Here is a 56,449-nt window from a genome sequence, read left to right as displayed (position 1 = left end):
GGAGGGTACTTCGGCGGCGGCGGGGGCGGCGCTGCCACTCCCGGTACCAGCGGTCTCGGCCGCGCGGGTGGTGGCGGTGGTGGCGGTGGCAGCAGTTTCGCCGCGCCGTCAGGCACCGGGACGACCTATGCGGCCTCGACGATCGGGACGGCGAACAACAACGGCCAGGTGATCATCTCCTATACGGTGGTCACCCCCACCCTGGCCATCACCAAGTCCCACACCGGAAAGTTCGTCCAGGGCCGGCAGGGTACCTACACCATCACCGTCGACAACAACGGGCCCGGCGCGACCGATGGCACCACCGTCACCGTCTACGACACCCTGCCCTCGGGACTGAGGGCGCGTGACATCAGCGGCCCTGGCTGGACCTGTACCCGCGACATCCTCACCTGCACCCGCAGCGACGTCCTGGCCGCCGGGAGCAGCTATCCGCCCATCACCCTGTACGTCACGGTCTCCTGCGACTGCGACGAACACCACCAGGTCACCAACCGGGCCACGGTGACGGGAGGCGGCGACCCCACCGCCCACACCGCCACCGACCCCACTACCGTCAAACGCGGCGAGCACTGCCATCACGACGACCACTGATGTCGCCGTCACCGTCGGCATTGCCGCCTCCACGCCGACGGCGTGACACCGTGGGGCCCGGCACCAACCGCGGGCCCCACCACACCATCTGCGGCGAGTGGCCGAGCGTAACGAGCAACCCGTGCCCTGCACTGGACACGCCCGGAGGGTCGGTGGTCAAGAGCGGCCGCGCTACTGGAACCGGAGGGCGTGTTCGCCTGTCAAGGGACAGTGGGATCTGGCTCTGGCGAGCGGATGCTGTTGGTGATCTTCATCGGTCTCACAGCAGCACCCAGATAGCTCGGTGGTCGAGAGTGTCTGTCCGCTGCGTCATGCTCGCACCGTGAACGAAGACACCTTCTGGCAGCTCATCGAAGACTGCAGGCCCGCAGGACCTGACTCTGAGGCCGAACTGCTCGCCGCCAACATCACTGAGCGCCTCGCCCGGTCCTCGTTGTCGCTGGTCACGGGCTTCGCGGAACAACTGTCCAGGGCGCTCTACCAACTGGACCGCAAGGAGTACGGACAAGTCCTGTCGGGGGACGCCTTCCTCTACACGCGCGCCGCGGTCGTCGCCGCCGGCCGAGCGGTATTCGACAGAGTGCTGCAGGACGCTTCCGCCTTCACCCCGTTCGTCATCGACCACATCTGGGCCGAGAGCCTGCTCTTCGCGCCGGACCGTGCGTATGAACGCATCACCGGCGAGGAGTGGGGCCGCGATACGCGCTACTCCTTCGAGTCGTACTCGAATGCCGAGGGCTGGGCTGGCTGAGAGCCGGATAGAGACGAATGCTGCCGGGATCTTCACCGAAGAGGGTGAGGATCCCGGCTTTTTCGGCCGTTGGCCATGTCTCCTGCTGTCCTGACCTGGAGGGTCTGGCTGTTCAATGGGGGCGGGCTGCGGTGGCGATGGGTTCCTGGTCCGGGCGGGAGATCCCGTCGTTGACCGTGCGGATGGCTCGGGCGGGCAATCCGCGGGGCACGGCGGCGATGTGGGTGCGGGATCACCTGGAGGGTCTGTTCACGGATGGGGAGTTCGAGGAGTGGTATCCCCCTGACGGGCGTCGTGGATTGTCGCCGGCTCGTCTGGCGCTGGTGTCGGTGCTGCAGTACTCGGAGAATCTCACCGACCGGCAGGCTGCCGAGGCTGTCAGGTGTCGTCTGGACTGGAAATTACTGTCTGGGGCTGGAGTTGGACGATGCGGGCTTCGATTTCTCGGTGCTGAGCGAGTTCCGTGACCGGATGGCCGAGGGCGATCGGGCAGACCGGCTTCTGGCGGTGATGGTCGAGCGTCTGGTGGAGGCTGGGCTGGTCAAGCGGCGCGGGAGGCAGCAGACCGATTCCACGCACGTCCTGGCGGCAGTGCGGCGCCTTGACCGGATCGAGCTCGTCGGGGAAACCCTGCGGGCGGCCCTGGAGGAGCTGGCCGCCGACGACGAGGAATGGGTGTCCGCCCTGGTCACAGACGAGTGGGCCCGACGTTACGGTCGGCCGGTTCGCTATGACCGGCTGCCCAGGGAGACCAAGGAGCGCGAGCAGTACGCGCTCAGGGTCGGCGAGGACGGCATGCGGCTGTTTCAGGCCCTCCTGTAGCGGTGGACGGATCCGCCCTGGATCGGGCCGGGTCGGATAAGGGCGACCTGGACCACGAGGTCGTAGAAGCGGCGGGGTCTGAGCCGGGGCAGGGCCGAGGCCTGCGCACGGGATTCGACCTGGAACAGCCCGACGCTGTCGGCGCGGCAGAGCATCGCGTACATGTCGGGGTCGTCCGGCGGGATGGTGGCCAAGTCGAGGCGCCGGCCGTGGTGTTGGGCGATCAGGTCGCAGGCGTCGTGGAGGGCGGAGAGCATGCCGAGCCCGAGCAGGTCGATCTTGACCAGTCCGGCTTCGGCGCAGCCCTCTTTGTCCCACTGGAGGACGGAGCGGCCGGGCATGGCGGCCCATTCGGTGGGGCAGGTCTCGCTGATGGGTTCGCGGGTGAGGACCATGCCGCCGGAGTGGATGCCGAGGTGGCGGGGCAGGCCGCGCAGTTGGGCGGCGAGGTCGCGCACGTCGGCGGGGACGGGGGCGTCGGGGGGCGGCATGTCGCGCCAGCCGGTCTCCTGGCTGAAGCGGTCGAGGTCGCCGGGGGCGTAGCCGAGGGCGCGGGCGGCGTCGCGGATGGCCATGCGGGGCTGGTAGGTGATGATGTTGGCGACCTGGGCGGCGTGGTCGCGGCCGTAGCGCTCGTAGACGTACTGGATGGCCTCCTCGCGGCGGCGGTGCTCGATGTCGAGGTCGATGTCGGGTGGCCCGTCCCGCTCGGGTGACAGGAAGCGTTCGAAGAGCAGGCCGTAGTGAATGGGGTCGACGCTGGTGATGCCGAGGGCGTAGCAGACGGCGGAGTTGGCGGCCGAGCCGCGGCCCTGGCACCAGATGTCCTGGCGGCGGCAGAAGTCGACGATGTCGTGGACGATGAGGAAGTAGCCGTCATGCCGAGCTGGTCGATCACCTGTAGCTCGTAAGCGATCTGATCGTGTGCTTTGGTGTTGGAGGGGGCGAAACGCGTGTCGGCGCCGCGCAGGGAGAGGGCGCAGCCAGGTGGTCTCGGTGTGGCCGTCGGGGACGGTGAAGCCGGGAAGTTGCGGGGAGAGGTCGCGGAAGTCGAAGGCGCAGGCGCGGCCGAGGTCGACCGTGTTCTGTTGAACGCCCGGCCACGGGGCGAGGCGGTGGGCCATCTCGGCCGGGGAGCGCAGGTGCGCGGTGCCGGCCGCGGCGAGGTAGGGCTCGGCTTCGGCCAGGGAGCGGGACTGGCGCAGCGCGGCGACGGTCTGGGCCAGGCGGGCCTGGGCCGGGGAGGCGTGGTGGGCGGCGGTGGTGGCCACGGTGAGTCCGGTGCGACGGGCGAGGGCGGCGAGGGCGGTGTTGCGGTCGTCGTCGCCGGGCAGGTGGTGGTCGGTCAGCTCCACGTACACGTTCTCGCAGCCGAAGCGCTCGGCCAGGGCGCGCAGCTCGCGCTCGGCGCCGACCGGTCCTTCGGTCTCCAGGGCACGGCGTACGGCGCCTTTACGGCAGCCGGTCAGGATGGCCCACTGGTTGTTGTGGGTGTCGGCGCGGCGGTCGGTGTCGTAGCGGGGGCGGCGTTTGCCCTGGCCGGCGAGGTGGGCGTCGCCGATGGTCTTGGCGAGGCGGCGGTAGCCCTCGGGGCTGCGGGCGAGGACGAGCAGGTGCTCGCCATCCTGGTCCGGGACGCCGGTGGGGGCGGTGGTGGCCTCCCGGGTCAGCTCGGCACCGAACACGGTGCGCAGGCCTGCGGAGCGGGCTGCGGTGGCGAGCGCGGGGGCGGCGTAGAGGCCGTCGTGTTCGGTGACGGCGATGGTCTCGACCCCGCGGCGGGCCGCTTCGGCGACCAGGTCCGCGGGGTCGCCGGCGCCGTCGAGGAAGCTGTAGGAGGAGTGGACGTGCAGCTCGGCCCACGCCTGCCCGGCAGCGGCCGCCGGCTTGGGAGGGACCGCGTCCTTCGCGGCGGATGTCTTGGCAGGGAACGGCACCACGGTGCGGTCGCCGTCGGCCGCGGGCGTGCCGCCGAGGCGGCGGTGCAGCTCGCTCCAGGGGGTGTGGGGGTGGCCGGTGAAGCCCATAACGATGGCGTTCCGTGCTTGGTGTCCGATGGGTGGCTTACCGGGTGCTGGTCACGTGTCGTAGTCGCCTTCGACGTGCCAGCGCCCGGCGGTGACGGCCAGCAGTAAAGCCCGGCCGTCGTGGGTGACGACCTGCATCCGTGCGGTGCGCCGCGCCTGTTCGGGGTTCCACCAGCGTTCCTGCTCAGGCCAGGGCCCGGCCCAGGCGGCCACCTCCGGGCTGTCGCCGGGCAGCACGAGGCGCGCCGGGGCGCCGCTGACCTCCGCGCGGACGGTGACCTGGATGTCGTGGCCGTCGGCGTCCAGCAGTCGCACCGGCCGGGGTGTGTCGGGCACGTGGGTGGGGGACGGCGCGGGCAGCTGTCCGGGCCAGGGGCCGTCCGCGCGGCGGTCCTGGTGGGCATCGCCCCAGGGGGTGCGGACCTCGCGGTCACCGGGGGCCCGGCCGCCGGTGAGTTCGGCGGTGGCCGGTGCCATGTGACCGAGGATCGCCTGCACGCGGGCTACCGCGCGCTCGGCCCGCGCGGTGGCTTCCTGGTCGCCGTCTTCCAGGGAGAGCTGGCGGCCCGGGTCGCGCACCAGGCCGTCGGGCAGCAGGCGCAGGGCCACCACCCCGCCCGCCCGCTCGTCGAACACGGGGCGCTGCTGCCAGGCCTGCAGCTTCCAGCGGACCCGCTCGGCCACCGCCCCCACCGACAGCATGCCCTCGTGTCGCCACGCCCGGGAGGCGGTGGTGCCGTCGGCGCACTCCACCTCGACCTCCACCCGCTCGCACGCCAGCCCCGCCCCGCCAGGCCCGCATGCAGCCGCTCCGCCAGGCCGCGGGCAGCGAACACCAGCGGCTGCGCCAGCGTGTACGGCTGCTCGAACCGCTCCTCCACCGCCAGGTCCGTGCCCGGCGGCCGCGCCACGACCGGCCGCGCCTCAAGGCCACGTGCCAGCCGGTGCGCCACCACCCCACCGACGCCGAAGCGGTCCGCGACGCTGCCGGGCGGCAGCACCGCGAACTGCCCGAGCGTCACGATCCCCAACCGCAGCAGCAGGCCCGCCAGCCGGCCGTCGCCGAGCTCGGCCACCGGGTGCGCGGCCAGGAACCGGGCGCTCTCACCGGGACGATCCGCGCGGCCAGCTGCGCGGCGAACAGCCCGTCCGCGACACCGACCCGGCACGGGTGACCGACCGCCTCGACCGCATCCACGATCCGCTCGGCCAGAACGTCCCCACCGCCATGGAAACGCGCCGCGCCCGCCGCCGCGCCCGCCAGCAGCCCCGGACGCACAACCTCCAGGTGCGCTGCCAACGCGCCGACCGCATCGGCGACCGGCTCGAACGCCGTCGCCTCGGCGTCGGTGTCACGCTCGAACACCTCCAGTCCCTCCACCAGGGCCTGCGCCGAGCGCGCCTTCTGCCCGCCGCACTCCCGCCGTCCGGGCCCCCTCGGTCGCCGCCACGATCCGGCCGCGTTCGACGACCGCCGCCAGCCGCTGCGGCTCCGGCTCGCCACCGAGCACTGCGACCACCGGCCAGTCGGGTACCCACCCGACCAGCACCCTCACGGCCCGGCATCTCAGACCACCACCAGCGAACCGCGCCCAGCGGTCACCGGCTGCACCGGCGCCTCGGACACCACGGCCGGCGCCTCGGCCGTACGGACCGCGCCCTGCTCGTCCGGCAGCAACAACCCGACACGGCACTCACGCGCCGCCGCACCACGACCGCCGGCCACCACGACCATCCGCCGCGCCCGCAGCCGACCCCGCCCCGCCCCCAGCCCGCTCCACACCCGCGACTCCACCCGCAGCCGCACCCGCGCCCCCGGCCACTCACCCGCGACCACCACCGCGCACCCGCTGCGCCGCGCCACCGTGGCCAGCCGCTCGCGCAACGGACCGGACGGCGCCGCGCCGCGCAGCAGCAGGACGCCGACGCCGTCGGCCAGTGCCAGGGCCACCTCCGTCTGCGCCGTCACGGCGTAAGGCACGCGAGCGGCGGACGCGCTCACCGTGGCCAGGCGCGGAATGCTCTGCCGGTCGAGGTAGTCCTGGAAGGTTGTTGGTCACGGTCGGCGTCGCAGCGACGTCGTGGGTCGGCACCTCGATCGCGCGGCCGGTGACGGGGGTGCTCGGGGAGACGTCGATGTCGGTCGCGGCACTCTGCGCAATCGCGCCCACCACTCTCCCGGGCCCCCCCGTCTCTGTTCCCGGGCGGCACCGCAGTATGCGAACACGCAGACGGGGCAGGCCGAATGCGGGGGTCACGCAGGGTCACATGAGGCGCAGGGAACGCCCAGCACCGCTCAGCTCGCAGGGTGCGGTCGCTGCCCAGGCACCTTGCCGCCGCCAAGCGGAAAGCGGAAGCTGGAACTGAGCACAGACACTTCGGGCCGTGCCCCGCCGGGCAGCACGTGATCTCTTCCGAGCTCCCACGGCTGTCCAGGCATGGTGGAGATGCTCCTTCACTCGTGCCGGAGTCTGGGACCCAAGCGGGGGCGAACGGCCCCATCTCGGACGATCGAGGGAGGAAACCATGGCAACGGAAGCACCCGTACGACCCGATCGGGAGGCCGCCGAGCAGCTCACGGTCGCCCCGGAGGGTGGAGTCGTCGACAGAAAGCTAGTCGACGCGGTGCGCGTCGTCGAACCGATGCCGCTCGGCCTGCGCGCGGGTGGCGCTGGCGGCGCGGACAAGTTCGTCGACAACGGTGGAACGGTCCTTCAGGTCACACAGCTGTTCCTCATCTACTGGGGGACCGCCTGGACGGCCACCCCTGCGCCCATCCCGACTTCCGCCCAGATCACCGCTGCGTGTCAGACCATGACAGTCGGCCCCTACATGGCGGGGTTGGCCCAGTACCGCGGGATCGGACGCGGCTTCGTCCGCGGATCGACCGTGATCACGTCGTCCAACCCGCCGAACAACTTCACGGACGTTCAGGTCTCGAACTTCATCGACGCACAGATCACTGCGGGCACGGTGCCGGCCACGGATGTCGACAACCAAACGCTCTACTGCGTGATGATGCCGACCGGCGTCAATGCCAGTAACAGCAACTTCATCGGAGAGCACACGTATTACATCCGGTCAGGCCAGCGGATTCACTTCGCCTGGATCACCAACTCGGGCAGCCTGTCCCGAATCACTACGATCATCAGCCACGAGCTGGTCGAGTCTGCGACCGACCCCGAGGGGAGCGCGTTCCTCGGTGTCGCAGGAACGTGCAGCCAGGGAGGCTGGTGCGAGATCGGCGACGTCTGCTCGGCGACGTCCACGCTCGACGGGGTGTCCGTGCAGTCGTACTGGTCGAACCAGGCCGGTCAATGCCTCGTCCCCGGGTGGCCGACGCGGAGCTATCCGCGTGTCGGCGTCCAGTGGACCGGCACCGTCGCCGCACGTTCCTCCCAACGCTGGTTCACGTTCAACTGGCCCGAATGGGAACGGGTCGAGTGGCGGATGCTGCCCATTGCGCCCCGTCCGGGAGCTCCACAGCTCCATTGGAAGGTGGCGATCGAGCGCCCCTCCGGGAACTACCTCACCTACTGGATCACGGTCACCAACCTGACCGACCAGAGCGTGGACTTCGAAGGGCGCTACTGCGTACTGGGCCGGACGTGAGCCGTCCGCCGGCCCGGCTCCCCCACATCTCGACAAGGAGGACGTTGTGATCACTGGAGTGCAATTCCGCGGCACGCTAAACCCCAACGAGACCCAGCGATGGTTCACCTTCAACTGGTCTGCACCGCAACACGTCTTGTGGGAGGTGGTGCCCGACAGCGCTCGCGCCGGCGCCGCGCAGATCGACTGGGACCTGGCGATCGAGCGAGCCGACGATTCCCATGTCACCTACTGGATCACCATCAGGAATCTGACCGGTTCTTCGGTGCAGTTCGAGGCCCGCTACGCGATAGTCGCCTGAGGAGGAGTGCGCCATGCGATTGATCATCGAGCTCCCTGACGAACTCTTCGCTACTGTCGCCCCGATGTCGGATTCGCTCGGCAAGGAAGGCCGTGCAGTCGCCGTCGCAATGTCTGGGAACGGCGACTTGTCCGCTGGTGCTGCGCCGGATCTCGCGGAGGACGGTCTGTCCGCCTTTTCCGGTGGGAGCCGAAAGACGCTGGACCCGCGCGAGATCGGCTACGGCGGTGTGATCGCGGCATCCGGTGATGTCAAGCCGCCCCAGGACGGCGGATCGGGGCCAGGCTGAGGGCCCCTGAGGGACTGCGGTGCCCGGTTGGCCGCAGCACGGCCGGTGGCGCAGGTGAGGCGCGGTCAGCTGGCCGTTTCGGCGGGGCGTTCGCGGACGACGTCGGCGGGCGCCCCGTGCTCCAGGGTGGTCGCGATGATGGGCACGGCGTCGTCGTACTCGCGCCAGCCGTCGCCGTCGTTGTCGTCCTGGGGCACGGTCCACCACTGCCCGCCCCAGATCTCGGCCGACAGGTCCGCCACGGCCGCCTGGCGGCCTGCCAGGGCGACGGGTCCGACGCCGGTGACGACCAGGGCGACGGGCGGGTATCCGGCGCGGGTGTGACCGGGCCAGGTACGGCACCACCAATGCACCGTGCGCTCCGCCGGCTCCCGGTCGTCGAGGGCCGGGTCGGTGCTCTTCACCTTCGTGCGGAACAGCTCGCGGTACCGGGGGAACTTCGCGGCGACGTCGGCCGGCGCCATGGTGGAACGGTCGACCTCGACCATCAACACCGGCACCCCGATCTCCGGGGCCTGCCACACACCGTCTGGACGCACCTTGCGCCTGCACCCGGCAGCAAGAACTCGGTCTCGGGTCGACCAGGAGCACACCGTGCCCACCCCGCCCGCGGCCCCGGACGCGCTGCCGCCGAGGACGAACGCGGCGATCGTCTCGTTGACCGCCATCGCATGCTGGGCGCCGGAGCGACCCGCGCCCCGGGCCGCCCATCTCCGACCGGACCATCCCAAGCACGGCGGCGGCCGCGTCCAACCCGGCCGCGCCCTCCAGCCGCCACGTCTTGTGCCGGTCCCCGGTGTTGCCGTCCGAGGCGACCAGGCCGTGCAACGCGAGATCGCCGAGCGCCTGCCGGACCGCCTTGTTCGACGCCGCCCCGGGCGCAGCAGTCGCTGGAGCCGGTCGGCGGTGGCGAGGACCTGCTCGCGGCCTGGTGGCAGGCGGCGGCGGAGACGGACCCGGGGGTGGTGGCGCCGGACGCGGGCGATGTTCTGGTGCGACGCCGCGATCGGTGCAGGCAGGCCTGCGAGCCCTGTCGGGGTCGAAGTTCTTCGCCGACCTGGCACTGCGGGCGATGGTCGCAGACCTGAAGCAGGTTCGCGCCTACCTGACCGACTAGCAGCTGCGAGACCAGTCCCACGCCCGAGTGATCGCCCAGATCGGGGAGGACACCCGGGTGGTGGTGGCGCACTCGCTCGGCTCGGTGGTCGCCTACGAGGCCCTGTGCGCACTGCCCGGCCACCAGGTGCGGGCGCTGGTGACGATCGGCTCCCCGCTGGGCATCCCGAACCTGGTCGTCAGCCGCCTCCAACCCGCCCCGGTCCGGGACGGCAAGGCGGTGCGCGGGGCCTGGCCGGGCGGCGACCAGCTGGAGTGGACGAACCTGGCCGACCTCGGCGACGTGGTTGCGCTGGTGAAGGACCTGCGGCCGGTCTTCGGGGAGCGGGTGCACTCGGCGACGGTGTCCAACGGCGCGCACGCCCACGACGCGACCTCCTACCTCACGGACGAACTGTGCGGGCGGGCGATCGCCGAGGGCCTCGCGTGAGCAGTGCCGCCAGAGCAGTGGACGGGCCGCGCACGTACCTGAACGCCGCGGTGGTCGCCGACTACCCGAAGAACCGGGCCTGGAACCGACCCGGCCTGGTCGAGGCCCGCGACCGGGTCGTCGACCTGTTCACCCCGACAGCTCGGCTACCGCCTCCACGACCCGCTGCCGCTCAACCCCACCAAACATCAGCTCACCGACGCTCTCCACGCGTTCTGCTCGGCGGATCACCGGCACGAGGACGACCTGCTGACCCTGTACCTGTCCTGCCACGGCGAGATCCTCGAGTACGGCGAGAAGCACGTCCTGCTCACCGCCGACATCGACCCCGACGACCTGGCCTACACCTCACTGCGCACAGCGCATCTTGCTGACGCGATGCTGGAGCAGACGCGGCTTCGCCGGGTGATGCTGCTGCTGGACGCCTGCTACATCGGCCGGGGCGGCAACCAGCTGGCCGCCGCCGCGCTTGAGAGCCTGGGCGCCAGCTGGGGTCGGAAGCCAGGGTCGGGCCTGGTCGTCGTCTCCTCCGCCCAGCCGCACCAGCAGGCGCACGCCAGCCTTTTCCCCAGGCTGCTGGAGCAGGCCGTCACCGACCTGTCCGTCGCCGGACACGGACCCGGGATCCTATCGGTTGACGCTGTCGTCCAGCGCATGAACGCCTCCCCCGACCTGCCCAGCGACCAGCGGATCGGCCTGACCACCGTCGGCTTCGACGGGGACCGGCCCTGGTTCTTCCCCAACCCCCGCCACGACGTCCAGCTGAACGAGGTCGACCTCGCCCTCCAGCAGGCCGCCGGCTTCGACGAGCAGGCCCGCCGACGCGAAGCTGAGCCTCGAACCCGACGACACCGAGCGCATCATCGACCTCGACCAGCCCCCGCTACGCCGACCACCAGGCCCTCACCACCTGCACCGCCCGCACCCTCCTCCAGGCCCGCACCACCTCCCCCTACCGCGAACAGCCCCAGCTGGTGCGGCCGGTCGCAAGCGCCGTCGCGGAAGCGGCCGGGCACTCCTTCCTCATCGCCCGCATCACCGCCGGCACCCTCGCCGCCCCCACCACCGGGCAACAGCACAACGGCGGCAGGCAGCGACGGCACAACGGCGACTTCGGCGGCCGGACGGCGGCACAACAGACGGCGGCCAGTGCCGCATCAAGGCAACGCTCGCCCCGTGCTTGCCGGTCGAGTGCGGATCGCGAGGGGCGCGTAGTCTCGCGGGATGCATTCTCACCTGAGCTTCGAGAACCCTCCCGCGCTGCCTCATGAGGTCGTGGTCGAGACGTTGGAGCGGGCCCTGCGTGACCGCTCGCACGAGGGCGAAGCGGCGGACGTCCTGGTCGGAATCGCCTTGAGCGACGACGACCGGGAGTTCGTCGAGCACTGGTGCATGGAGGTTGGGACGCGCGCCGTGTCGGGCAGTCCGCTTCTCGGGCTGGCCGGCCTGTGCCTGGGCCATACCGCTCGACGCTTCGGCCGTCTCGGCGACGACGCCCTCGCGCTGGCGAGGTCGCTGGCGGTGCGTGCTGAAACGGATCCGGCGGACGTGGATGGTCGGGCTCTCGACGGTTATGACGACGTCCGGGGCTTCCTGCGCCTTTGGTGACGCCGGCTGGCGCCGTCGCCGGTTAGGCGGCGTTGGCCCTGCTCACGATGGCGGTGAGGCGCTTGTCGGCGGCGTGCTTGTTCCGCTAGATGATGTAGCGGCGGATCATGCTGCCCTGGGCCTTGTGGCTGGGATGGTCGGGCCGTCGAGGGCGGAGTAGCGCAGGGCGGTGAACTGGGCCTCGATCCGGTTGAGCCAGGAGCTGTTGGTCGGGGTGTAGGCGATCTCGACGTTGCTCGCCGCAGCCCAGGTCCCGACCCGCTGGCACCGCCTGGTGGTCAGGTGCGGGGAGTAGTTGTCGCAGACGATCGCGATGCGGACGTCCATCGGGTGCAGCGAGCGCAGGTAGCGGCAGGACTCCAGGAACTTCGAGCGGTTCTTTGTCTTCTTGATGTGCCCGTCGAGCTGGTCCTTGCCCAGGTCGTAGGCGGCGAACAGGTGCCGGACCCCGTACGAGCGAGTGTAGGTCGCCCGTCGACGGGGTCGGGGCTCGCGGGTCGGGGTCCTTGCCCTTGCCACTGCGCTCGGCCCACTGCCGGCCGGGGTGGGGCTGGAGGTTGAGCGGCCCGAACTCGTCCATGCAGAAGACGACTTCGGGCTCGCCCTCTTCGGGTATGACCTCGCCGTCGGCGATCGCGTAGAGGTGCTCGACCCGGGCCTTCTTGGCCGCGTAGTCGGGGTCGCGGGAGGTCTTCCAGGTCTTCACGCGTTGAAAGGAGACGCCCTCCTCGCGGAGCAGGATGCGCAGGCCCTCGTGGCTGATGTCGTCGACCACCCCCCTCGGCGACCAGGAAGTCGGCCAGCTTGGCCAGGCTCCAGGTCGAGAACGGCAGGCCGTGCTCGGCCGGCTTGGACTTGGCGATCTTCTTGATCTCGCGGCGCTCAGGCAGTGTGAACCTCCTGGGCCTGCCGCCCCGGTACTTCGGGTAGAGCGAGTCGAAGCCGTCGGCATTGAAGTTGTGGATCACGTCGCGGACCCGGTCGGCACTGGTGAACGTCACCTCGGCGATCTTCGCCACGGGCATGCCCTGCGCGGGCAACAGGACCATCTGGGCGCGCCGCCATGTCACCACCGACCCGGTACCTCTGCGGATGATCCGCAGCAACCGCCTGCCCTCGTCGTCATCGATCTCACGGACCTGCACACGTTCAGCCAGGTGATCATTTTGACCGTCCGGCGGCCATCAGCACAGCAACCGGGCGGTGCATCAGAACGAGGCGAACGTTGCCTGATGCGGCACCAGGCAGCGACCCGGCGGCCCAGCACCGCCCCGACCGAGGCGGCACAACAGCCGGAGGGGGCCCGACAGCTGGCGGGGCGACGGAAAGGCGGCCGGACAGCGGCCGGGACGGGCAGAGCAGCGACGCGGCAGCCGGGGGGGCGGCACAGCAGCGGCAGACGAGCCGCGACGGCCGGTGGCCCGGCCAACGGCACAACAGCCAGCGGCGGCGGCAGCGACGACGGCCGGGCCGGATCCGGCGGCCGGACGGCGGCGGCGGCACAGCGGCACTGCGGCCGCCGGATGGCAGCCGGGCGGGTGGGCGGAGCTGACCGCGGGGTGGGGGCCTGCTTACCGGCTCAGGCCACAGTTGGACTACGGCGCTCCACGAGAACGACGTCGCGCCAGCGGCTCACGTGGCGGCCGAGCCGTTCGCGGGCGCCGACGACCCGGAAGCCGGCCTTGGCGTTCAGGGCGAGGCCGGCGGTGTTCTCCGGGAAGATCCCGGACTGTACGGTCCAGATCCCGGCGGCGTCGGTGGATTCCAGCAGCGCGGTCAGCAGGGCCAGGCCGACGCCTTGGCCTTGGGCGTCGGGGTGGACGTAGACGGAGTGTTCGACCACCCCGGCGTACGCGCACCGCTCGGAGACCGGCACGACCGCGGCCAGCCCAGCACCCGGTCGCCGTTGAGGGCGACCAGGCGGTGCTCGGTGAGCCGGGAGGCGTTGAAGGCCTCCCAGGTCGGGGCGGTGGTCTCGAAGGTGGCGTCGCCGCCGTCGATCCCGGCCTGGTAGATCGCCAGCACCTGCTCGGCGTGCTGCGGGAGCATCCCGGTGACCGTAACGGTGGTCACGCGGCGGCCTCGATGCCGAGCTCGGAGAGCAGGCCACGGATGCACTGCTCGATCTGATCGCGGATCGGGCGCACGGCATCGACGCCCTGGCCGGCCGGGTCGTCCAGCTGCCAGTCCAGGTACCGCTTGCCGGGGAAGTACGGGCAGGCATCGCCGCAGCCCATCGTGATCACCACGTCGGACGCCTGTACCGCCTCGACGGTCAGCACCTTCGGCACCTCGGCCGAGATGTCGATGCCGACCTCGGCCAGGGCCTCGACCACGGCCGGGTTCACGGTGTCGGCGGGGGCGGACCCGGCGGAGCGGACCTCGACGCGGTCGCCGCCGAGGCGGGTGAGGAAGGCGGCGGCCATCTGGGAGCGGCCGGCGTTGTGGACGCAGACGAACAGCACGGACGGGACGGCGGGGGGAGTGCTCACAGGGGTCTTCCTTCGGGCAGGCGTGGGACAGGTCAGCGGCCGGTGGCGGCCGGGTGGTGCTCGCCGTGCGGGACGACGACGTCCTCGGCGGCGGTCGCTGCGGGGCGGCCGAACAGCGCGGCGACCAGGGCGACGCCGACCACCAGGCCGACGAGCTGGGCGGCGATGAACGGCAGCACCGAGGCGGGCGCGATGCCGGCGAAGGTGTCCGTGAACGCCCGGCCGATCGTCACCGCAGGGTTGGCGAACGACGTGCTGGAGGTGAACCAGTAGGCGGCGCCGATGTAGGAGGCGACCGCGACCGGCGCGAAGTGCGCCCGGCCTGCGCGGGCCAGACCGAAGATCAGAAGGATGAGCCCAGCGGTCGCGACGACCTCGCCCAGCCACAGATGCGGAGCCCAGCGGGCGTGGGTCGACCAGCGCACCAGCGGCTCGGCGAACATCGCATCCGCCAGCACCGCCCCGCCGATCGCACCGAGGATCTGCGCGGGGACATAGGCGGCGACCTCGCGAGAGCTCGGCCCGTCACCGTCGTGGCGCCCGGTCCACCAGGCGGCCAGCGTGACCATCGGGTTGAAGTGCGCGCCGGAGACCGGGCCGAGCAGGGCGATCAGCACCCCGAGGCCGAACACGGTAGCCAGCGAGTTGGCGAGCAGCTGCACGCCGACGTCCTGGGAGAGCTTGGTGGCCTGGATGCCGGAGCCGACCACGACGGCGACCAGCGCTCCGGTCCCGACGAACTCGACTGCGGCCCGGCGCCCGAGCGGAGCCATCTCGGTCATCTTGCGCCTCCGCCCGTCGCGGGAGCAGTGCCGGCCGGGGCCTGGAGCAGGGCGGAGAGCTTGGCCAGGGCGGCGGGCAGTACCCAGTAGTAGACCCAGGTGCCGCGCCGCTCGGAGCCGACCAGGCCGGCCTCGCGCAGCACCTTGAGGTGGTGGGAGATGGTCGGCTGGGACACGTCGAACGGGCCGGTCAGGTCGCAGACGCAGGCCTCGCCGCCCTCGTGCGAGGCGATCAGCGACAGCAGCCGCAACCGGACCGGGTCCGACAGGGCCTTGAACATCTTCGCCAGGTCGGCGGCGGCTTCCTCGCCCAGCGGCTCGCGGACCATCGGCGCGCAGCACGCCGCCGCGTCCTCCTGCCCGAGCACCTCAAGTTCCAGATTCGACATATGTCTATGTTGACAGCCATCTATTCGGAGAGGCAAGCTCGCTGTATCGACAGACATCGAAACAAGGATCTCGGATCGGGGAGACCGCCATGTCCCGTGTTCAGCTCGCCCTGCGCGTCGCCGACCTCGAAGGCTCCGTCGCCTTCTACTCCAAGCTGTTCGGCACCGAGCCGGCAAAGCTCCGGCCCGGCTACGCCAACTTCGCCATCGCCGAGCCCCCGCTCAAGCTCGTCCTCATCGAGGGCGAGCCGGGTGAGGACACCCGCCTGGACCACCTGGGTGTCGAGGTGGAGAGCACCGAGCAGGTCACCGCCGCCACCGCGCGTCTCCAGGAGGCGGGCTTGGCCACCTTCGAGGATGGGGGCACCTCCCGGCCGAAGGCTGGGGGAGACACGTCGTGCTGCTACGCCCTCCAGGACAAGACCTGGGTGACCGGCCCCGGCAAGGAGCCCTGGGAGGTCTACGTCGTCAAGGCCGACGCCGACACCCTCGGCAAGAGCGCCGAGGGCGCGCCCGACGCCTGCTGCGGCACCACCGCCTGCTGCAGCCCCGACGAGGAAGCCCTCGACCCCACCCGAAGCCCGGCCGAGGCGAAGGCCGCAGCCGGCTGCGCCTGCGGAAGCTGACCGGCTGTCCCGCCCGCCCCCGCCTCTCCTCCCGGCCGGTGGCGCCGCGAAGCGGGGCCGCCGGGCCACCGCGCAGCGGACCACCCGTCACGCCGTCGGCGCACAGCATCAGGTGGCCGGGATCTCGTCTCGCTCCTGCTCTGCGCGCCGACTCTCCCGCTCCTCTTCTCCTTCCACGCTCCGGTGCCCGGACTTCACCCGGCACCCGCCGAGGTGCCCAGGGAGAAGTAGTCGGCGCCCGCCGACCCATGGACAACGGGCGCTGAGCGGCGCAAACCCGCTTCCGGCGGCTCCGCCTGACGCAGCCCCGAGAAGCAGCCCCGAGAAGCAAGCCCCAGTAGCAACCTCAGAGGCAACCCGCGCCGGGCCGGCTGCGGTGTTGTGACTGTGCACGGTAGATGGCCACTTCTCAGGGTTGATGGCCACAGTTTTCGCGCTACCTGGCCAACCTGAGCACACCACTTGGCCAGCACCGGACCCGTTGGAGCGCCGGAGCCGTCCAATCGATCAGCCAGCACCCGGCTTCCCAGGCGTCCTGAGCGCCTCGGCGAACCGTATGCCCGCCCGCTCCGTGACCGCATGGAAGCGTGCGTCCGCATCACGCTCGCCCAGTCCACCCAGGACAGTCAGGTGCTTCGATCCATGCTGGTCACCACCGGACCAGCGCCCCTGACACCCTGCCCGCACCACCCAGACGCGGACTCGGCGCTGGCAGAACTGCGCCGTACCGCCGTCGACAACCGGCGAGCACCGGCCTCCGCGGTCGAGGAGGTCCTCAGTGCGACCTGGCCCGCGATGGCGGTCCCGGCCGCCGGCTACTGGAACGGCCTGTCGGCCGCGACCTACGAACGGCTGCTCGACCTGGGCGACCCGCAGGTCACCGCCCGGGTGGCCGGGAACCTAGGGACACCGGCCTACCTGATCCGCCGCCTGTACGAAGCCGAACAGGGCCGCTGGCGGGCCTACGTACTCAGCAACGGCTCCTCGATCCCGATCGACCTGATGGTGGACCAAGCCCTCGCCGGCCGCAGTGGCGGAGGGCATTTCCACTGGGACGTCGAAGGCGTGATGGCGCTGGCGGACCATCCCGATCCCCGGGTCCGCATGGTGCCCCTCAACCACGTCCGCCGACAGCCCCGGGTGGTCTCCGCCCTGATCGACGATCCGGACCCCGCGGTGGCCCTCCTGGCCGCCCTCTGCTCCGGGGACCCGGAGAAGCACCGGGAGGCCGCCCGCCGGTACGGTCCGAGCGGTTACGAGCAGTTGGCTCACCAACTGAACTGCCCGGCCGATGTGCTGCTCACCATCGCCCAGGATGGGAGGAGCCCGTTCGAGGCGGTTCTGGCAGTCGCCTATAACGGGAACGCGACACCGGCCGTGCTCGCGGCCTGTCTGAGCAATCAGCCCGGGCCCGAGATGGACGAAGCCGTGGCCGAGCATCCATCAGCGTCTCCTGAGCAGCTCTGGCAGGTTGTGCGGGCAGGAAATCCGTCCGCTCTGCGCGCGGCCGCGAACAACGCGAACCTGCCGCCCCATGCAGTGGACCTGGTCCTTGCGAGCTGCCTCGACCCTTGATCTCCGCGGTTGTCCTGCATGAGACAACGAGGGGAAAGGATCCCGGCGGCACCTCTGCTGGAGTAGAGCAGCCAGCCTCGGCAGACCGGTACGACCTCGCGGACTGCCTGACCGGCCTCGGCCGCGGCGCCGAGGCCCGGGTCTTCCTCCAGCACACCGACCTGCTGCGGCTGTCGTACCGACCGCGCTTGGGGGCCGCGCAGGTGTCGAGCATCTCGGTGTCGGTGCGGGAGCCTCGCATGGGAGTACCACCTCTCCATGGAGTGCGGGGCTTCGACGACGAGCTCGCGATGCCCCGCCTGAAGGTGCCGGTCCGCACCGAGAACCCCGGCCCCGATCAGCCGGCATCGGCGCATTGCCCTGATCCGCAAGGTCACGACCAGCGACGAACTCCCGCCCATGGAGGGGGTTGCCGCCGCATTGATCCTGTTCCGCGCCCAGCCCATCCGGCGTCTGGTCCGGCTCACCATCCACGACGTCCAGCACGAACCCGATCAGGTCGCACTCCGGCTCGGCGATCCACCCACCCCAGGCCCCGAGCCCTTCGCCGGCATGCTCCTCAACTACGTCCACGCCGAACGGCCGAACCGGCCGAACGGCACCGCTTCCGGAGTGATAGGGCACCAGCCGACGAGGACCTGGGTCATCTTGCTGATGCTGGCGTCGCGGACGATGAGGCCGTCCGAGCACGAGAAGTAGGCGCCGCCGAGGGCCTCCCCGGTCGCCGCGCACCGCTCCATGATGGTCTCCACCTGAGCGAGGGTGATGACGGTCGCACTCCACCGGGTTCCGTCGTTGAGGTCCACGAAGACGTCGATGTTGTCCACCGATTCCAAGTCCTCGCCGGCAATCGGCAGGAACGCCGCCTCGAAGTGCTCCGTGCGGACCCTGTACCAGGGTCCGTCCCATCTGCCCGCTTGTTCGTTGCGGCTCACCGGGCGAGTGTGCCGGGCTGATCCTCCGGCCTCAACTGCATTGTTCTGGCACGTTGCGAGCGTGCAGCGGCCGGCCTGCCGTTCACCGGGGCGCGTCGCCGCGTTCTCGAAGCCGACACTGGAGGCGAAGGATCTCGCCGTGGGCGGCGGCCGGCCGTTGTTCGAGCTCTTGGACGTGCTCTCGGCGGGGCGGCGCGTTCGCGGCGGAGGGCCTCGGTGAGGGTATGGATCACCGTGCCGTCGTCGGCTGGCGGGTTCTGATGGAGGGGCCGGTGGTCAGCCCGTTGCTGACCGCGCAGAGTTTCGATGCGTTTGCACAGGTCGGCGTGGGCGTAGAGGAAGTCCAGGCTGACGCCCGCCGCGCGGGCGGCAGCCCGAAGGTCGATCTCCTCGCCTGTTTTGACCAGTCGCCGGGTGGGGGTCGCCGCCACGGGTCCGGTTGGCGGCCGGTGGTCGCGGTGGGCTGCGAGGCCATGGCCGGCGACGACGGTCGCTCACCACGCGGGCGATTTACGGGAGATCCGGTCAAGCCGCCGTGTCCGCGGGGCGCACGCTCCCGGCGGACCACTGCGAGTACCCGCCCCCACACAGCCGTACGGCCGGCGCGCTTGGGCGGAAGCAAGGTGCGAACCAGGATGCTCTTCGTTGTGGCCCAGCGGATGGCCGCCGCCTGCCGCAGCCGGCCCGGAACGGCTCCGACGGGCGAACTACCGCCCTGGTACGGCGCGTTCGGCAGGCGTCGCCGGCCTTCCCCTCTGCCACGGCAACGGCAGGCGCCCGCCCATTCACTCATTCGGCCTATTGGACGCGATGGTTCGAGCCCGTACATTTCTTGCACCGGGACGCTTCCCCGCGAACCCGCAGGCTGGCGCCTGGACTTCTCCCTCGCGCCGTCACCGCGACGCCGGGACGGGCGTATTCGCCGTCCCGATGTGCCAGGACCGACTCATCGACACGTCCGGCGACCCGATGCGGCCGCCGATGAGGAGGGCCGCCTCCACCGGCGCTCCGTAGGCCGCCCGCTTTCGGGGAGCACAACGCCCCGACGGCCACCGGCCGTTCGCCCGCAGACCCGGGACCCAGCACACCGTTCCCGACTCGGCCTCCGCGCCGACCGGGCACCGAGGATCGCACACTCCGCGCCCCGGCCCCCTGCGGAAACCCGACGAGCAGCGGCCCGCGAAGGCCGCACGAGGCGCACCCCCGCCTGCCCGCCGATTCACACGCCATTCCCCCGGGAGGAACCATGAACGCCGCCGCCGACTGGAACGACATCCTGGTCCGGGACAACTTCCGTGACGTGGGACAGACCCCCACCTCCGACCCCGTCTGGGAGTCCCCCGACATCATCCCCTTCGGCAGCGACGTCCTCGACTTCGCGCTGCTGGAGTCCAGCTACGACGGCCCCGACCTCGGACTCGGCCACCCCATCGTGGCCGGGCAGCTCAACCGCGTCTACGTCCGGGGGAAGAACCTGCGGACCGGGTGCCCCTCCTCCGGCAACGTCAGGCTCTACTACGCCCCCGGAGGACTGGTCCTGGACCCGCGGGCCTGGACCCCGATCAACGCCGAAGGCGGCGGCACCCCCGTACCGCTCACCGTCCGCGGCGGTGCCAGGGAGATCCCGCCCGGACAGATCTGCGTCAGCAGGTCCGCCTTCCTCTGGCCGAGCCAGACGCCGCCGGGCCACTACTGCACGATCGCCACCGTGGACACCCCCGCCCACCCCATGCCCGCCACGCTGCCCACGTTCGGCTCGCTCGCCGCCTACTGGAACTGGGTCAGGGACAACCCCAACGTCTGCTGGCGCAACGTCAACGTCATCCCGTGCCGGCAGACGAGCTACGTCCTCTCCGACCTGGCCGTCAGCAACCTGAACGACACCCCCACGCGGTTCGTGTTCGGGATCTCCGGCACCGACCTGCCCTCCGGCACGGCGACCTTCTCCAGCACCGACCAGCGGGCCCCGTTCAGCATCACGGCGCAGATCTACCCGCCCGGCACCGACGAGGGGTACACGCGCTCGATCCTCCTGCCCGCCCACTACTCCGGAACCGTCACGGTCGTGGTCCGGTTCGACCAGCCCCTCCCGTGTGACGCCCGCATCGTGCTGAGGGCCTACAACCCGGTCACCGCCAACGCCGGAGCACTCGAACGCCGACTCGCCGTCCCCCTCACCGGCGTGCCCGGGCTCGCCGACGCCCTGTTCCTCGAACTCGGCGGGTTCACCTTCGTCGCCACCTCGAGCAGCCCCTGACGCAGCCACCGCGGGTTCCGGGCCGATCATCATCACCACGGCCGGCCCGGCAGCGCGGGCGCCCCGCAGGGCGTGAAACGACGCGGCCGGACAACGGCCGAGCCGCCGAGTGGGACGAGCAGTCGGCACCGGATGCGGCGCGGGCCCCGGACGGCCACGGCCCGGGCCTGCAGGGTTTGTGTGGCCGCGCTCCTTCGCCCGAGGTACCTGGTCGCGCTCTTCGAAGGCCGGTTGCCCCGAGGGACCTCGGCGAAGATCGCAATTGAACCGACCGGTCGAAGACCTGATCGATCCCCGTTGGCGCGGCTCGTCCGGCTGCTTCCCCGTCACATCTGCTCACCCGCGCGCAGTCGCGTTGGGTGGTCGATCGCTGACGGCGGTCTATCGCCGGACCCAGATGAGGATCGCGGCGAGGTGAAGTGCGGCCTGGTAGGCGACGGCGAGCTTGTCGCACCGCATGGCCAGGCCGCGCCACTGCTTTAAGAGAGGTCCAAAGCCTGCGCAGGCGGAGCATGCCGCCTGGAGCAGCTTGGGCGAAAGCCGGTGCATAGCTCTTGTCGGATCTGCAGCTCCTCGAACTGGTGGAGGCATTGATGTTCGAGTTCGAGCAGCCCCGCCGCCCGCCGCTCTGCGGGAACGATCTGTTGGAGGTGCGGCTCTCGCCTTCCTCGGTCCGGTCCCCCCGGCTCCTCAGGCGCAGGATCTTGACCTGGCGTGGTCAGACTGGCAGGTCTTCGTGGTGGTCTTGTGCAGTCATCCAGACGGCGATCTGGGTTCGTGAGGTGAAGTCGAGTCTGTTGAGGATGTTGCGGATGTGGGTTTCGACGGTGCGCTCGGATATGAACAGGCGTGAGCCGATGTCCTTGTTGCTCAGACCGTCGACCACCAGTCGCGCGACGGCGACTTCGCGCTTCCCGAGGATTCCTGTGCTGTTCTGGTGTGGGGCTGCCGGGGCTTGGCGGGAGTCCTCGCGAAGTGCGAGCCGAACGGCGGCTTCGCGACTCAGCTGCTGCCCTGCACGGAACTGCGTGTCGAATGTGGCGGAGCCGAGGGCAGTCGTGACCGACGTGGTGGCGTGCGCCAGTGAGGGTGCGATTCCCGGGTGGACGCCGGCGCCCACGTCGCCTCGCATGCGCTCCATCGCGCCCAGCAGTCGCGCCGCGAGCTGTGGCCGGCCGGTGGTGGCCGCACTGCATCCCAGCGCGCCGATCAGGTAGCACTGGGCGACGCGGTCGTCGAGTTGACGGGCGATTCGCAGTGCCTCGGTGAACCGCTGCTCGGACTCGCGGCACTCTCCGGCGATCAGCCCGGCGAAGCCCTGGTTCATCAGCATCATGTCGAGGCTGTAGAGGTCACCCGCCTCGCGGCTGAGCCGCGCACCCTCGTCGGCCGCGGATCGCGCCGCGTCGAGGTCTCCGTCGACGAGGCTGTTGAGCGACCGGGCCTGGTGCATCGTGAGGACGGCGCCGAGATCGTCCAGGTCTCGGGCCACGGCGTGGGCCTGGTCGAGGAGCCGCTGGGCGGACGCGTGATCACGGGTCAGGTTCGCCGCGATCGAGGCCATCGCCAACGACTGTGCCAGCGCGACCGGCTGGCCCGCGCGGCGGGCTGCGGAGACCGCACGGTCGAGTGCCGGCACCGCGGTTGCGGGGTCGTTGTGCAGCACCGCGAGGAATCCCCGCACGAAGTGCGCCCACGGGTGAGCGGCCGGGGCGCCGTCCCGGGTGAGGAGCTCGTCCAGCCAGTGCGCACCCTCGGTCGTCGCACGGGTGACCCAGTACCAGATCAGGCAGGTCGCAAGGTCGACGCCGCGGTCGAGGTCCTGCCGGTCGGCGCATCTGCGCAGTACGGTGCGGATGTTGTCGACTTCCAGCTCCGTCCAGGACAGCCAGTGGAGCAGACGGTACCGTCCTTCCACCGCGAACTTCCGGCATTGAGCCAGGTAGTAGTCGGCGCACCGCCGTTCAACGGCGTCCTCCTCGCCGGTCTCGCGCAGTTCGAGGCGGGCGTACTCGCGCATCGTCTCGTGCAGCCGGTAGTAGGCGGTGCCGGCGGCGTCCTCTTTGGCCAGTAGTGACTTGTCCAGCAGCGACGACAGCAGGTCCAGGGGGTGTGCCCCGGGCAGGTCGTCGCAGCACACCGCCTCGACGGCGTCGAGTGTGAACCGGCCGGCGAACACGCACAACCGTGCCAGCAGGGTGCGCTCGGGGGGCGTGAGCAGGTCGTAGCTCCACTCGATCGTGGCGCGGAGTGTCTGATGGCGCGGGAGCGCGGCGCGGCAGCCTCCGGTCAGCAGGTCGAACCGATGGCTCAGGCGGTCGCGGATCTGTTCGGGGCTCAGCGCCCGCGTGCGCACCGCGGCCAGTTCGATCGCCAGGGGCAGCCCGTCGAGTCGGCGACACAGATCGACGACGGCCGCCTGGTTGGCAGGGCTCAGTTCGAAACTGCCCGATGCGGCCGCCGCCCGCTCGACGAAGAGCCTGACCGCCTCACTCTCGCACTGCTGCGCCGACAGTCCCGGGTGTGGCGCGGGGAGCTGCAGCGGCGGGACCGGCAGCACGTGCTCGCCGTTGACCGACAGCGGCTCCCGGCTGGTCGCGATCACCCGCACTTCGGGTGCCGCGACCAGCAGTTCGCTGATGAGCCGGGCCACCTCGTCGAGCAGGTGCTCGCAGTTGTCGATGACCAGGAGGAGTTGCTTGTCCCTCAGGTACGAGCGGAGAAGGGTCACCGGCTCCGTCGCGGTCTGGTCGCGAAGGTCGAGGGCGGCGATGACGGCGTGACCGAGGAGCGCGGGATCGGCGAGTTCGGCGAGTTCCACCAGCCAGGCACCGCCCGGGAAGCCGCGCTCGAGTTCGGTCGCGCTGCGGATCGCCAGTCGGGTCTTGCCTACTCCACCCGGCCCGACCAGGGTGACCAGGCGGGCAGCGGTCAGCCTCTTCCTGACCTGGGCCAACTCGTGCCTCCGGCCGACGAAGCTCGTCGCCTCCGCGGACAGGTTGGTGGACCGGTGAATGATCTTGGGCACCGGCCGACCGTACTACGCGGTGACACTCCCGGACACCCTCGCAGTCAGTACTGACTCAGTACTGACTCAGTGGTGGCACTGATGGCGGCTCGCCGCGAGATCCCTAGCGTTGCCGTCATGGTGAAGGAACAGCCGACCCAGCGGGTCGAGGTCAGAATCGTCGGTAAGCCCCCAACGCGGCAGATCGAGCAGGCGTCCGGTGTGAGCGAAGTCGAGTGCGACGGTCCCGTGGTGCGCTGCCTGGTCACCGGGAGCTTCCAACCGTTCCTCGAAGCCCTGCGCGGCTACGAGGTCATCGCCTTGCAGTCGGTGCCGGCGACGTCTGTGCAGGAGGGTCGGTGATGGGTTCCAGCGCGAGTGTCCCGGCGCCCCGGCTCGCCCGTCTCGGCGGCGCACTGTACTTGATCAACATCATCTGCGGCGCCTTCGCCATCGGCGTCGTGCCCGGCATGCTGTTCGTGTCCGATCCTGCCACCACCGCCCACAACATCCAGACGCACGAGCTGCTCTACCGTGCCGGCCTCGCCGCACACGTCGTGGTCACCCTGACCAACATCGGCATAGCAGCCATCTTCTACGAACTGTTCAAGGTGGTGAACCGCCGCCTCGCCCTCCTGGACGTCTTCTTCACCCTGGTCGCCACCGCCATCGAGGCCGCAGGCGTGGTCAACCAGTTCCAACCGCTGATCCTCACCGGGAGCGGCCCCTACGCGAACGCACTCCCGCCGGAACAGCTGCACACACTGGCGTACCTGCCGCATGACCTCGCTCAGGCCGACTACCTCCTCTACGGGATCTTCTTCGGCCTCGACATCATCTGCACGGGCTACCTCGTCCTCAAGTCGTCGTTCATGCCGCGAACGATCGGCATCCTGCTCGGAATCGACGGCCTGGCCTACCTGGTCTACGGCTTCGCGGACATCCTGGCCCCCGGATTCGCCGCGCATCTGGTGCCCTGGATCCAACTGCCCGCACTCGGCGAACTGACGCTCGCCCTGTGGCTGCTCGTTGCGGGCGTGAGCACCGAGCGGTGGATGCAACAGCCGATCAGACCCAGCTGAGCCCCAGGCCGCGCCCCGCCCGCCGACGGCGCCAGCGCAACGTGGCATCAGCATGCCCCGTTCACCATCGGACGGTTCCACCTCCGCAGCCGAATACGTCGCAACGGCGAACTCCTGCATCCCCGATCACCTGCGGGGGCGCAAGGGCATTCGCGTCAACGCCGCCGACCCCGGCTACACCGCGACCGAGATAAACGGTCACAGCGGCCCCCAGACCCTCACCGAGGGCACGGACGCGATCGTCGCCCTCGCCACCGAGGAGCCCGGTGCCGGCACCGGACGGTTCATCGACCGCCATGGCGAGATCGCCTGGTCCTGACACCCGCGGTCCGGGAACTGCCGCCACCGACCAGCGCGAGAACCCGGGGCGACAGTCACCCCAGCCCTTTGACCTGCGTCTTCAAGTTGGCGGAGGCTCACTGACCGCGCCCGGCCGCTCCGCGACCTGTTCCGGCCGCCATGCGTCCGCCCATCGGGCATCCGGCTCATCCGCATCGAGCGCAACGCCCTGTTGAGTCGCACGTCCGCGTCTGCGCGCCGCTCTGATATCAGGTGCGGCCGACCCTGCTTCCCACGCAGTCAGCGCGTCCCGGAGGGGGCGGGAGTCCCACGGCACCTCGCAGATCGGCCCCGTGGTCTCACCGTTGTGCCAGCGGTTGAGGACGCTGACGGAGACCTGACGGGGTCGGGCGTAGCTTGTCGCGCCCTCGGGGTCGAGGGGTGTCTCGGCGGCGGGCCGGCCGTGCGGGTCGAGGGTGACGAGCGTCCAGCCGCGGTGGTCCCAGCGCAGCGCGACGCCGTGCTGTCACGCAACCACCGGGGCGGCAGCGGCCTGGTGCGGACGGGAACGGGCATGGTCACGATACGAATACCCCCCCTGCCCACCGGCGCCCCGGCCCGCCATCATGATCAACCGTGTCCACCTCCACCGAGCCGCCCGCCGCGGCATCCGCCGACAAGCCCGTCCACGGTTCGCCGTGCCCGCGCTGCGTTGCCCCCCTGACCGACGACCCGCGCTTCCTCGTCTGGTGCCCGGCCTGCGACTGGAACCTCGTGCCCGGCGAGGACGCCGCCCTCGAGCCCACCCGGCGCGAGCGGGCCGCGGTCGCCCGCACCGACCGGCTCTACGAGGAGCAGGCCGCCGGGGGCGACTCCCCCACTGCCCGCCGGGACTGGCTGCTGGCCTCCGCCGCGGCCGGGGTGATCCACCTCATCACCGTCGCCACCTTCGCCCTGGCGTTCTGGCTGCTGATCGCCGGGACCGTCGTGCAGCGCTGCGTCGGCGCGGCGGTGCTGGTGATCGCGGTGGCCCTGCGGCCCCGGCTCGGCCGGCTGCCGAAGGACGCGGGCGTGCTCGACCGCGCCGGGGCGCCGGTCCTGTACGGGCTGGCCGACCGGGTGGCTGCCGAGGTCGGCGCCCGCCCGGTGGACGTCATCCAGGTCACCGACGAGTTCAACGCCTCGTACGGGCTGGTCGGGCTGCGCCGCCGGTCGGTGCTGCGGCTCGGCCTGCCGCTCTGGGAGGTGCTGAACGACCGGGAGCGGACAGCCCTGCTCGGCCACGAGTTCGGCCACCGGGTCAACGGCGACCGCCGGCGCTCGTTCTGGCTGTACAGCGCCGTCTCGGCGCTCTGGGCCTGGTACGACATGGCCCGCCCGGGCCACGACGGGTCGGTCGTGGGCCGGGACGAGGTCTCGATGCTGGTGCGGTTCGGCCAGGTGTTGGGCCGACTGGTGCTGCGGGGCGTCGCCTGGGTGCTGTACCAGGGGCTGGTGCTGTTCGACCGGCTCACTTCCCGGGCCGGCCAGCAGGCCGAGTACCACTCGGACGTGCTCGCCGTCCGGGTGGCGGGCGGCGAGGCGGCCCGGGGCATGCTCGCGGCGCTGCTGCTGCCTGGCTTGGTGGACACCGCGATCCACCAGATCCGGGCCGAGGAGCGCGGACGGCCCCGGATCGGCCGTTCCCGCAGCCGCCGGACCGAGGACGCGCCCGCGCCGCCCGTGCCGGACCTGCTCTGGGAGCGGGTGCGCGAGCGCCTCGCCTCGGTCCCCGCCGTCGAGCGGGAGCGCCTGCTGCGGCTCAGTGCCCGTGACCGGTCCGCCGTGGACGGTTCCCACCCGCCTACCCACCTGCGGATCGCCCTGGCCGCCCGCACCGGGGACGGGGACGCCGCCGTCACCGTCACCGCCGCCGAGGGCGCCTCGATCGCCGCCGAGCTGGCACCGCACCGCGCCCGGATCGCCGCCGGGCTGCTGGCCGGCTGACGAGGCGGGCCGACGGCCGAGCGCCGACCTCCCCGGCCCACCGGATAGCCGTTGCGCACAGCCGTCATCGACCTACACGGCGTGGCCACTGCGGGAGACCGACGGCGCGCGGTGCTCGCCCGGCCCGCCGGACCCCGCGAGCGAACACAGCGGCGTCCCTCTACGGCCGGTCGATTGGCAGCGGAGGGCACGGACGACGGCATGGGCCGGCTACTCCGGTTCCTCGCCTGGGACCTCCATCCTGGTCTGCAACACCCTGACGGCGCGGGCAGTCACGGACACGGTGCCGTCCGGCAGCGAAAGGCCCGGTCGGGGCAGGCAGCACCAGCAGGCCCAACTCCTCGGCCTTCCGCATGAGCCCCAGCGGCGCCCCCTCTACCTCGGACGAGACGGTCAGAAGGGCGGGTCGTCGGGGTCCCCGTCGCCGAGAGGCCAAACCGGACCGGTGACGTACGGGCTGCGGTCGTCGTCGCCGGGCCGGGCAAGGCCGGTGGTGTCGTGGCCCCACGCCGTCAGGGCATCAAGGGCCTGCCGGCGGCGCCACCGTGTGTCGCAGACGAGCAGGAGGCGGCGGGCGTGGCCGGCCAGGCCGTCACGGTGCCCGGTCAGGCCGGGGTGTTCGGCGAACGCCAGGGCCGCGCACAGCGCCTCCTCGGCAACCGCAGTGCCGGGATCGTCGAGGAACGGCGCGACGGCCCGGAACAGCACCGGCCTCAGGGCACGCAAAGCCACCATCGGCGGGTAGCCCTCCAGGAAGTCCTCCTCGAAGAACCGCTGATGGGACGCCACGCAGGCATCGTCGCTGTCATAGGCGACACCGGCCAGCCAGCCCAGCAGCAGAGCACACACCCTGTCCGCCGCCCCGCGGTGGTACTCGGCGCGGCGGGCCAGGACCGCCGCGACACACAACGCCACCGGCGCGGTCGCCTCGTAGATGGTGTTCTGATGCCGCACCGGCTCCAGGGCATTGAGAGCCCGCCGCGCTTCCTCCACGGTCAGGTCCGGCCCCAGGAGCGAGGCCAGCACCCGGGGAATCCTCCTTGCGGTCCCGTACGCAGTGCCCAGCGACGGCCAGCGCGTCCCCCGCAACACCGACCACGGATCCGGCAGAACATCGGGCACAGACTCGGGAAGGCCGGCACGCGGGCCGGAAGACCTCGTCACCCGCCGACCCTAGAACCCGCCACCGACACGGCCCCGGCAGGTTCTGCGCGTAACAGCCACCGATGACCGCAGCTTCCCTGCCGCGCTGGCCGCCAGGCGGCCGACCGGTCCTGGAAGGATCAAACCGCGGTGCGTGCCGCACCCCATTGCCCACGGCGCGCACCACCCCACGACAGGCCACCACCCGCCGACCCCGGACAGCGGCCGTTCACCCGGCCACCTCACATTCTCCTGTGTACATGGATCAGTAGGCCCAGGTCGAGCCCGTGCCCCGGTATTCCTCGACTGGGATCGGGTGGACGTCGGGGCGCATGCGGTCGGTGTAGAGGACGCCGTCGAGGTGGTCGATCTCGTGGGCGATGAGGCGGGCGAGGCCGAACTCGTAGGTGACGGTGGTGATGGTGCCGTCGAGGGTGGTGGCGGTGACGTCCATGCGGAGGGGGCGGGGGACCATGCCGCGGACGTCGAAGAAGCTGAGGCAGCCCTCGTACTGTTCGTCGGTCTCCTCGGAGACGGCGGTGATCTTCGGGTTGAGCAGGATGATCGGTTCTGCGCCGGCGGTCGGGGGCAGGACGAGGGCGGCGGCGCGGGGGATGCCGATCTGTGGGGCGGCGAGGCCCATGCCCTTGGCGAAGGAGTGGACGCGGCCGATGCTGTCGACGGCGGCGAAGAGTTCGTCGATGACGGCCTGGACGACGGCGCGTTCGGCAGGGAGGTCGAAGGGCTCGGCGGGGCGGTTGAGGATGGGGGTGCCCTGCTGGACGACGCCGAGGGACTGCATCTGCTGGCTGGGCCGCACCTCGATCACCTGGTCTCCTTGGTCTGTTGCTGATTGTTGGCAGCGGCGCGGAAGCGCCAGTCGAGGCGGAAACGGGCGTGCAGCGGCAGGTCGTCGGTGGCCCAGGCGAAGTGCCGCCACCAGCCGTCGTCGTGGCGGCTGACGGCGGTGCGCAGGGGGACGGACTCGGCGGTCGTGGAGGCCTCGGTGCCCCATACCACCGAGTCAAGGGCGGCAGGGAAGTCGAGGCGTACGGCGAGGTGTTCGGACGGCGCGCTGAAACCAGTGGCCCCACTTGTCGGCGCCGACGCTGTAGGCGTACTCGACCCAGGTGGCGTCGCCCGGGTAGAGCGGGAAGCGGCCGTGCTCGTTGTGGAACACGAGCCAGACCTCCTTGAAGGCGTCGCGGTCGTGCTTGGCCTGCCAGCACATGTCCTCACCCTGACACGAGGCGGTGAGCGCCAGCTCGTCCCAGGTCAGTGGGTGCTCACGGTAGTGGGCGTTGGAGCGCTCGGGTTCGCCGGGGTAGCGGTCGACGGCGTTGCGGGTGAGGTAGCGGGTGATGGGCTGGGTGCCGGTGTTCCGTAGGCGGCGGCGCATGGTCAACCGGTAGGCGGAGCCGTCGAATTGGAGCGCGACTTCGTCGTGATCGACCACGATCGCTTGCAGGGTCATGGGGACCACGGTGGCTCCGGGCAGATCGCCGAGCTGCCCGCCGTACCCGACACCATCGCGGGGGGGGGCTGGTAGTCCGGTGGCTGTCAGACGCTGTACTGCTCGTGTCAGCGGTCATGCAGCTCCCCGTGATCTGCATGATCAGCGTCACGTAATTCGGCTCTGGCGATGATCACGTGACGGCGATGAACAGGCCCAGATTATCGTCATAGTGACGATAATCTGGTAGCTTTGTTGCCATGAGAGTCGTGCTGACCCGAGACAGCGTGTGCATGGGAGATGACGTCGACGCCCCACATGAGGGCGTGTGGGAGGTCGATGAAAACGTCACGATGCAGGACCTGCTAGAGCAGTCCGCCGGCTACCTCCTGCGAATGCAGAACGCTTGCTGGGTCGCCTACCTCGGATACGGCCGGGCCGACGGTGAGCCGGTCGCGCTGTTTACGCCCGAGTGGTCGCGGCCGCGCATAGCGCCTGGCCTGGACATCACTGGTCAGCTCGGCACGCACCCCGGCAAGCTGGAGATCTTTTGGGCGTACCGATCGCAAGCGGACGCGGTATCGCTGTGGCGGCAGATGGGCGGTGGTCAGGCTCAGCCGCTGATCCTGTGATCGGGTGGGTCAGGATCTATGCAGGATGCGGGTGCGGAGGAGGTCGACGTCGGCCCGACCATGCCCGTCCCTGTTGATCCGTTTGACTCTCGTGATCCGGCCCTCGACCTGGCCGGAGCTCCAGGAGCTGGACAAGCCGGCGATGACGGCGTCCTGGTCCCGGCGCAGGCCGTTGACCAGGGAGTGCAGTGTGGGGAGGTTGTCGTGTCCGACGCGTTCCATCCAGGCGGGGAGTTCACTGCCGGTCAGGTCCAGCATCATCGTTGCGAAGTCGCGGACGTGCTGGGGTGACCGCGTCCGGTTCGGGACAGCCGGCACGGATCTCTTTGAGCGCGAGGGCGTCCTCGTCCGGGAGGTTGCCAGGGTTCGTCGTGATCCATCTGACGATGCGGCGGGGACGCGGAGCCGGACGCGGTTCTGCCGGCGGCGGCGGTGAAGGATTTGAAGGGGCGAATGACAGCGTGGCGGAGCGCATCCTCACCCACCTGTTGAGGGGATCGCGACACGATCCCGCATGGGGCTCCCCCCTTGGCGGCAGCTAAATCCGCGACTACGGGTGGAAGGCCGGGCTCTCGCAGATGTTCGTCGACTTCTGCGACCCGTTCGGCATTGTGCAGGACGAGTATGCGAAGGAGCACCAGCAACAGTTGGCCTGATCCGGTGCTGCCCCCGGGTCAGGCGATCTGACCTGACCGAACGGTGGGTGGGGCTGCCGGGTCCAGGTGCATAGACTCTTGTGCACCGGCGATCCGGCGGTCCCGTCCGTCCGTTTCTCCCTGGGACATCAAGGTGTCCCGGGCATATCGGAGGAACTGCGATGCCCCGCGAAATCACTGAGATCGTCGACGGCGAGACCCTGCTGACCGCCATGCTGGAAATCGTCCCCGAGTGCGCGGGCCCGGTGTCGGAGCTGTCGCTGGAGTTCGACAACGACGGCCGCACCGAGCGCTTCGTCGACCCGTACGCGGTGCTGCGGGACGCCTTCGTCTCCCCGCTCTACCTGCCCGCGCTGCGCGCGGCCCAGCCGGACCCGGAGCTGCTCGCTAGGTGCTTCGAGCTGGTCGAGGCCGGTCTGCAGAGCCCGGTCCTGCTGGTCCACCAAGCGATGTACTTCGAGACCCTGGAGCCGCTGATGGACGGCTTCGACCTGCTGCAGGCCGCGATCCCGCGTATGAGCCCGACCGCCTACCACCAGACGGTGCGGATGCTGAAGGGCGTCAACGCGGACCTGGACCAGCTGGCCGACGTGTTGCGCCACGGCGAGGACCGTTGAGGGCGGCTCGGGGGTCGCGAATGCAGTAGCCGCCGCATCCCTGCCCGCCTGCCCGCCTGCCCGCCTGCCCGCCTGCCCGCCTGCCCGCCTGCCCGCCTGCCCGCCTGCCCGCCTGCCCGCCTGCCCGCCTGCCGAGAATGCCATCCATGCGGGCCCGCAGATGCACGCGCCTCGTGCCGTCCTCGTGCTGGACCTGGAGCGGCAGATCCGCGGGTGTCGCCGAGTTCGTAGAGCTGTTCCAGCACCCAGCTCGGTACCGTCCGCTCGGTCACGGCGTGCGACAAGAACCCCCGTACCCCGGCCAGGACACCGTTGACCCGCCGGGCGGTCAGGGCGACTCAGCTGCCACTTCAGCCAGAGAATGAACGAGTTCAGGTCCGCGCGGCCGTCTTCCACTCCCGCCCCGACCCTGTGCACCAACGGAAGTACAACGCGATCGCACCGGCGTAGGACTTCGTCGTCGACTCGGCACGGTCCCTGCCGAGCCTCAAGCTCCGCAAGAAGCGATCGGGCCTCCTCGACCACCTTCAACTCAAGACGTCGAACGGCTTCCCCCGAGTGCCACGGCGCTTCGCCGTCTTCGCGGGCGGGCCGGCAGGGGCGGGCGGTGGCGGGTCCGCCTCGAAGGAGGTGGACCCCGCCGTCCGGGGCTGTCCGGCGCGCTCGCGGACGGCTCGGCGGGCGGGGTGAAGGTCACCACTCGCAAGGGCGAGCCGTGCGTGGGCAGTTGGTACAAACGGAGAGAAATCCGGCGCAGCGGACGCTCACCCGGAGAAACCCCCGGTCTCCTGGCTCAGGCACCCGCCGCGAAAGCAGCACAGCGGCGCCCGGCCGAGGGCCGCCGGGAGCGATCGGCGGCGGCCCTCGGTTTCAGGGTGCTGTCTTGGCCGGATGACGGCCGGTGGGTGCGGTCAGGCGTTGCTGGTGTCGGTCGGTGTCGCCTCACCGAGCACGGCGAGGGTCAGCACGTTGCCGGAGATGCCCCAGCCGCCGTCGGCGACCTCTTCGACCAGCACCATGGTGTTGTTGCGGGCGCGCTCGCCGTAGATCTCGACGTACAGCTCGGTGGTGCGGGTGACGATCTCCTCCTTCTGCTTCGGGGTGAGGGTCTTCTCGGGGACCTTGAAGTTCGCGAAAGGCATGGCTGGTTGTTCCTTCTCTCAGTGGGGCGTTACAGGGAGTTGCCTGCGGTGAGCAGGCTGTCCGGTCCGATGCGGCGGAAGAAGTCGACGCGGACGCGGTCGGCGACCGCGGAGACGACGTCGCTGCTGTCTCGGCTGGGGTCTGTGTGGGTGCGCAGCGGCCGAGTGCCGTGCTCCATCGCGACCAGCCGCACGACGGCTTCAGCGACCTCGGTCGCATCGGCGTCCGGAGGGATGAGCGCGGCGAGGCGCTTGCCCAGATTGGGGTGGCTGCGGGCGGTTCAGATGATTCCGCCGTTGGCGCGGACGACCTGCCCGTTGATCCAGTGGCCGGCCGGGGAAGCCAGGAACGCGACGACCTCGGCGATGTCGGACGGGGTACCGAGCCGTTCCAGCGGGGGCTGGGCGGCCAGGCGGGCGATGGTCTCCTCGTCCTTGCCGTCCAGGAACAGGTCGGTGGCCGTGGGGCCGGGCGCGACGGCGTTGGCGGTGACGTCCCGGCCCCGCAGCTCCCGGGCCAGGATCAGCGTCAGCGCCTCGACCGCACCCTTGCTGGCGGAGTACGCGCCGTAGTTCGGGAAGGCCAGCCCCACCACGGACGTGGAGAACGTCACGACCGCACCGCCGGGGCGCACCCGACGGGCGGCCTGCTGGACGACGACGAAGGTGCCGCGGATGTTGGTGCGGTGCAGGTCGTCCAGAACGGCCAGGTCCAGCTCGGCGATCGGCGCCATGTGTGCCCGCCCGGCCGTGTGCACGACGACGTCGACACCGCCGAACTCTGCCTCGGCCGCGTCGAACAGAGCTGCGACGGCGCGCTCGTCGGCAACGTCGGCGCGCACCGCGATCGCCCGGACGCCGCTGGTGACGGCCTCCTTCACGGCGGCTTCGGCCTCCTCCTGGTTGCCGGCATAGCCGACCACGACGGCGTACCCGTCGGCGGCCAGCCGGCCGACGGTCTGGCGGCCGATGCCGCGCGAGCCACCGGTGACGATCGCGACACGGGGTGAGGCGGAGGGCCGGGCCGGGGAAGCGATCCCGTCGAAGGAAGTGGGGGTAGGCATTACTGACTCCTGTGGTGGATGCGATCAGGCCGCGGTCTCGCCGTCGCCCTGCTGCGTCCTCAACGATCGGCCGGTCCCCCATCCCCAGCCAGGGCTGCGTTGACCCAGGGGATGCCACCCCCTGGCTACGGCCAGGCGTGCAAGCGACCATGAAGGGGTGAACCTTCCAGAACTCGGCGCCTTCCTCAGGACACGCCGCGACCGCATCCGCCCCGCCGAGGTCGGTCTCCCCCAAGGCCCGCGCCGGCGCGTCCCCGGGCTGCGCCGCGAGGAAGTCGCCCAGCTGGCAGGGCTGTCAGCCGACTACTACACCGAGCTGGAACGCGGCAGCGGAAAGCACGGCGCGCAGCCCTCGACCCAGACCCTGGCCGCCCTCGCCCGAGCCCTGCGCCTGAACGGCGACGAGCGCGACCACTTGTTCCACCTGGCCGAACGGCCGATCCCCCCGTCGGCACACGGACCATCGGCACACGTGCAGCCCGCGCTTCTCGGACTCCTGGACCGGCTGTCCAACACCCCCGCGCGCGTCATCACCGACCTGCACGAAACCCTGGTGGAGAACGACCTGGCCCGGAACCTGCTCGGCAAGTCGCCAGCACACCGCGGCCCGGCGGCGAGCTTCGTGTACCGCTGGTTCACCGACCCGCAGGCGCGCGAGAGGTACCCGTCCGAGGACCACCCGCACCACTCCCGGGTGTTCGTGGCCGACCTCCAGGCAGTGGCTGCCCGGCGCGGCCGGGACGCGGAGGTCACGAAGATGGTCGCCGTGCTACGCCGCCGTAGCCGGGAGTTCGCAGCCCTCTGGGACACCCACGACGTCGCGGTGCGCCGCATGGACCACAAGAGGATCGTCCACCCCGCGCTCGGCGTCATCGAACTCGACTGCTACAACCTGCTCAGCGAGGACGGACGCCAACGCCTGCTGTGGTTCACCGCGCCGCCCGGAAGCCCGGGAGCCGAGCAGCTGGAACTGCTGTCCGTCATAGGAACCCAGGACCTGAGCGTCACCGAGGGCACGGCACCGGAGAGGTTGTCCGCGGCGGAATCCGGATCGCAGCGCTGACCCGCGCCGCAGAGGGAGGGCCGCCTTCCCGGCCAGGGTGGCGGCCCCCAGCCCCCCTCCTGCTCGCAACCCTGCTGGCGGGCGACCCGGCCGCGTCGTCGTACTCGACGAACCGGCAGTCAACCTCCACCCCACCATGCAGCGACGCCTCTCCCGCCACCTCGCCGACGTGCAGGGGATCGTCATCACACCCAGCCCCGAGCTGATCCCCTGCTCCTACATCACGGACCTCGACCACGTCATACGCCTCACCGAGCAGACTGACGGCACCCACGTCGGTTCCCTGACAGACCAGCACCGAGAACAACTCGCCACCTGGATGCAACGGCTGCTCCTCGCGGACGTGCGGGCTCTGCTGTTCGCCTCCGCGGTCGTCCTGTGCGAAGGAGCCACCGAGCTTGGTGCCCTGAACCACTGGTGGAGCCAGGACCCGGCCGGCCTCGGCAACCCGGGCAGCGCCAACATCGCCATGGTCGATGTGGGCGGCGAGGCGAGGGGTGGCTCGGGGTTAGGGAGCGACCCGGTCGCCGATCCCTGGACCAGTTGCCCGGTGTGCCGGTGCACTCGTAGACGCCGGAGTGGTCGGGGCTGACGCCGTACAGATGGTCGGCGGTGGTGACGAAGGCAGCGCCGGGTGCGCCGATGCGGGTCCAGGTGTGGTGTTCGCGATCGTACTGCTCGATGTCATCGGTGGCCGCATCGGTCGCATAGAGGGTGGTGCCGCCGGTGAAGATGCGGTCGGTCGCGCCACGGACCTGGCCGACCTGGCCTGGGCTCGCCTGTTCGGGGCCAACCTGACGGAGGCCGACCTGGCTTCGGTGACTTGGGACAGTCGCACCACAGCGTGGCCGGAGGCGGTTGCCGACCGGGTGCCGGCAGGATCGGATGCGGTCGGTCCCGGCGTGTACCGCGTCCGGGGCGGCGGATCTTCACCGGACCGCAGCGGGGCGATGGTGTGACAGGTGAGGGCCCGGGTCAGCGAGCCAGGACCACACACGATCGCGTCGTCGACCCGCCGTAGCGTTCGCGGATCGTCGCGAGCAGGCCGACCCCGTTGAACCGCCCGACACCATGACCGCCGCATCACGGGGTCCGCGGCAGCGCCGGGCGGTCCCGATCCTGCGGGCCAGCCACAGCCGTCCGGCCTCGGTCACCGGTGCGTTACGGTGTGGCATGAGGGCCTTCCTGGTCTCCGGTGCAGATGTCGCAATCCACACCCGGCCAGAAGGCCCTCACTCATTTCAAGATCACCACCCCGTGAACCCCGTCACCAACTCCGTGGTCAGTACAACTAGCGCTTCGCCGTGCCGGCGATGAACTCGTCCCAGGTACCGACGGTTTCGGCTGGAGGTGCCGTGATGGCCGGGACGGTGCCGAAGTCGGAGTACTCCTCGAAGACCTGGGCCTGGCCCTTGCTGCCGGTGGTGACCTGCTGCGACTTCAGGACGAGGTCGTCCTTGCCGACCCACATGTCGAGGACCGCCGAGGTCTCGCCCCGCCGCTTGGCCAACTGGACGTAGTAGTCGCGTACTTCGTTTTTGATGGCGGGCCCGGTGTAGCGGGCCAGCTCCTCGAAGACCACCGTGCCGCGGTAGTGGTCGGCCGCTCGACCGCCCACCTGCTCCTCGCCGACCCACGAGGTGGACCCGGTGGCGGCGAGCGCGCCCGCGACCTCGTTGATGGACCCCGCAGCCCGCGCGTTGGAGGGACCGCTGCTCGCCGGCGTGTCCATGCGGTACCAGCTCTTGCCCGGGATCTGGTCCGACTTGATGTAGGTCGCGTCGCCCGTGACGATCACCTGGGTGACGCCGGTGGGGTTGTCCGCACTCTTCTTCCCCGACGACGTGATGGACGAGGCGTACGGCTGCTGCTGGAAGAGCATCTCGGACTTGTCGAAACCGCCCTCCCCCGTCTGGATTGTCCGGTACGAGGCCTGTTCCGCGGTCTTCTTGGACGCGGCCATCAGCACGGTCGGAGCGTCGGTCCGCTTGTTCGCGGCCTTGTCCGCGGCCGGGCTCGCCCCCGCCGCGCTGCTGTGGGGCTCCCCGCCGCAGCCCGCCAGGACCATCGTGAGCGCCGCTCCCGCGGCCGCCACCGCGATGCCCCTCCCCATCACTCGCACAGTTCTGATTCCTTCTCAGTTGTTTCAAAATTGGCGATGTTCATTATCATTATGCGCAGGTCAGACTGCCAAATGAATGAGATCGTCCACCTCCCGGAGCACCGCCCGGCGGAACGGCGACCGGACGGCAGCCAAGACAGGCTCGACCCCAGAGCGGCAAGGACAGCCCGGCCGAACACAGCCAGCCAACGGTCATCACCGGGCTCGGCCCCCGGCCGCGGCAGCAGCTTCGACGGCCAGGCAACAGCGGGTGAACCGGGGCAAACAGCAGTCAGCCACCACCACGTGGCCGGACGACGGCAACGGGTGGGGCGATCGAGCGGGGCCCGGGCGGCAAGCACAGGCACAGCTGGGCGACATCGTGGACGTGATCCAGGACCGCCAGGATGACCTCACCGAGTACGCCGAAGGCCACGCCGATCTCGACCGCGACCAAGAGGCGCTCGACGAGTACGCGGCGGTGCTGCTGCTCGCGCTCCCGGCCCAACCGGCGGCCGCCGCCGCGCGGATCAAACGCCAGCGGCGCCTGATCGCCCGCCAGGACGCCCTCCGGCAACGCGCCTAACTGATCATTTCAGAATGACGTGCTCGGCCAGATGGCTGCGTACTGGGAAACTGCGACCTCGACTGAGATTTTGATCGGGGGCAAGTGGTGACGCAGTGGCAGCTCCTGCAGGGGGACGTCTTGCTCGGCGAGCTGAGTGAGTACGGCTGTGACCAGCCGTTCTTCCTGGCGCGCTTCACCCCGGGGCCGGGTTGGGAAAGGGCGAGGGGGTTGAGGGCTGCATCACGGACGCCTTGGACTGAAGCCCCCGGTGGGATCACAGCGTCGAAGGTTCCCGAGGGGAACGCCAAGGCCGTAGCGTCCGCTCGAATGAACTCGGCCTTCGGCACCAGCTCCCGAGCCCGCTGGACCTGAACATCGCTGATGTCGACGCCCGTGACACGGTGTCCCGCTGCCGTGAGCGACCGGGCCACGGGGACTCCAGTCCCGCACCCCACGTCCAGCACGGTGCCCACGTTCGGGAGACGCCCGAGCAACTCCTCGATCCACGATCGGTACTTCGTCTCGCTGTTGAACACCCGCTCGTAGTGCACGGACAACAGGTCGTACCCACGCCGGACCAGGTCCTTCGGATCTTCGACACCCACAACGGCGCACCATAACGGCGCGCTGAACCGCGGCCGCGTGGACGTCGGGCGGCTGCGGACCGAGCTGGCCGGCGTGCCGCGCGCCCCGACAGCGCCCCGGTGCACGTGACTGGGTGCGGTGGTCACGGACACAGCGGCGCCACTGGCGGTCTGCGGCGATCTCGCCGCCGAACCAGAGGGCCCCGCCGAGCCGACGAACGGTCAGCCGGTGGCCGTCGAGGACCGCGAACCAGTCGGGCAGCAGAGAAACGGCCCTGAAGTTGGGCGGCGGTTTCGTCGGCGACCTCGGTGCCGAGAAGGGCGCCGAGGTCTGTGGGGACGGGGTCGTCGACGAGGCAGAGCCAGGCGACGGCCGCACCGATGCGGACAGCGACCTGCTGCCGGTCCTGGAGCACCAGGGCGAGCACGGCCCGCCGAGCCGATCCGTCGCAGCGAGACCCACAGCCTGCAGCCGGGCTCCTGTGCCCGGTCCGGGTCCGGCCGCTGAACCGGGCCGTCAGCCGGCCGCGGGCCCGGCCGGCGCGGTCAGGTCTTCTTCCGGGAACGCCCAGGCGGGCCTGCGGCCGGGCTCCGGGCCTGCGAGAACCTGAACCTCGAACGGGCTCAAGTCGTTGTCGTGGTCCCGGGCGGTGAATCCCGCTGCCGACAGGATCGCGATCACCGCGCCGGCCATCGCAGCCTCGACCTCACCGGACTGCCGGATCGCCGCAGTGGCCACTCGCCGCTGCATGGCGTCCTCCATCACATTGCGCCGCAGCTGGGGGCCGACTCTCCAGCTCACGACCACCTCGGGTTCCATGTCGGGAAAAACGCGGTTCAGCCACTCGATACAGACCTCCGCGCCGACAGCCGGCTCGGGTGCCAGCTCGGGTGCCAGATCATTCGCGACCACCGGCAGCCCGGCAGCGGCGAGCTCGTCGCGGACCTGCTGGGCCAGCCGCTCGAAGGTGGCCCGCTCGCCCTCATCACCCATCTCCTCCATGACCGCAACCTATCCAACCGCTCCGACGCGAAGGACACGACCCATGACCACGACTCCACCAACCCCAGCACCGCACCGGGTGCCCAGAGCACCGCAGCGCCGACGACGGCAATCAGTACAGCGGCCGGCCAGGATGACGAACGTGCCGGCGACCAGGCGCCGGCACGGCGGCCTACCGCCCCGTTCGGCTGCAAAGCCAGCGGGCCGGCCACCCGGACGAACCCGGACATCGCCGAGCCGCCGGCCGCCGTCCCGGCCGGGGGGGGCGACTCACCACCGCTCTGACCACCCTCGCCAGAGTCTTCGAATCCTTCCAGCAGTGGGAGGAATCGCTGGCACCCCAGATCGAGGGCATCGGGCTCCGCCGCGGGATGGCCCGGCACAACCCCGCGGAGTACCAGCACCTGCTCTCCGTCGAACTCGGCCTCCTGGCGCAGGTCTACGGTCACCTGCGGCGTTGGGAGGACACGCTGGCCACGGGCGCCGAGAGCTTCGCGATCACATTTCACATGGCGGGTTCGGCCAGATACGGTCCGGAGTGCGCCCTGACCCCGGCAGTCACCGTCCTGACGAACCAGGCCGAGTCGCGGCCGCGGAGGAGACGACTGCGGATGACCGGCTCGGCGGGCTTCACCAGCTCCGCGGGGTTCACAGGCGAACTCGCTGAAGTGGTCGACAACTTCGCGTCCACCGGCGCCGGTCCGGCACGCGAGGACCCGGCCTTCCCCGGGCTGTGCGACACCGTCGAGCTGCTCCGCCGACGGATAGCCGAGGACAACCCGGCCTCCCGGCTGTACCTCCGCTTGACCGGCGCCGACCCCCTGGCCACGGATTCGCCGCTGCCCGAGTCGCCCGTGGAATCCGCCGCGGCACTGGAGCGGGCCGGCGGACTTCGCCGTGGGCGGAGGTGGCCCGCGCCCCGACGGGCCATCCCCGCCGAAGCCGAGCGCGCCGCCTCCCTGGAAAGGGCGGCAACGATCCTGCGCAGGCTCGGACGACACGAGGAAGCGCTCGCACCCGCGTACGCGGCCGTCAACGTCCTCCTCAGAGTGGTGCCGTACGAGACCGAGCGCTACGAGTCCCGGCTCGCCGACGCCTGGATGCGAGCGGGCATCGTCTCCGCGGAGCTCGGTATGCCGGTCACCGGCGCCGCCCCCGGCGCGGGCCACGGCGGCGCACAACTCCCCCGTGCGCCCGTGTGTTTCCGATCGTCGGCCGATCGGGTGGGGCGGTCTGCCTGCGGGAACGTCCCCCGCCGGTGCCCGCCCCGCCGCACGGGCGGTTCGGACGGCGCCGCACGGGGGAACCCCGGGCCTGCGCGGCCGCGTCGGTCGCAGCGGACGCGGTCCGGTCGGCGGCCACCGGACGGGACGAGGCGTGGGGGTCGGCGATGGACGACGAAGCGGTACGGGAAGCCGGCGACTGGCAGCTGCCGGACTACACCCACCTGCGGGAGCTCGGCGCGGGAGCCGCCGGCCGCGTGGTGCTCGCCCGCCACGACCCCACCGGCACGCCCGTCGCCATCAAGTACCTGCACGACGCGGCCGCCGGCCCCGCCCTGCGCACCGAGGCGCAGACGCTGGCCCGGCTCGACTCCCCGTACGTCACCCGGCTCTACGAGTACGTCGAGGGCGGGCCGCACGCGGCTCTGGTGATGGAGCTGGTCGACGGCGTCCCGCTGCGCACGCTGCTCAAGGAGGAGGGGGCGACCACGCCCGAGGCCGCGCTCGTCGTCCTCAAGGGTTCCCTCCTCGGGCTGGCCGCCGCCCACGCGGCCGGGCTGGTGCACCGGGACTACAAGCCCGCCAACGTCCTGGTCGCCACCGACGGCACCTCCAAGCTGGTCGACTTCGGCATCGCCGTCCCCCGCGGATCCGACCGCGACGTCTCCGGCACCCCCGCCTACCTGGCGCCCGAGCAGTGGGCCGGCGCCCCGGCCTCACCCGCCGCCGACGTGTACGCGGCCACCGTCACCTTCTTCGAGTGCGTGACCGGCGAGCGACCCTTCACCGGGCGGACGATCGGCGCGCTCGCCGTGCAGCACCAGGAGTCCCGGATCCCCGACGAGCTGGTGCCCGACCACGTCCGTCCGCTGGTCCTGGCCGGGCTCGCCAAACTGCCGCAGGACCGGCCGGCCGGCGCGGCCGAGTTCGTTCGGCTGCTCGACCGGGCTGCGACGGCCGGGTACGGCGAGCGGTGGGAGGAGCGCGGCCACGAAGACCTTGCCGCCCTGGTCGCCCTGCTGGCCCTGCTGCTGCCCCGGGGCCCCGGCGGCCCCGAGCCCGCCGGGACGACAGCGCTCGCGCACACCCGGCTCGCCGGAGCCGTCGTCGCCCCCGCCGGCCCCTCGGCTCCCACCGCTCCCCCGGCCGTACGGCGACCGCCCCCGCGAAGACGGGCCCGGCTGACGGTGGGCGTGGTGGCGGGCGGCCTGGCGCTGGCCGTGATCGGCGGGGTCGCGCTGGCCGGCGTCACCGACCGGGGCGAGCGGACGCTGACGGGCAGTCCGATGCCCTGGATCACCACCTCCCTGGACCCGACCCGGTCGAGCGCCCCGCCGCCCGGCCCGACACCCTCCCCCACCGGGCGGCCCTCGCCCTCGCGCTCGCCAACCTTCTCCCCCACGCCTTCCCCCGCCGGCCCGCCCACCGACCCGGCGCCCGGCCCCACCCCCACGACGGGCCCCGGTCCCGGCACCGGCGGGCGGCCCGCCCCCACGCCGTCGCGTACGCCCACCGATCCCGCGACCGCCGCGCCGCCACCGCCGCCCCCACCCCCGCCACCGCCCCGGACCGCCCCGGCCAGCCCCCCTTCGAGCCGCTCCACCCCGCCCACCCCACCCACCACGCCCCCGACCAGCAGCCCGCCCACCACCCCGACGCCGGTCCGGGTGGCGTCGGTGAACGTCGACTCGATCGGCTGCGACGGCGGCTACGGCATCCAGGCCACCGTCACCGTGGTCACCTCCGGCCCGCCCGGCGCCACGCTCGTCGTCAGCTGGATGCACAACTCGGCCCCCACGTTCCCGAGCGAGACCGTCGCCACCGACATCGTGAAACTCGGCACCGGTCGCGCCACCCTGACCGTCCGCCACCAGTTCGGCACCGGCGACAGCCGCCTCCAGTGGGGCCTCAGGGTGTCCACCACACCAGCGGCCGGGGGCACCCCGACGGCCTATCGGGAGCTGTACTCCCCGTCCTGCCACGAGCCCGGCTGATCCGCACGCCACCGCCCCAGGAGGTCTCCCCGTGCCACCGTCCGGATCCGCACCCGACCAGGACCCGACCGAGCGCCTCTCCCCGGGCGCGCCCGGCCGCACCGCACCGTTCGGCCGGGGCGGCCCCTCCCCGGACGACCACGAGAGCGCCACCTTCCTCGACCCCACCGTCTGGGACTCCGCCCCCGCCCCCGCCCCGCCGGCCCCCGTACTTTCCGCACCTCCACCTCCCACACCTGCCGCGCCACCCACGCCCACGCCGGAGCTGCGCCGCATCGGCCCCGGCGTGCCTCCGCAGGCCGCCGCGGTGTGGCGCGGCAAGGCGTCGACCGGCGGGCCGGTACCGCCGGCCCGCCGACGCCGGGCCGCCTTCGGCCGGCTGGTCTGGGCCGCCGTCCTGCTCGTCCTGCCGGCCGTGCTGCTCACCCGCTGCCACGTCGATCCGCCGCTCGACCTCACCGGCGTCTCCGTCACCGCCGCCCCGGCGGCCGGACCGACCTGCGGTGGGACGGCCGTCCTCACCGCGTCGGTCACCACGAACGGCAACCCCGGCACCATCCGCTACCGCTGGCTGCGCAACGACGGGACGTCCTCCGGCGAACTCGTGCAGCCGGTGCAGTCCGGCGAGCGCCAGGTGGACCTGGTGCTGCGCTGGACCTTCGACGGCCCGGGCACCCTGCGCGCGACCGCCACCGTCGAAGTCCTGACCCCCCAGCGGCTCAGCGGATCGACCACCTTCCGCTACAGCTGCGCCGGCTGAGCGGTCGCCGTCGCGCAGTCCGGCCTGTTCACCGGCGGTCCCGCGCTCGGGCTGAGAACGGCCTGGCCAGGTCTGCTGGTTGCCCCATGAGTGCCTTGCCATGGCGCCAGGTCTTCTCCAGGAACACGGTGCCGGCCGGAGCAGCGGCCGGCCGGACACACGACCTCGCCGGACGCCCGAATCCCGCCACCGGACCGCGATGCCGCAGTCCAGCGTTTGCGAACACATCAGCTCTGCGATACCACGGTGAGTAGGCCGCCCGTAGCGGTGTGCGCCGGCAGCAACTGTTCGACTGGCCCGGCCCGACGGTGAACCGCCGAGCATGCCACTGCTGCGCCCCGAGTCGCGGGCACCCGTCGAGTAGGCGATTCCATCCCGTGGTCCGGTGGGTTCTCGGCGAGGTCCAAGCGTGGAATCGCACCGCCCGCCGGACGGAAAGCCCCCGTCCTGACACGCTCCGACGATCCGGTGGATGTGAGGAGTCATGGTCACGACCGCCCCGGCACCCGAACGCAAGCCTCTGCAGGAAGCCGCCGGAGTTCCGGCGACGCCGCTACAGGTGAACATCTCGCAGGTGCTCAGCCACGATGTGGTCACCGCGGACACGATCCCGGTCGACACCACCAGCGCGTCTCCGGTGGGAGTCTTCGTCAATCCCACAGGCGGTGGCGTACCTGGCAACAGCCGGACCGAGGCACTGGCCGTCGTCGCCGTCCAGGACTCGCAGGCGCCCCGGTTCGCGCACATCGCCGGCGACCCCTCGGCGGACACCGGCTGGACGATGCGGACACCGTTCGGCGGGCTCGAAGCGGCCGAAGTCGCCGCCGGGGTCGCCTACCCGGACAGCCCGCAGGCCGCGGTCTTCGGATTTCTCTCCGACGGCACCACGCTCCACACCAGCCGGCTGCAGTCGGACGGCCTCACCTGGAGCGATCCGCAACCGGTCGGCGGTTCGTCGGTGTCCAACCTGCACACCGCCTACACGCCTGCCGGGCGTCTCGTGCTGTACGGGGCAGACCCGGACGGCAACCTGGCCACCTGCTACCAGCCCACGCCCGGCGGCATGTTCACCACGACCGTGTGCACCCTGCCCAGCAGCCTGGCCGGGGACTTCCAGCTCGTCCTGAGCGACGAGTCCAGCTGGACCCTGGTCGCCGACCTCGGTGGCGAACCCATGCTGGTGGTCGGCGCGCTGGGAGACTCCGAGGCCCGCCAGTCCTCGCTGCCGGAGTACCAGGGCACGCTGAAGCAGGTCGTGGTCGGCTTCTGGAGCGCGGCCGTCAACACCGCCGTCTTCGCCCTCGTCGACACCGACGACACCCTGAACCTGTGGGCTCAGTCCCCGTCCGTCACCGTGGTGCAGCCGCCCGCCGGACCCGCCCTGTCCACCGCCTCGGCCGTCGGGCACGTCTCCACCGACGGCACGCTGCACATCTATGTGCAGGACACCTCGCTCAACCTCTGGGTGGTCCACCAGGATCCGGAGGTGCCGTGGAACGACGACGGCACGCCCAACTGGTCGCCGCCCATCCCCTTGGACAGCGGGATAGCCGGCGTGGCCAGTTCGGGCAGTCCGGCCGACGCGCCGAGCCTGTTCGCCATCGACGCGGCCGTCGGGTCGCTACGGCTGCACACGCAGGATCCGCAGACCCAGATGTGGCGCAGCGGCACGGTGTTGACCTCGTCCCTGAGCGTTTACGAGGTCGCCCGCTACCGCACCGAGGTCACCGTCATGGACGCCAACGGCGCGCCGGTGCCGCAGTACCCGGTGACCCTCGCGGCGGCGCAGGGCAGTTCGGCGTGCGAGTTGTCCTGTGCGGGAGTCACCGTGACCGTGGGCAGTGACCCGGTGGACCTGACCACCGACGCGCTGGGCAAGGTCACCCTCGCCATGCTCACCACGGCCGGACTGGCCGCCCCCAAGCTGTGGCTGGCCGCCGAGGGACTCGCCGACCCGGCCGTCGTGCAGCCCGGATCGGGAGTGCTGACCTATCTGTCCGGGCAGGGCACGCTCAATCCGACGAATCCCGGCGGGCCGCTCCCGCAGTTCGACTCCGACGGGGTCACGCTGGCGGCGGCGCAGGTCGACGGTGCGCGACTGGCGCCGGGGGCCACCGGCAGCACGGCCGGGGCCGCTGCGGCGGCCATCCGGAGTACCGCCATGAGCGGCCTGGGCACCACGCCCTCCGGGATGGCGGGATACCGGCTGCAGACCACGAGCCCGGGCGGCGGGGACGCGGGGCCGGCGTTCACCGTGCTGCACACCCGGGAGGAACTCGCCCGGGCGCTGGCCGAGGAAGGCGGTAAGCCGGGCAGTTTCTGGAACGACATCGAACGGTGGGCCGGAGACGTCTGGGAGGGCATCAAGAACGGCCTGATCAAGATCGCCGACGTCGTGGTGAGCGCCATCGACCAGGTCGCCCGGTTCACCCTGCAGATAGGCGAGGAGATCGCCGCGGGCATCACCTTGGCCGTGGCCGGGCTGGAACAGGCCGCGCACTTCATCTCCGGCGTGTTCGCCTGGGTGGAGGCCGAGATCGACAAGGTGGTCAAATGGCTGCGGGCGCTGTTCGACTTCGGTGCCATCTGGCGCAGCAAGATGGCGATCGAGAGCGCCATGAGCCAGATCCCGTCCCTGGTGAAGCAGTTCACGGCGCACTACCAGAGCGCCGCCGACACATGGTTCGCCGAACAGAAGGAGGCGGTCGCGCAGGCGTTCGGCGCTGCCAAGGACGCGGCGGGCCAGGCGCCGTACGGCCGACTCCCCGCCTACCAGCAGCCGCCCCCGAGCACCACCACCGTCGTCGTGGGCGGCGCCACAACGGCCGACTTCTCCCTGAACGTCCATCACAACTGGCTCCAGGACAAGGTCGGCGCCCAGGCCCCCGACGACCCCGGCGTGACCGCCTATCAGCCCGCGCAGGGCCCGTGGCAGGCCTTCGCGACGCAACTGTCGGACGCCCAGGGTGACTTCACCGGCGCGATGGCGGACCTCGCCGGCGCGCTGGAGACCCTGATCGAGCATCCGGAGCAGTTCTCCGGCCAAGGGATCGGCGACCTGCTGGGCGCGATCGAAGGACTGGTCCTCACCGCGCTGGACCTCGCCGACGCGATGGCGGACGCCTTCGTCGGCCTCTGCGACGCCGCGATGGACGGGCTGAGCGATCTGCTCTCCCAGGAGCTGCGCTGGGGCCCGCTCAACACGCTGTGGCAGTGGATGGCCAAGGCCGCCGGGTACCCCGACGACGGGCAGCTGACCGTGGGGGCGCTGGCCGCGCTGCTCGCGGCGTTCCCCACGACCGTGCTGTACAAGCTGATCGAGGGCGTGGACACGGAACCCTTCCCGAGCGGCACCTTCTCCCCGGACGGCATCCTCGCCGGCGCCGTGCCGCAGAGCTACCAGATCGCCGGGGGAATCCTCCAGATCGTCTACTTCGTCCCCTCGCTGGTCGCCGATCTGCTGGGACCCGACACCCCCTGGTGGCTCGGCCTGATCAGGATGACCTGGGCCGGCGCGATCTGGGCACTGAACAACGGGTTGCCGTTCACCCAGATGCTGGAAGGCGGGGCGATCGCACTCGTCGCGCTGGTCCTCGTCCTGCGGGCGGTGCCCATGGCCACGATCCAGCTGCTCCAGAAAGCGGTCGGGCCCAACGCCAGGGACATCGGTGCGGTCGTGATGACCCTGGTCGGCCTGGGGCGGCTGGGCGTCGGCGCGTACCAGATCCTCGAGGACGACCTCGACAGCGAGCAGATCGCCATCGTGGACCTCCTGCCGCTGCCCGGCATCTTCTCGTTCCTGAATTTCAGCGCCATTCGCAACAGTGCCATCGGGCCGTACTGCGTGACCGCGAAATGCCTCATCGACTACGTGGGATTCGTGGGCGGCGGATCACTACAGCTCTTGGAAGCGATGGGACCATGACACAGACGACGAAGCAGGGGGCTGCAGCACGGCCGTGGCAACCCGGCCCGCGGGGCGACGGCGGGCAACCCGATCTGCTGGGCTGGGACGCGGTGTGCGCCATGAACACGGTGCAGATTTCGGCCGTGTTCCGTCAGCAGTACCTCGCGGAGGGGCCGACGAGCCCCGTACGGCCGATCCGGGTGGCGTTCCCCGACGGCGACGATCTCATGGTCGTCGACACCGTCCTGGGGCCACCGGACTTCTCCTTCTCCGGCGACAGCGACGAGCCGCAGTGCGAGTTGTCGATGTTCCTGGTGACGGGCAGGGTTCTGCGCGTCGACCCCGCCGCAGGAGTGGTGCGCAACGTACTGCCGCTCGAGTCGAGATCCTCGTGGCTGAACGGCCCCGTCACGCTCACCGGCATGCAGGGCACCGTCGACGACTCGCTCGGCCGGGTGGGAATCGACCTCGGTGCAGCCGCTTTCCAGCCCGTCATCGGCGGGATCGATCCTGAATCCGAAGTGCTCACCGAGATGAGTACCGCCCTGCAGACCTACTTCAGGACCCAGAGCACCACGTACCCCCTCGGCGAGATCCAGAAGGGCCCGGACGGCCTGTCCGGCTGCCTGGCACCGTCCGAGTTCGACTTCGTCGTCCAGCAGAACCCCGACCGGCCCGGCGACGGAGCCGTCCTGCTGCTCATCAGGACCAGTGGCAGCGGCGGAACCGTCGGGCCCCTGTCGCCCTATCCCCTTCCCGAAGGCGACACCGCCGCGTTACTGGTGTCCGGAGAACTCCTGTTCACCTCGTTGATCGCCCCCACCCTCACCCAGGAATTCGAGAAAATCGGCACGACGTTCACCGCCGAGCAGCAGAGCGACGGCAGCTATCGGATCAACGGTTCGGGAGGCACCCTGGACCTGGGCGGTTTCCCGGACCCCTGGCTCGGCCAGCCCGACATCCCCTACACCTCGACCGACGGCGCCGACTACGAAGACGTCACCCTGCAGCCGGCAAGCTTCACCGTGGCCAGCGACGGCACCGATCTCGTCTCGACCTTCACCTGCTCGTTCGAGCAGTACTTCTCCATGGCCCTGAACCTCCCACCGAACGGGGACCCGGCCGAAGAGGTCGGCAAGATCGTCCCTGGCTTCTCGGTCAACCACTGCGACCTGGACGGGACGGTCACCACGACCTACACCGCGAACGCCGACCCCACCACCGGCGTTGTGAGCTTCTCCGGGCAGACCAGTTGCACGCTGACGCCGGACAACAAAGGAAGCGGGTGGAGCAGCTTCTGGAGCGGCACCACGGACTTCCTGCCCGACGACATCCAGGGTTCCCTGGAATCGGCCCTGCAGTCCGTCCTCCAGCAGGTGACCCTGCCCGACGTCGGCACCTTCGCCCTGCAGAACCTGCTCTTCCCCTCCGAGCAGGTCCTGCAACTCACGGCCGTGGCCGTCCCCGGTGACCTGACCCTGACCGGCCAGGTGGAGTCCGTCCTCACCGTCAGCCCGCCCACCGTCACCCTCACCCCGACCGGGCAACAGCAGTTCGGCGCCACCATCGCCGGATCGACCACCGCGGTCGACTGGGAGGTCCAGCCACCGCTCGGCGCGATCGACCCGACCGGCTTGTACCAGGCACCCGGCACCGTGCAGCAGCCCAGCGTGGTCATCGTGACCGCGATCGACCAGGCGGACGGCTCTCGGGTGGGGCGCGCCATGGTGCTGCTGGCCCCGGCGCCGCCGTCGTCCGACCGGATCGTCACGCCGACGGCGCTGACCCTCACCGCCGGACAGGGCTACGACTTCGTGGTCGTGGACTCCGACGGCAACCCGGTGGACGGCGCGGTCTGCACGCTCTCCCCGCCGGGCGTGGGCACCCTGGAGCAGGGCTGGGGCACCGGCCAGTGGATCTACACCGCGCCGGATTTCGTGACGCAGTCCCAGACGGTGACCATCAGCCCCGGCCCGTCCGGCGCTGCCGCAACCGTGCAGCTCGCCACCACCGCGACCGTCACGGTCACGGCGTCGAGCACGACGGTGAGCCCCGGCGGCACCGTGACCCTCACCGCGGCCTCCGACGATCTCGACCGCTTCACCTGGTGTGTCTACCCCACCGGCATGGGCACGGTCACCTTCACCGAAGGCACCGCCACGGCCGTCTACACCGCACCGGCGACCGTCCAGGACAACCAGTCGGTCACCCTTCTGGCCTGGGGATCGGACGACCCGGTCGGCTGCGGCTGGTGCAGACTGACCCTGACCTCCGGCTGAGTCCGGTGCACGGTGCGCCGGCCGGTCCACCAGAGCAGACCAGCCTCGCACCGGCACGAGGCCCCACCGCCGCGGACGGGTGCCGAAGCCCTTGTACGGGACCTGTCCGACGTGGTGCCGCGGGCCCTGCTGCGGCGCGCGTGCGGTGCGGACGCCTCCGCGGCGCTCGCGGCGCGGATCGTGCTGCAGGCGATGGTGCCGGCGTTCCCCTTGGGCAGCCCAGGACCGGGACGGCCCGGACGGCGGCCGAGCCGGGCGCAGCGGGACGGCCCGGCGGCCGACCAGGACACAGCGGGGCGCGGCACCGGGCCTCGGAGGGGGTGGCGAGTTCCGGGTTCCGTTGGCCCCACCCCCTCGATCGGGTGAGGCTTCACAGTTTTCGTCAGCGGTCGGATTGCGCTTGTCGATGGCGGTTCTCGCTGCGACGATCACGGGATGGATGGCATCGACAGTCGAGACGTCGACCGGGCTGTGGACGAGATGGTTCGGGTGCTTGGTCCGCACGATTCCGAGAACTGGCAAGCCCGTGCAGGGTCGCTGGAGTGGAGCTGCTGGCAGACTGCCGCGCACGTCGCGCACGACCTGCTGGCCTATGCCGGGCAGCTGGCGGCCCGTCCGGCGGACGCCTACCTGCCCTTTGACCTCGTCGTCAACGCCGATGCACCGGTGCGTGAGGTGCTCAGGGTGGTGACCGCCTGCGGAAGACTGCTGAGTACCGCGGTCGCGGCGGCCACACCCGGTGATCGTGCTTGGCACTGGGGGCCGTGCGATCCGGCGGGTTTCGCCGCGATGGGGGTCGCTGAGACGCTCCTTCACACCCATGACATCACCCAGGGACTGGGACTTTCGTGGCGTCCCCCGGAGGATCTCTGTGCGGCAGTGCTCAGGCGATTGTTCCCTGATGCTCCGTCCGGCGACCCGGTCCAGGTTCTTTTGTGGTCCACCGGCCGGGGTGAGCTCGCTGACCGCCCGCGCCGCACCTCGTGGGTCTGGAAAGCCGCCGTCTCGTGAGGAGGAGTTCAGGCTCCAGCCGTCGCGGCGGGTGCCAGGATGGCACCCGCTCGAGAAGGTGGCCGTCTGTCGGGCCGGCTGATCGGCGTGGAGTTCCGGAGAGACGATGATCCAGTCGATCGCAGTGCCGAAGCCGTAGTGGGCGTTCACCGCCTGATCGACCTGCTCATCCGCCGAGGTGAAGAACTCGGCCGGGCCGCGGAGGAACCCGGCGAACTCGGCCGGGTCGCCGGGTGGCCCGACTCCACCGACCGCTACCCGGCAGCCGTCACCGCGTTCCGCGCCGAGCCGAGCGAGAAGCGCGCGCGGCACCGTGGAAGGTGTACCCGGCCATCCCGAGCATCTGCGCCGCCAAAGGCAGGAAGCTCTCCGAACGGTCTACCCCGAGCACCGCAGCGGCCGCACCCAGCCTGATTGTGAGCCTGCCCGGGGCGGCATGACGGGGACGCCGGACCGCAACGGGCGTCTGCACGATTCACCGAGTCGGCGGACGCGACGCACAGGAATCGCCTCCTCGCCCCAGACCACCGCGAACGCAAGCCCGGCACCCCCACCACCTCGACGACCTCACCGTCACTACTGCTGCCGACCCGCCGGCGCAGCCGTTTCCAGCTCGGGCATCCCCACACGCGCAGCAAGCAGCGTCAACCGCCCGACGCGCGTGCCACCGGGACAGCGCTTAACGTCGGCAGGGCCAGCCGCCGACGATGCACGGGAATCACGGGCATTCACCCGGCCCGGGCCTACGGCTACGGATACTCCTGGAAGGCAGCCCCCGTGACCACAGCATCCGACACCCCGGTCCTCGACACCCTCGCCGCCATGACGGCCGACTCGCTTGAGCGCTGCAGCCTGGAAGGCAACACGCTGATGCTCATTCGCATCGCCGCGCTCGCCGCGATGGACGCCCCGGCGATCTCCTACCTCGCCCACATCGGCCCGGCCGTCGAAACCGGCATGACAGCCGAACAGCTGCAAGACGTTCTCGTCGCGGTCGCCCCGATCGTCGGCACCGCCCGTGTCATGGCCGCCGCAGGCCACATCACCCAGGCCCTCGGCATCGCCATCGCGGTGGCCGACGCCGACATGGGGATGACCGGAACCGGCTCCTGACCGACGGCCGGACCACCAAGCTGTTCACCGGCAGCGCCGGCGGCGCCGAGCCGGCGTGGCCGGGCGGTCAAGGTGAGAGCCCGGTGTTCTATGGCGGGGTCGCCGATGCGTCGACGAGCCAGGTGAGCCCACGGGCCGCACCGAGAGAGCGCCGGCGCTGAAGTCGGTCAGCGAGAGGAGGGTGCGCCTGCCCGGGCTGAACGCCAGCGAGGACACGTCACCGGTGTCGGCGACGAGGCGACGGCGCAAGGGAAGGTGCAGCGCGGTCGCGGAGGGACGCTGTCGCTGTGCCGGGCGGCCGGGCGGGGACGAGCCGTTCCGTGCCGGCGCCTGGTCCTCACGGCGCCCACCGGCCAGGCCCGTCCCCCGCGGGCCGTCTCAGGTGCGAAGAGCTCGTAACACGATCTTGTGAATCGGTGCCGGTCGGCCGTAACTGGTACGACGATTGAGCTGTTCGTGAGGACGTGAGCAGCAAGCCGTGGGTCGTGGATGACGAGTTGTGGGCGCTGATCGAGCCGGTCCTGCCGGCCTGGCCCGCACGGTCTCCCGGAGCGAGACCCGTGTCGGACCGGCTCTGCCTGCAAGGCATCCTCTTCGTCCTCTACGATTCCCGGCATTTCCCGCCGAACCCGGTCAGCCATCCACCGGATCGAAGCTCAGCATCTCTGGCGCGGTGCGGTCGCCGAGGCCCTGCACCAATACGAGCGCTTCCTCCACCAACCCGGTATCTGCCTTGGGACGACTGCCCCTGCGACCCGGCGGACGCTCGGAACATCCTCGAAGACGCGCTCCGCCGGCTGCCACGTGCAGACCGGGCAGGGCTCCGCAGGATTGTCGCCCGGTTGGATGAGGAGTTCCTGCGTCGAACCCTGCCCGACCCTTTGGCCGCGTCCGTCAGTTCGTAGCATGCGGCAGCGTGGTGGCGGCAGAGAATCCGGGAGAAATGAGTGTGGTCACCGCCCTGCTGGAGCAGCGCGGCACCTGGAACGCCAAGCGGGCTGTCGACGCCCTCGCTGTCGCCGGTCACCGGCCGGGCCGCCCCGCCACCTGAACGAGCACCACCAAGCCGACGATGACCTGACGCTGCCACCGCCTGAGGGATGCCCCTGGACCGGTGGCCGGCCGATCTCGGCGCGGTCTGCCGGTAGCGCGTCGGCGCATCGCGCACTGGAGGGCGGTGTCGTGGTCGGGTTCAGGCCACGTATCGCTCCTGGGTCCAGAGTGTCACCGCCCTGGAGCCAGCGCTGTTCAACCCGTGCTCCGGCCGGACTGCCGACCGTCCGCACGGCGGCCTGTCAGTGAGCAACTCCCTTCCCTATACTGCGAGTTCGACCGTCCGCCGACCATGACAGCGGACCGGTGAAGAGGATCGAGGGGTGGGCGGGATGAGCAACGATCGACTGAGAGTTCCGCACGAGTACCGGGTGGCGACGACGCGGGTCGGGGGGCTCGCGCTCACAATCCTGCTGCTGTCCTTCGGGGCACTGCTGCCGATCTGGAGCGACAAGGAGTTCGCGCCGTCCAGCAAGGCGATCGGCTCGCTGCTGGTGATCGGCTTCTGTCTGCTGGTGATCGTCGGCGTCGCCCGGGCCGGCACACTGGTCACCGCCGAAGGGATCACCGTCCGTGGGATGGTGCGCCGCCGCCGACTGCCCTGGGCCGAGATCACGCAGTTCGGCAAGGCGCCCAACCCGAACGCGCACACCGGCCGCGGCGCGCCGGCGTTCCTCACCTACGCGTTCCGTGCCGACGGCCGCAAGGTCCACCTCCCCTATGTCGACGACAAGCACGTCCTGGTGGACCGCGAAGTGGAACGGTTGAACACGCTGCTGGCCGAACGCCGCGGCGACGCTGACTGAACTCAGGACGGGCCCAGCGCCCGCCCGTTCGACACCGCCGCCACGGGGAAGACCACCCCCCTCCTGGAAGTCGGCCGCCCCTGCCACCTCGCTCACCTACACCAACACATCGCCCCGCCTGGCAGCGCGCACCCTGTCGTGCCGGTTGCCTACGTGCTGGTCCGACGGGGCGAGACGCAGCGAGATGTTCGCCCTTCCTGTACGCGGCGTTCAGCCCGAGAGCCACGATCAACTCCCGAGGACGGAGGGAGGTCCCGGAGAGGCATCGCCTTCCGCCACTGTCGATCACGCAACCAGGGCCGCGACCCCCATCGAACTGGCACACCATCGGTTCACACCAGCGGTCCCCAGGCCGGGCCCTCGCCAGTACCCGAGTCCGAGAACACAACGGTTCGGAAGCAAGCACCCGAGTACTCTCAGAACCCAGGACCGATTCCAGGCCCCCCATCCGGGACGGCCCCGTAGAGCCGGGGCGGCGGGTCTCGGGGCCGGTCAGCTGGCGACGGTCTCGGCGTGCCGGTGGAGCGTGTCCAGGAGCGTGTCCAGGAGCGCGGCCTGCTGCTCGGCCGGCGGTTGTAGTACTCCGGGCTGCGGGCCCAGGACTTGCCCGTGTAGTCGGCGTTCTCGTAGCAGCAGGTCTTGTTCTCGGGGCGCACGGGGGTGAGGCGGAACGCCGGGATGGAGTCGTCGATCTCCTCGACGCTGTGGACGCCCGGGATGGAGTTGAAGGCGGCGCCTGAGCAGCGTCCTCACCCGGGCGGCGTTGCGCGCGTGGCTCGCCCAGCGACGGTCGCATTGGCCCCACATCCTCGACCGGCACGTCATGGTCTCCCTCCGAACCGCGGCCGGCACCGACCCCGTGAGCACGTGATTCCTGGAGCGGCCCGGGCCGAGCTGCTCGTCCACTTCGGAGGCGGCGTCAGGGGAAGGCTCCGGCTCGGCCCCGGGCCCCTGATCAGCCGCCGGCCGGCCGACCTCCCGGTCTTCAACGACACCTTCGTGACGGAGTTCTCCCATGCCGCGAAGCACCGGAAGTGACCGGGGAGCCGCGGGAGCGCGCGGGGCGCAGGCGTCATCGACCGCTGGTCGCGGCCCGAGTCCTCGGGCCGCGACCAGCGGTTGATCAGGCGGCTCCTAGCAGGGGCTGAGCCACCAGACCCAGCCCCACGGGGCGGCGGGGTCCGAGCTGTAGCCGCCGGGCGACGTCCAGCCGAGGTTGCCGTTCCGGTCGTAGAACTTGGCGTGCAGGGCGGCCCGTTGGTTGTTGATCCACGAGCCGGTCCCGGACCAGGGAATGGACACCAGGAAGTTGCACGTGAAGAGCGTCAGGACGTCACCGGTGTAGTCGGGGCCGCTGTAGGCGCACACGTACGTGTACGGGCAGGAGCCGGCCAGGCTCGTCGCGTCACCCGCCGCTGTGACGCTGCGGGCCTTCTGCTCCCCGGGAAGGGCGAGCAGCAGCTCGCCGCCGTTCAGGGCGATCTTGTTGGCCGAGACCTGGGTGCCGCCGGTGGTGGCCAGGTAGGCGTCGACGCGCTCCTGGAGGCTCTTCGCCTGGGCGTCGGTCAGGCCGATGCTGTGGGCCTGGGCCGAGAAGTCCGGGGCGGTGGTGGCGCCGGCCGCACTCGCGGTGCCCACGAGCGCCAGGAGGGTCATGACCAGCGCGGCGAGAATCCTCGCGGGCGAGCCGGAGCCGGGGGTTCGGTGCTCTGTCACGGTGTCACCTCTGGGAGTCGAAGGATCGTGTCGCGTGCTGGTCACATCGTTGCCGCACACCGGCGCCCGGGTCTTTGGCGCTGCGTGCGGACTTCCTCGGCACCGGGCGCAGTCGGCGTCCGTCATGGCCGACAACCGCCTGGACGCGGCCCGGCTGCAACCCGGACCATCTCTCTGTGTTCACGTCAACCGAAGCAGGGGCGTGCGGGCCGGCACCCGAAGCGCTCGTGTCCGTCTCCACCGACGGGGTGGCTCCACCGGACCGGCTGGAGTGGTGGAGCTGCCTGATGGAGACCGACGTCATGCCCGTGGCGCTCACCAGCGACCACGAGGGCGGCTTCCGCGGGAGTGCGAGGGCGGTCGACCTGCCCGGCGCCCGGGTGGCGGAGTTCGCGTTCTCCCCGATGTCGGCCCGTCGCGGACCGGCCCAGATCCGGCGCTTCGACCCGGAGCAGTACCACCTGTTCCTGGTGCAGGGCAGCCCGATCCAGCTGGAGCAGTCCCGCAACGTCGCCGGCCTCACGACCGGCAGCCTGGCCGTGTTCGACACCTCGCGCCCGCTGGCGGCCGACTTCTTCACCCGGGACGACCGCGGGCACCGGGTCACGCTGATGCAACTGCCCCGAACCGCCGTGCCGCTGAAGGCCGACCGGATGGAGCGTCTGCTGGGCCGTTCCCTCGCCGTCCGATCGCCCGCCGGGGTGCTGCTCGGGCACTTCCTGTCCGGCTTCCTGGACAGTGCCGGCCACGGCAGCATGGCAGAGCTCCGCCGGACGGGCGCCATCGGTGTCGATCTGGCCGCCGCCTACTTCGCGGGCCTGCTCGACGCGCACGACACGCTGCCCGTGGAGACCCGGAAGCAGGTGCTGCTCGCACACGTCGACACCTTCATCGAGCACAACCTCGGAGACCCGCAGCTGTGCCCGGCCGTCATCGCCGCGCACCACCACATCTCGCTGCGCACCCTGCACCAGCTGTTCCGGACGCGGCCCGACACGGTCGCCGCCACGATCCGCCGTCGCCGTCTCGAGCGCTCCCGTGCCGACCTCGCCGACCCGCGGCTGCGCCACCGCACGATCGGGGACGTCGCCGCCCGCTGGGGATTCCGCGCGCACGCGGACTTCAGCCGTGCCTTCCGCACCGCGTACGGCGTGGCACCCAGTGATGTCCGAGGGCCCGATCCGCAGGGACGGGGCGTCGAGGGCGTCAGTCGCCGCGGAGGCGGATGAAGGTGGCGGTGGGTGGCCGGCCGGTGAGGGTGAGTTCGACGTGCAGGGGGTGGTGAGGGGGTGGTCGGGGTCGCGGCCCGGGGAGGGAGCCGAGGAACGGGCGGACGGCCTCGGCGACCTCGCGGGCCTGGACGGGGGTCAGCCGGTGGCGGTCTCGGCGTGCCGGGTGAGCGCGTCCAGGAGCGCGGCCGGGTGGTCGGTCGGCTTCCCTTCGGTGCGGGCCTTGTCCTGCTTGCGCAGCCACGTGCCGGGCCGGAACGTGGGGTCGGCGCGCAGCGCGGTCTCCACCACGGACGGGTACCCGGCCGCCTCCTCGAAGGTCAGTCCCTCGGGCATGCGGGCCCAGGCCGACAGCACGGCGAACTCGGCGTA

Annotated in this window: 52 protein-coding genes and 7 pseudogenes (1 of these 59 cut by a window edge); 32 read left to right on the top strand and 27 right to left on the bottom strand. The window is 71.0% G+C overall.

The features are described from left to right. From ABTY56_RS30730 to ABTY56_RS30715, 4 genes are all read left to right on the top strand, one after another. On the top strand, positions 1–594 hold the final stretch of the coding sequence (locus tag ABTY56_RS30730) for a hypothetical protein (RefSeq protein WP_350632616.1). Its footprint begins 786 nt before the window's first position; only the last 594 of its 1,380 coding nucleotides appear in the window; the start codon falls outside the window, past its left edge; it ends in the stop codon at positions 592–594. 322 nt (positions 595–916) lie between these two features. Continuing rightward, on the top strand, positions 917–1,345 hold the full coding sequence (locus ABTY56_RS30725) for a DUF4240 domain-containing protein (protein ID WP_350632615.1): 429 nt from the start codon (positions 917–919) through the stop codon (positions 1,343–1,345). A gap of 17 nt (positions 1,346–1,362) precedes the next feature. Then, positions 1,363–1,812 (top strand): transposase, encoded by a 450-nt coding sequence (locus tag ABTY56_RS30720; RefSeq protein WP_350632614.1) that lies wholly within the window; start codon positions 1,363–1,365, stop codon positions 1,810–1,812. Further along, positions 1,766–2,167 carry a hypothetical protein gene (locus tag ABTY56_RS30715; RefSeq protein ID WP_350632624.1) on the top strand — a complete coding sequence of 134 codons (402 nt, stop codon included), beginning with the start codon at positions 1,766–1,768 and terminating at the stop codon, positions 2,165–2,167. Before ABTY56_RS30720 ends, ABTY56_RS30715 begins: the two co-directional genes overlap by 47 nt. Here ABTY56_RS30715 and ABTY56_RS30710 read toward each other — a convergent pair. The 4 genes from ABTY56_RS30710 to ABTY56_RS30695 form a co-directional block, all read right to left on the bottom strand. Further along, the gene (locus ABTY56_RS30710; RefSeq protein ID WP_350632613.1) at positions 2,152–4,194 is read right to left on the bottom strand and encodes a PHP domain-containing protein; all 2,043 of its coding nucleotides are present in this window, start codon (positions 4,192–4,194) and stop codon (positions 2,152–2,154) included. The genes ABTY56_RS30715 and ABTY56_RS30710 overlap by 16 nt on opposite strands. A 51-nt stretch (positions 4,195–4,245) precedes the next feature. Beyond that, a complete protein-coding gene (locus tag ABTY56_RS30705) occupies positions 4,246–4,947 on the bottom strand; it encodes a hypothetical protein (RefSeq protein ID WP_350632612.1) in 702 nt (233 codons plus the stop codon). Between the two features lie 265 nt (positions 4,948–5,212). Further along, entirely contained in the window at positions 5,213–5,560 is a 348-nt protein-coding gene (locus ABTY56_RS30700; RefSeq protein ID WP_350632611.1) for a hypothetical protein, read from the bottom strand. A 201-nt stretch (positions 5,561–5,761) separates the two neighbouring features. Then, complete coding sequence (locus ABTY56_RS30695; RefSeq protein ID WP_502893216.1) at positions 5,762–6,175, bottom strand: ImuA'/RecA-like NTPase; 414 nt, start codon at positions 6,173–6,175, stop codon at positions 5,762–5,764. 545 nt (positions 6,176–6,720) lie between these two features. Between ABTY56_RS30695 and ABTY56_RS30690 the strand changes: the two genes are divergently transcribed. From ABTY56_RS30690 to ABTY56_RS30680, 3 genes are read left to right on the top strand one after another with little or no spacing between them, the layout of a single operon-like run. Then, a complete protein-coding gene (locus tag ABTY56_RS30690; RefSeq protein ID WP_350632609.1) occupies positions 6,721–7,806 on the top strand; it encodes a hypothetical protein in 1,086 nt (361 codons plus the stop codon). A 46-nt stretch (positions 7,807–7,852) separates the two neighbouring features. Next, positions 7,853–8,107 carry a hypothetical protein gene (locus tag ABTY56_RS30685; RefSeq protein WP_350632608.1) on the top strand — a complete coding sequence of 85 codons (255 nt, stop codon included), beginning with the start codon at positions 7,853–7,855 and terminating at the stop codon, positions 8,105–8,107. A gap of 13 nt (positions 8,108–8,120) precedes the next feature. Next, entirely contained in the window at positions 8,121–8,396 is a 276-nt protein-coding gene (locus tag ABTY56_RS30680) for a hypothetical protein (RefSeq protein ID WP_350632607.1), read from the top strand. A 65-nt stretch (positions 8,397–8,461) separates the two neighbouring features. Here the strand turns inward: ABTY56_RS30680 and ABTY56_RS30675 are convergent, their stop codons facing one another. Then, a complete protein-coding gene (locus ABTY56_RS30675) occupies positions 8,462–9,127 on the bottom strand; it encodes a replication-relaxation family protein (protein ID WP_350632606.1) in 666 nt (221 codons plus the stop codon). A gap of 413 nt (positions 9,128–9,540) precedes the next feature. Here ABTY56_RS30675 and ABTY56_RS30670 point away from each other — a divergent pair, with 413 nt between their 5' ends. Next, positions 9,541–9,942 carry a lipase family protein gene (locus ABTY56_RS30670; protein ID WP_350632605.1) on the top strand — a complete coding sequence of 134 codons (402 nt, stop codon included), beginning with the start codon at positions 9,541–9,543 and terminating at the stop codon, positions 9,940–9,942. Positions 9,943–10,107: 165 nt separating this feature from the next. Then, positions 10,108–10,437 (top strand): annotated as a pseudogene (locus ABTY56_RS30665) (caspase family protein); the annotation flags it as partial. 132 nt (positions 10,438–10,569) lie between these two features. On the opposite strand, the gene ABTY56_RS30660 reads toward ABTY56_RS30665, so the two are convergent. Beyond that, a complete protein-coding gene (locus tag ABTY56_RS30660; RefSeq protein ID WP_350632604.1) occupies positions 10,570–10,806 on the bottom strand; it encodes a hypothetical protein in 237 nt (78 codons plus the stop codon). Positions 10,807–11,166: 360 nt separating this feature from the next. On the opposite strand from ABTY56_RS30660, the gene ABTY56_RS30655 reads away from it, so the two are divergent. Then, positions 11,167–11,550, top strand: a complete 384-nt coding sequence (locus ABTY56_RS30655; RefSeq protein ID WP_350632603.1) for a hypothetical protein — start codon at positions 11,167–11,169, stop codon at positions 11,548–11,550. 22 nt (positions 11,551–11,572) lie between these two features. Here the strand turns inward: ABTY56_RS30655 and ABTY56_RS30650 are convergent. The 5 genes and pseudogenes from ABTY56_RS30650 to ABTY56_RS30630 form a co-directional block, all read right to left on the bottom strand. Then, positions 11,573–12,707: pseudogene (locus tag ABTY56_RS30650) on the bottom strand (IS630 family transposase). A gap of 422 nt (positions 12,708–13,129) precedes the next feature. Beyond that, a pseudogene (locus ABTY56_RS30645) lies at positions 13,130–13,599 on the bottom strand (GNAT family N-acetyltransferase). A gap of 20 nt (positions 13,600–13,619) precedes the next feature. Further along, positions 13,620–14,042 (bottom strand): arsenate reductase ArsC, encoded by a 423-nt coding sequence (locus ABTY56_RS30640; protein WP_350632602.1) that lies wholly within the window; start codon positions 14,040–14,042, stop codon positions 13,620–13,622. 32 nt (positions 14,043–14,074) lie between these two features. Further along, positions 14,075–14,824, bottom strand: a complete 750-nt coding sequence (locus ABTY56_RS30635; protein ID WP_350632601.1) for an aquaporin — start codon at positions 14,822–14,824, stop codon at positions 14,075–14,077. Continuing rightward, the gene (locus ABTY56_RS30630; protein ID WP_350632600.1) at positions 14,821–15,213 is read right to left on the bottom strand and encodes an ArsR/SmtB family transcription factor; all 393 of its coding nucleotides are present in this window, start codon (positions 15,211–15,213) and stop codon (positions 14,821–14,823) included. The genes ABTY56_RS30635 and ABTY56_RS30630 overlap by 4 nt, the downstream gene beginning before the upstream one ends. Before the next feature lie 89 nt (positions 15,214–15,302). Here ABTY56_RS30630 and ABTY56_RS30625 point away from each other — a divergent pair, with 89 nt between their 5' ends. Both ABTY56_RS30625 and ABTY56_RS30620 read left to right on the top strand, forming a co-directional pair. Continuing rightward, a complete protein-coding gene (locus ABTY56_RS30625; protein WP_350632599.1) occupies positions 15,303–15,839 on the top strand; it encodes an ArsI/CadI family heavy metal resistance metalloenzyme in 537 nt (178 codons plus the stop codon). Positions 15,840–16,481: 642 nt separating this feature from the next. Next, a complete protein-coding gene (locus ABTY56_RS30620; RefSeq protein WP_350632598.1) occupies positions 16,482–17,414 on the top strand; it encodes a hypothetical protein in 933 nt (310 codons plus the stop codon). 563 nt (positions 17,415–17,977) lie between these two features. Here the strand turns inward: ABTY56_RS30620 and ABTY56_RS30615 are convergent. After that, positions 17,978–18,349: a hypothetical protein gene (locus tag ABTY56_RS30615; RefSeq protein WP_350632597.1), complete on the bottom strand. Its 372-nt coding sequence runs from the start codon at positions 18,347–18,349 to the stop codon at positions 17,978–17,980. Positions 18,350–19,595: 1,246 nt separating this feature from the next. Between ABTY56_RS30615 and ABTY56_RS30610 the strand changes: the two genes are divergently transcribed. Then, the gene (locus ABTY56_RS30610) at positions 19,596–20,606 is read left to right on the top strand and encodes a hypothetical protein (RefSeq protein WP_350632596.1); all 1,011 of its coding nucleotides are present in this window, start codon (positions 19,596–19,598) and stop codon (positions 20,604–20,606) included. 381 nt (positions 20,607–20,987) lie between these two features. Here ABTY56_RS30610 and ABTY56_RS30605 read toward each other — a convergent pair. After that, positions 20,988–21,089: pseudogene (locus tag ABTY56_RS30605) on the bottom strand (IS5/IS1182 family transposase); the annotation flags it as partial. A gap of 235 nt (positions 21,090–21,324) precedes the next feature. Then, positions 21,325–23,634 (bottom strand): helix-turn-helix transcriptional regulator, encoded by a 2,310-nt coding sequence (locus ABTY56_RS30600; RefSeq protein ID WP_350632595.1) that lies wholly within the window; start codon positions 23,632–23,634, stop codon positions 21,325–21,327. Positions 23,635–23,751: 117 nt separating this feature from the next. On the opposite strand from ABTY56_RS30600, the gene ABTY56_RS30595 reads away from it, so the two are divergent. The 4 genes and pseudogenes from ABTY56_RS30595 to ABTY56_RS30580 all read left to right on the top strand — a co-directional run bounded on the left by ABTY56_RS30595 (position 23,752) and on the right by ABTY56_RS30580 (position 26,960). Next, on the top strand, positions 23,752–23,976 hold the full coding sequence (locus ABTY56_RS30595) for a hypothetical protein (RefSeq protein WP_350632594.1): 225 nt from the start codon (positions 23,752–23,754) through the stop codon (positions 23,974–23,976). After that, the gene (locus ABTY56_RS30590; protein WP_350632593.1) at positions 23,976–24,695 is read left to right on the top strand and encodes a DUF4386 domain-containing protein; all 720 of its coding nucleotides are present in this window, start codon (positions 23,976–23,978) and stop codon (positions 24,693–24,695) included. The genes ABTY56_RS30595 and ABTY56_RS30590 overlap by 1 nt, the downstream gene beginning before the upstream one ends. A 142-nt stretch (positions 24,696–24,837) precedes the next feature. Beyond that, positions 24,838–25,014: pseudogene (locus ABTY56_RS30585) on the top strand (short-chain dehydrogenase); the annotation flags it as partial. A gap of 596 nt (positions 25,015–25,610) precedes the next feature. After that, positions 25,611–26,960 carry a M48 family metallopeptidase gene (locus ABTY56_RS30580; RefSeq protein ID WP_350632592.1) on the top strand — a complete coding sequence of 450 codons (1,350 nt, stop codon included), beginning with the start codon at positions 25,611–25,613 and terminating at the stop codon, positions 26,958–26,960. A gap of 393 nt (positions 26,961–27,353) precedes the next feature. On the opposite strand, the gene ABTY56_RS30575 is transcribed toward ABTY56_RS30580, so the two are convergent. The 4 genes from ABTY56_RS30575 to ABTY56_RS30560 all read right to left on the bottom strand — a co-directional run bounded on the left by ABTY56_RS30575 (position 27,354) and on the right by ABTY56_RS30560 (position 29,577). Next, on the bottom strand, positions 27,354–28,124 hold the full coding sequence (locus ABTY56_RS30575; RefSeq protein ID WP_350632591.1) for a hypothetical protein: 771 nt from the start codon (positions 28,122–28,124) through the stop codon (positions 27,354–27,356). A 244-nt stretch (positions 28,125–28,368) separates the two neighbouring features. Further along, a complete protein-coding gene (locus ABTY56_RS30570; RefSeq protein ID WP_350632590.1) occupies positions 28,369–28,932 on the bottom strand; it encodes a peptide deformylase in 564 nt (187 codons plus the stop codon). Beyond that, entirely contained in the window at positions 28,929–29,123 is a 195-nt protein-coding gene (locus tag ABTY56_RS30565; RefSeq protein WP_350632589.1) for a hypothetical protein, read from the bottom strand. Before ABTY56_RS30565 ends, ABTY56_RS30570 begins: the two co-directional genes overlap by 4 nt. 4 nt (positions 29,124–29,127) lie before the next feature. Continuing rightward, positions 29,128–29,577, bottom strand: coding sequence for a hypothetical protein (locus ABTY56_RS30560; RefSeq protein WP_350632588.1), 450 nt, complete (start codon positions 29,575–29,577; stop codon positions 29,128–29,130). Positions 29,578–29,816: 239 nt separating this feature from the next. Between ABTY56_RS30560 and ABTY56_RS30555 the strand changes: the two genes are divergently transcribed. Beyond that, the gene (locus tag ABTY56_RS30555) at positions 29,817–30,188 is read left to right on the top strand and encodes a hypothetical protein (RefSeq protein ID WP_350632587.1); all 372 of its coding nucleotides are present in this window, start codon (positions 29,817–29,819) and stop codon (positions 30,186–30,188) included. 9 nt (positions 30,189–30,197) lie between these two features. On the opposite strand, the gene ABTY56_RS30550 is transcribed toward ABTY56_RS30555, so the two are convergent. Continuing rightward, a complete protein-coding gene (locus ABTY56_RS30550; protein WP_350632586.1) occupies positions 30,198–30,446 on the bottom strand; it encodes a transposase in 249 nt (82 codons plus the stop codon). Between the two features lie 559 nt (positions 30,447–31,005). Here ABTY56_RS30550 and ABTY56_RS30545 point away from each other — a divergent pair. Continuing rightward, positions 31,006–31,461, top strand: a complete 456-nt coding sequence (locus ABTY56_RS30545; RefSeq protein WP_350632585.1) for a hypothetical protein — start codon at positions 31,006–31,008, stop codon at positions 31,459–31,461. Positions 31,462–32,372: 911 nt separating this feature from the next. Here the strand turns inward: ABTY56_RS30545 and ABTY56_RS30540 are convergent. The 3 genes from ABTY56_RS30540 to ABTY56_RS30530 form a co-directional block, all read right to left on the bottom strand. Then, a complete protein-coding gene (locus tag ABTY56_RS30540) occupies positions 32,373–32,603 on the bottom strand; it encodes a tautomerase family protein (protein ID WP_350632584.1) in 231 nt (76 codons plus the stop codon). A gap of 29 nt (positions 32,604–32,632) precedes the next feature. Next, entirely contained in the window at positions 32,633–32,782 is a 150-nt protein-coding gene (locus ABTY56_RS30535; RefSeq protein ID WP_350632583.1) for a short-chain dehydrogenase/reductase, read from the bottom strand. A 102-nt stretch (positions 32,783–32,884) separates the two neighbouring features. After that, complete coding sequence (locus ABTY56_RS30530) at positions 32,885–33,667, bottom strand: SDR family oxidoreductase (RefSeq protein WP_350632582.1); 783 nt, start codon at positions 33,665–33,667, stop codon at positions 32,885–32,887. Positions 33,668–33,824: 157 nt separating this feature from the next. Between ABTY56_RS30530 and ABTY56_RS30525 the strand changes: the two genes are divergently transcribed. From ABTY56_RS30525 to ABTY56_RS30515, 3 genes are all read left to right on the top strand, one after another. Continuing rightward, positions 33,825–34,730 (top strand): MmyB family transcriptional regulator, encoded by a 906-nt coding sequence (locus ABTY56_RS30525; RefSeq protein WP_350632581.1) that lies wholly within the window; start codon positions 33,825–33,827, stop codon positions 34,728–34,730. 136 nt (positions 34,731–34,866) lie between these two features. After that, positions 34,867–35,322, top strand: coding sequence for a TOPRIM nucleotidyl transferase/hydrolase domain-containing protein (locus ABTY56_RS30520; RefSeq protein WP_350632580.1), 456 nt, complete (start codon positions 34,867–34,869; stop codon positions 35,320–35,322). 67 nt (positions 35,323–35,389) lie between these two features. After that, the gene (locus ABTY56_RS30515) at positions 35,390–35,689 is read left to right on the top strand and encodes a hypothetical protein (protein ID WP_350632579.1); all 300 of its coding nucleotides are present in this window, start codon (positions 35,390–35,392) and stop codon (positions 35,687–35,689) included. 332 nt (positions 35,690–36,021) lie between these two features. Here ABTY56_RS30515 and ABTY56_RS30510 read toward each other — a convergent pair whose 3' ends face one another. Then, positions 36,022–36,843 (bottom strand): SCO4651 family lipoprotein, encoded by an 822-nt coding sequence (locus ABTY56_RS30510; protein WP_350632578.1) that lies wholly within the window; start codon positions 36,841–36,843, stop codon positions 36,022–36,024. A gap of 370 nt (positions 36,844–37,213) precedes the next feature. Between ABTY56_RS30510 and ABTY56_RS30505 the strand changes: the two genes are divergently transcribed. Next, on the top strand, positions 37,214–37,417 hold the full coding sequence (locus tag ABTY56_RS30505; RefSeq protein WP_350632577.1) for a hypothetical protein: 204 nt from the start codon (positions 37,214–37,216) through the stop codon (positions 37,415–37,417). On the opposite strand, the gene ABTY56_RS30500 is transcribed toward ABTY56_RS30505, so the two are convergent. Continuing rightward, positions 37,414–37,863, bottom strand: a complete 450-nt coding sequence (locus tag ABTY56_RS30500) for a class I SAM-dependent methyltransferase (protein ID WP_502893218.1) — start codon at positions 37,861–37,863, stop codon at positions 37,414–37,416. The genes ABTY56_RS30505 and ABTY56_RS30500 overlap by 4 nt on opposite strands. A 637-nt stretch (positions 37,864–38,500) precedes the next feature. Continuing rightward, positions 38,501–38,986: a hypothetical protein gene (locus tag ABTY56_RS30495; RefSeq protein WP_350632576.1), complete on the bottom strand. Its 486-nt coding sequence runs from the start codon at positions 38,984–38,986 to the stop codon at positions 38,501–38,503. A 1,390-nt stretch (positions 38,987–40,376) separates the two neighbouring features. Here ABTY56_RS30495 and ABTY56_RS30490 point away from each other — a divergent pair. The 8 genes and pseudogenes from ABTY56_RS30490 (at position 40,377) to ABTY56_RS30455 (ending at position 53,132) form a co-directional block, all read left to right on the top strand. Continuing rightward, complete coding sequence (locus ABTY56_RS30490) at positions 40,377–42,203, top strand: serine/threonine-protein kinase (protein ID WP_350632575.1); 1,827 nt, start codon at positions 40,377–40,379, stop codon at positions 42,201–42,203. Between the two features lie 31 nt (positions 42,204–42,234). Further along, positions 42,235–42,963 (top strand): hypothetical protein, encoded by a 729-nt coding sequence (locus tag ABTY56_RS30485; RefSeq protein WP_350632574.1) that lies wholly within the window; start codon positions 42,235–42,237, stop codon positions 42,961–42,963. A gap of 559 nt (positions 42,964–43,522) precedes the next feature. Next, entirely contained in the window at positions 43,523–46,888 is a 3,366-nt protein-coding gene (locus ABTY56_RS30480; RefSeq protein ID WP_350632573.1) for a PLL family lectin, read from the top strand. A gap of 101 nt (positions 46,889–46,989) precedes the next feature. After that, complete coding sequence (locus ABTY56_RS30475) at positions 46,990–49,149, top strand: hypothetical protein (RefSeq protein WP_350632572.1); 2,160 nt, start codon at positions 46,990–46,992, stop codon at positions 49,147–49,149. 435 nt (positions 49,150–49,584) lie between these two features. Next, positions 49,585–50,160, top strand: coding sequence for a maleylpyruvate isomerase N-terminal domain-containing protein (locus tag ABTY56_RS30470; protein WP_350632571.1), 576 nt, complete (start codon positions 49,585–49,587; stop codon positions 50,158–50,160). Between the two features lie 777 nt (positions 50,161–50,937). Then, positions 50,938–51,273: a carboxymuconolactone decarboxylase family protein gene (locus tag ABTY56_RS30465; RefSeq protein WP_350632570.1), complete on the top strand. Its 336-nt coding sequence runs from the start codon at positions 50,938–50,940 to the stop codon at positions 51,271–51,273. A gap of 464 nt (positions 51,274–51,737) precedes the next feature. Beyond that, a pseudogene (locus tag ABTY56_RS30460) lies at positions 51,738–51,875 on the top strand (transposase); the annotation flags it as partial. A gap of 783 nt (positions 51,876–52,658) precedes the next feature. Continuing rightward, positions 52,659–53,132 (top strand): PH domain-containing protein, encoded by a 474-nt coding sequence (locus tag ABTY56_RS30455; protein WP_350632569.1) that lies wholly within the window; start codon positions 52,659–52,661, stop codon positions 53,130–53,132. 1,134 nt (positions 53,133–54,266) lie between these two features. On the opposite strand, the gene ABTY56_RS30450 is transcribed toward ABTY56_RS30455, so the two are convergent. Beyond that, a complete protein-coding gene (locus ABTY56_RS30450) occupies positions 54,267–54,848 on the bottom strand; it encodes a peptidase inhibitor family I36 protein (RefSeq protein ID WP_350632568.1) in 582 nt (193 codons plus the stop codon). Between the two features lie 227 nt (positions 54,849–55,075). On the opposite strand from ABTY56_RS30450, the gene ABTY56_RS30445 reads away from it, so the two are divergent. Next, the gene (locus ABTY56_RS30445) at positions 55,076–56,077 is read left to right on the top strand and encodes a helix-turn-helix domain-containing protein (protein WP_350632567.1); all 1,002 of its coding nucleotides are present in this window, start codon (positions 55,076–55,078) and stop codon (positions 56,075–56,077) included. 237 nt (positions 56,078–56,314) lie between these two features. Here the strand turns inward: ABTY56_RS30445 and ABTY56_RS30440 are convergent. After that, positions 56,315–56,449, bottom strand: a pseudogene (locus ABTY56_RS30440) (NADP-dependent oxidoreductase); the annotation flags it as partial.

The organism is Kitasatospora sp. NPDC097691 (assembly GCF_040302665.1).
GTDB lineage: Bacteria > Actinomycetota > Actinomycetes > Streptomycetales > Streptomycetaceae > Kitasatospora.
Note: the sequence above shows the minus strand (reverse complement) of the source record. Positions and strands in the feature narration are given on the sequence as shown.

What these genes read in the sequence shown, in the direction of transcription:
- ABTY56_RS30595 (WP_350632594.1), top strand. Translation starts at nt 23,752, where the DNA reads ATGGTGAAGGAACAGCCGACCCAGCGGGTCGAGGTCAGAATCGTCGGT.
- ABTY56_RS30530 (WP_350632582.1), bottom strand. Translation starts at nt 33,667, where the DNA reads ATGCCTACCCCCACTTCCTTCGACGGGATCGCTTCCCCGGCCCGGCCC.
- ABTY56_RS30540 (WP_350632584.1), bottom strand. Translation starts at nt 32,603, where the DNA reads ATGCCTTTCGCGAACTTCAAGGTCCCCGAGAAGACCCTCACCCCGAAG.
- ABTY56_RS30545 (WP_350632585.1), top strand. Translation starts at nt 31,006, where the DNA reads ATGCCCCGCGAAATCACTGAGATCGTCGACGGCGAGACCCTGCTGACC.
- ABTY56_RS30655 (WP_350632603.1), top strand. Translation starts at nt 11,167, where the DNA reads ATGCATTCTCACCTGAGCTTCGAGAACCCTCCCGCGCTGCCTCATGAG.
- ABTY56_RS30495 (WP_350632576.1), bottom strand. Translation starts at nt 38,986, where the DNA reads ATGGAGGAGATGGGTGATGAGGGCGAGCGGGCCACCTTCGAGCGGCTG.
- ABTY56_RS30520 (WP_350632580.1), top strand. Translation starts at nt 34,867, where the DNA reads ATGCAGCGACGCCTCTCCCGCCACCTCGCCGACGTGCAGGGGATCGTC.
- ABTY56_RS30550 (WP_350632586.1), bottom strand. Translation starts at nt 30,446, where the DNA reads ATGCTGGACCTGACCGGCAGTGAACTCCCCGCCTGGATGGAACGCGTC.
- ABTY56_RS30560 (WP_350632588.1), bottom strand. Translation starts at nt 29,577, where the DNA reads ATGACCCTGCAAGCGATCGTGGTCGATCACGACGAAGTCGCGCTCCAA.
- ABTY56_RS30720 (WP_350632614.1), top strand. Translation starts at nt 1,363, where the DNA reads ATGCTGCCGGGATCTTCACCGAAGAGGGTGAGGATCCCGGCTTTTTCG.
- ABTY56_RS30555 (WP_350632587.1), top strand. Translation starts at nt 29,817, where the DNA reads ATGAGAGTCGTGCTGACCCGAGACAGCGTGTGCATGGGAGATGACGTC.
- ABTY56_RS30660 (WP_350632604.1), bottom strand. Translation starts at nt 10,806, where the DNA reads ATGATGCGCTCGGTGTCGTCGGGTTCGAGGCTCAGCTTCGCGTCGGCG.
- ABTY56_RS30510 (WP_350632578.1), bottom strand. Translation starts at nt 36,843, where the DNA reads ATGGGGAGGGGCATCGCGGTGGCGGCCGCGGGAGCGGCGCTCACGATG.
- ABTY56_RS30535 (WP_350632583.1), bottom strand. Translation starts at nt 32,782, where the DNA reads ATGGAGCACGGCACTCGGCCGCTGCGCACCCACACAGACCCCAGCCGA.
- ABTY56_RS30710 (WP_350632613.1), bottom strand. Translation starts at nt 4,194, where the DNA reads ATGGGCTTCACCGGCCACCCCCACACCCCCTGGAGCGAGCTGCACCGC.
- ABTY56_RS30620 (WP_350632598.1), top strand. Translation starts at nt 16,482, where the DNA reads ATGCTGGTCACCACCGGACCAGCGCCCCTGACACCCTGCCCGCACCAC.
- ABTY56_RS30635 (WP_350632601.1), bottom strand. Translation starts at nt 14,824, where the DNA reads ATGACCGAGATGGCTCCGCTCGGGCGCCGGGCCGCAGTCGAGTTCGTC.
- ABTY56_RS30630 (WP_350632600.1), bottom strand. Translation starts at nt 15,213, where the DNA reads ATGTCGAATCTGGAACTTGAGGTGCTCGGGCAGGAGGACGCGGCGGCG.
- ABTY56_RS30680 (WP_350632607.1), top strand. Translation starts at nt 8,121, where the DNA reads ATGCGATTGATCATCGAGCTCCCTGACGAACTCTTCGCTACTGTCGCC.
- ABTY56_RS30590 (WP_350632593.1), top strand. Translation starts at nt 23,976, where the DNA reads ATGGGTTCCAGCGCGAGTGTCCCGGCGCCCCGGCTCGCCCGTCTCGGC.
- ABTY56_RS30610 (WP_350632596.1), top strand. Translation starts at nt 19,596, where the DNA reads ATGAACGCCGCCGCCGACTGGAACGACATCCTGGTCCGGGACAACTTC.
- ABTY56_RS30470 (WP_350632571.1), top strand. Translation starts at nt 49,585, where the DNA reads ATGGATGGCATCGACAGTCGAGACGTCGACCGGGCTGTGGACGAGATG.
- ABTY56_RS30690 (WP_350632609.1), top strand. Translation starts at nt 6,721, where the DNA reads ATGGCAACGGAAGCACCCGTACGACCCGATCGGGAGGCCGCCGAGCAG.
- ABTY56_RS30490 (WP_350632575.1), top strand. Translation starts at nt 40,377, where the DNA reads ATGGACGACGAAGCGGTACGGGAAGCCGGCGACTGGCAGCTGCCGGAC.
- ABTY56_RS30455 (WP_350632569.1), top strand. Translation starts at nt 52,659, where the DNA reads ATGAGCAACGATCGACTGAGAGTTCCGCACGAGTACCGGGTGGCGACG.
- ABTY56_RS30475 (WP_350632572.1), top strand. Translation starts at nt 46,990, where the DNA reads ATGAACACGGTGCAGATTTCGGCCGTGTTCCGTCAGCAGTACCTCGCG.
- ABTY56_RS30625 (WP_350632599.1), top strand. Translation starts at nt 15,303, where the DNA reads ATGTCCCGTGTTCAGCTCGCCCTGCGCGTCGCCGACCTCGAAGGCTCC.